We start from the raw sequence: 57671 nt of genomic DNA, 5'->3' as shown, positions 1-57671 counted from the left end.
ACCAGACGATACAGAACCCAACTGGCCGCGCCGATAATCAGGACCGCTCCACCGATCACGCTGACCAGATAGGCGACCTGAGCCGTGCCCCCCAATTCGGCCGCTTCGCGATAGTAGGATGCGATCATCGACGGCAAATAGATCAGCCCTGCGCCAATAATCACCAGCGTGACAATGATCCAGAACGAATTAGGTAAGGGAAATCGCTTCATAGTAAAAACCGCATCCATCAGTGCGGTGAGGGAAACTCCTGAATTACGCCAATTTACGCCACTGGACGGGGGTAGTTCGTCGCGAATAGCTCAGTTTTGCCCGAATGTTGGGAAATTCACCAAAAATCAGCACCGTTGGTTGATAGCCTTATCGTTACAAACTGCTCTCGAAGAGCAAGCGTGTGCCATTAGCGTCTGCTTTTGGTAGAATAGAGAGTTGCCGCATCCCTTTTCCCGCCGCTGGAGCTTTCTACGCCATGTCTCGCATTTTGCCTGCGCTGATCATCGCGTTTTGCTGTGCGCCGCTCCAGGCCGATTGGCCCCTTTTCCGGGCGAATCCGGTCGCAAGCGGAGTTGCAGCCGAATCGTTGCCGGTCGATCTAGAGTTGCTCTGGACGTACTCGGTCGAAAAAGGCGCCTTCGAGGGGACCCCGGCCATCGTCGACAACGTCGTATATATCGGCGATTTGGATGGTGCGATCTACGCGTTGAATTTGGCGGACGGCAAAGAGATCTGGAAAAAGTCGATCGACACCGGCTTCTATGGTTCGCCCGCCTATCGCGACGGCAAGGTTTATCTGGGAGATATGGACGGTCTGCTCCATTGTCTTAGCGCCAAGACCGGCGACGTTTTGTGGACCTATGAAACCGGCGCCGAGATCAACGGCAGCGTCAACTTTTATCAAGACAAACTGCTGATCGGCTCGCAAGACGCGACCCTCTATTGTCTGACTGCGGCCGATGGCAAGTTGGTTTGGAAATACGAGATCGCCGATCAAATCCGCTGCATGCCGACCATCGTCGAAAACCGCGGCTTTGTCGCCGGCTGCGACTCGAAACTACACATCATCGATCTCGACAAAGGCGTCAGCGCAGCCAACGTACCGATTGACGCACCGACCGGCAGCACTCCCGCCGTCCAAGGCGACTTGGTCGTTTTTGGGACCGAAGGGGGTACGCTGTACGGCATCGACTGGAAACAAGCCAAAGTCAGTTGGACCTACGAAGACGACCGCGGACGCCAGGCGTTTCGCGCCAGCGCCGCCGTCACCGCCCAACTGGCGATCATCGGCGGACGCAACAAGCGTGTCGCCGCCGTCGATATGACCAATGGTAAGCAGCTTTGGACGTTTCCGACCCGCGGACGGATCGACAGTTCGCCGGTCATCGCCGGCGACAAGGTTTACTTTGGTTCGTCCGACGGAAAAGTTTACGGCTTGAAAATCAGCGACGGCTCCGCAGCATGGAGCTATGAAGCCGGCGGAAGTTTCACCGGCGGCCCCGCGGTCAGTGACGGCAAGTTGCTGATCGCCAGCGATGACGGCAACGTCTACTGCTTTGGTAAGAAATCAAATTAACAGCAACAGCGCGGCAAGTTCGCACGATTAACCCGCAGGAGCTTCATGGCCACCGATTCAGTCAAGACCGAGGTCGGCAGCTACTTCATCTCGAACTATCCTCCCTTTTCGCAGTGGAGCGAGGACTACATTCCCGATCTGCAACAGGCGCTTGCCAGCGAGCCGCGACCAGGCGTGCCGTTGGGTCTGTACCTGCATGTCCCATTCTGCCGTAAGCGATGCAAGTTCTGCTACTTCCGTGTTTATACCGACAAAAACGGCTCCGAAGTCGAGACTTACGTTTCGGCCTTAGTCGATGAGATCGAACTGGTCAGCAAACAAGCGGCGATGGGGGGACGACCGTTCCGTTTCGTCTACTTCGGCGGCGGCACTCCTTCGTTCCTCAGCCCCAAGCAATTGCAACGGCTCGAAGATCGCCTCCGCAAGAGCATCAGTTGGGATCAGGCCGAGGAAGTCACCTTTGAGTGCGAGCCCGGCACGCTGAGCGAGACCAAGGTCAAGACGCTCCGCGACATGGGCGTCACTCGGTTGAGCCTGGGAATCGAGAGCTTCTCCGACAAGATTCTAGAAGAGAACGGTCGCGCGCATCTTTCCAAAGAAGTCTACAAAGCGTGGGAGTGGATCGAGAAGGCGCAGTTTCCCAACGTCAACATCGATTTGATCGCCGGAATGGTCGGCGAGACCTGGGACACTTGGCGAGAAAACCTGGTCAAGACGCTGGAACTGTCGCCCGAGTGCGTCACCATCTATCAGATGGAGTTGCCGTTTAACACGGTCTATTCCAAAGACATCTTGGGGAACAAGATCGAAACGCCGGTCGCTGATTGGCCGACCAAGCGAGCTTGGGTCAGCTACGCGTTTGACGAACTGGCCAAAGCCGGCTACTCGCAGTCCAGCGCCTATACCATGATCAAAGACCCAACCAAGATCAGCTTCAGCTATCGCGACAACTTGTTTGGGGGCGCCGATCTGTTAGCGACGGGCGTCGCCAGCTTTGGGCACATCTCTGGCGTTCACTACCAGAACAAAACCGAATGGGCCGACTACACCGGCGACCTGCTAGAGAAGAAACAACTGCCGCTCAAACGCGCCTATCGACCGACGCCAGAGCAAATGTTGATTCGCGAAACGATCTTGCTGTTGAAACGCGGCTACCTGGACGTCGATTACTTCCAAACCAAATTTGGCGTCAACATCGTCGAGAAATGGCGGCCGATCTGGGACGAATATGTCGAAACCGGTCTGGCGACCGTCGACGGCAATCGGATCGAACTGACGCGCGACGGACTGCTGCGGGCCGACGGCCTGTTGCCTCCGTTCTTTGAAGAGCAACACCAGGGAGTTCGCTATACATGAGCGACGACTCTCTTGTCTTCATGATGGGCAAGTTCGAGACCAAGTTTCCGACTGATCGCCAATACGCCAAAAACCATACTTGGGCCGTTCGCGGCCAGCAAGGTTACCGCTTCGGCTTTACCGCCTACGCGGTCCGGTTGCTGCAAGACGTCTACTTTTTAGAGTGGAGCGTCGACGCGCCTAGCGCGTTGCGGCAAGGTCAGGAAATTGGCTTCATCGAGAGCAGCAAAGCCGAAAGCGATTTGTACGCTCCGCTGGCCGGTCAGCTGACAACGTTGAACCCGGCGCTGCTAAGCGACCCGTCGCAGATTAACCTGGACATGTATGGAACTGGGTGGCTGTACGAAATCGACGGCCCCGGCGACCAGTTAATGTCGCCGGAAGAATATCTGACGCACCTCGCAGGGGTGTGGGAAATTACCCAGCGCACAATCAAAGGCCAACTCAACGAGTAACCCCATGGCGAAAAAACTGACCGTCGTCCTCAGTCAAGGACAAAGCCAGAATCCGGCCAAACGGAACCTCGAAGAGGAAATCGTCGCCCGATTGCTGTTTGAGCCCGGCATCGAAGTGACGATCGTTCCCCATCTGTACGATCTAAAACCAGACGGCCCCGGGATGCTATGTCTCGAAGGAATTTCCGGCAACATGGTGATCATCTCGTGGATGTTCGAGCGGGCCGCGCGCTGGACGCTCGATCGCAACGGCATCCACGGCAAGATCGGGACGTCGCTGCTCACCTACGAAGTCGACGAGGATGAACTCGACGAGTTGGAAGACGAAGAAGAGAAAGCTGAAAAGCAGCGCGTCGCTGATTCGCGGCCCCCTTCCAACCGCTACATCTACTGCTTGGATCTGCGCGTCTCCAATAAAGTGGACGAATACGTCGAAGAGATCCAACGCATCGCCGCCGAGCAAACGCCGCAAGTGATGCAACTGGGCGGTTTGACGCTTGATCCTTCCCCATCGAACGGCAACGGCAACAGTAACGGCGAGATGTTCGGCGTAACGCCGCTGCAACAACTGCGGCACGATCACCCGACCAACGACACCTACGTGGGCGCAAATCACGAAGCGCCGATCGAGCCGATCCGGATCGAAGAAACCGGCGGCCGCCGCTGGTACCCGGTGATCGACTACAGCCGCTGCACCAATTGCATGGAATGCATCGACTTCTGTCTGTTCGGCGTGTACGGCGTCGACGGCATCGACACGATCCTGGTCGAACAGCCTGACAACTGCCGCAAAGGTTGCCCGGCGTGCAGCCGCGTTTGCCCCGAAAATGCGATCATCTTCCCGCAGCACAAAACGCCGACCATCGCCGGCAGCGATATCGTCGCCGAAGGGGGACTGAAGATCGACCTCTCGCAGCTCTTTGGCAAACCGGCCGAAGACCCCAACGCCGCCGACACCGCGATCCGCGAACGGGACGAACAACTGCTGCTCGCCGGCCGCGACGCCGTCGGCGCATCAGTCGGCATGCCCAAACGCCAAGCCGACAAGCCGGCGGAAGATCGGGATGAGCTGGATGATTTGATTGATGCGGTGGATGAGTTGGATATCTAATCAAACACGGCTTCGGATCCCACGTTTTTTCTTCGCACTCCGCAGCGCAATCCTTGAGGCTGCGCTATTTCTGTCGGGATTTGCGGTGCTTCAGCCGCCGCGTTGTCGCGTGCTATTCTGCGTGTTCGAATCCGATCTACGCACCAGAATATTTCTAACTTTCCTCTGCAAAACGGCAGACTCATTCGAAGATTTCCTCTACTATCTAACCCGTAGGGCAAGGCGGAACTCCGGAATGGAGAAGGAAAAACCCCATGAGAAGCAAACTGTCTCGCAGTACGCGCCGAGCGAACCTGGAAACCCTGGAACTGCGCCAACTTTTCGCTGTCGATGCGTTGTCCATGGCCCCAATCGACGATGCGTTGCTGGATTCTGGAACCGCAATTCCCACGACAACGATTGACGAGTTCCGTTCGATCGATGGGAGCGGGAACAATCTGGAAAATCCTGATCTCGGCAGCACCGATGAGCAATTCTTGCGCGCTGCGGACGCCGACTATGCCGATGGAATCTCGGAGCTCGCCGGGCCTGATCGTCCTAGCGCTCGCGAAATCAGCAACGCGATCGTCGCTCAAAATCCGGACACTTCTGGCAACGAGCGAGAACTCTCGGCGTTTGTCTACGTCTGGGGACAATTCCTGGATCATGATATCGATCTAACCGAGTCCGGCGATACCGAAGCAGCGCACGTCATCGTTCCGAACGGCGATCCCTACTTCGATCCCGACGGCGACGGCGATCACGTGATCTCGCTGTTCCGCTCGCTGTTTGATCCGACGACCGGCGACAGCGTCGACAATCCGCGCGAGCAGTTCAACTCAATCACCGCATTTGTCGACGGCTCCCAGGTGTATGGTTCCAGCCAAGAAGTCACCGATAGCCTGCGTACGTTTGCCGGAGGAATGCTGAAGACTAGCGAAGGAGACCTCTTGCCGCTCGACGAGTCAGGCTTCTTCTACGCCGGCGACATCCGCGCGAACGAGAACATCGAGCTTACCTCGCTGCAAACGTTGTTCGTGCGTGAGCATAACCAATGGGCCGAGCAAATCGCCGCGCAAGATCCCGTTCTCAGCGATGAAGAAATCTACCAGCAAGCGCGGGCGATCGTGATCGCCGAAATTCAGTCGATCACGTACAACGAATTCTTGCCGGCGCTGCTGGGCGAAGGCGCCATTGCCGACTACACCGGCTACGACTCGACCATAAATCCGAACATCGCCAATGAGTTTGCGACGGCCGCCTATCGATTAGGGCATAGTCTGCTGAACGATGACATCGAATTCTTCGGGAACGATGGCCGCGCCGTCGCCGACGAAGTTTCGCTGGCCCAAGCCTTTTTTAATCCCAGCCTTGTGCAAGAGCAAGGGATCGATTCGCTGCTCAAATACGCCGCGTCCTCGCAGTCGCAGGAATTGGATATTCAGATCGTTGACAGCCTGCGTAACTTTTTGTTTGGCGACCCCGGCGAAGGGGGATTGGACCTGGCGACACTCAACATTCAGCGTGGTCGCGATCATGGATTGGCCGACTATAACTCGGTGCGAGAAGCCTATGGATTGCCGCGGGTAACCAGCTTCGCCGAGATCACTTCGGACATCGAACTGCAGCAAACGCTGCAAGAACTATATGGGACGGTCGACAACATCGATCTGTGGGTCGGTGCGCTGGCCGAAGATCATGTCGAGGGAAGCAGTCTGGGCGAATTAAATCAGGCGATCATCGTCGATCAATTCACGCGTCTACGCGACGGCGATCGGTTCTACTACGAAAACACTTTCTCCTCCCAAGATGTTGAGCTGATTGAAAATACGACGCTGTCGGACATCATCCAGCGAAACACGACCGTCACCAATCTGCAAGACAACGTCTTCTTCATGTCGGCGTCGGTCTCCGGCACGGTCTTCGCAGACTCTGACCGATCGAATGGTCGTCACGATCATTCGCAAGGGCAAGCCGGCGTCACGGTGCTGTTACTCAACGATGAGGGAGAAGTGATCGACGAAACCGTCACCAACGCACAGGGCGCTTATCAGTTCACCAATTTTCAGGAAACCGGCGACTATCAAATTCTGACGCTGCTGCCAACGTCGCAAGGTCCGATCGCCAAAACGCAAGACGTTTTGATCTCGGTCGGCGGCCAAGTCGTCCGCAACGTCGACTTCGATAGAAACGCGCAATCGCGCCCCAACCACGATCGCCAGCAGCGTTACCACGACGACCGCCACCATCCGCATCCACATGACGATGCGTACGCATCTGACGACTCATTGGACCCCTTGGATGACTTGATCGACAACCTCGGGAGAGACCGCAATCGCCGCGATGCGCTACGTCGTTCACCATCTCGATAATGCGATTTCTTTACCTTGAAACAGAACGCCGCCGCAATCCCTGCGGCGTTCTTTTCGTCAAAATCAGATTCCGTTTGATTTCGGCTGATATCACGTTAGATATGACGCAACATCACAACCCCCTCTTTCTTGCACTACGGCCACCCCAAAAGCCCTGGAAGTTATTTAGCGACACGAACTATTTCAAATTCATTTCGCGATGTTTTCCTTTCGATTTCTCGCTCTATTGCTTAGAAGTTCTCAAGCAATTCCGATCCTCATTTCGCATTCACGGAACCTTCACGTTTGCCATTACACTTATGCGAATTGTGCGTGCGACGATTTGATGCAACCTGCATTATCACAGACGCATTGCGATGGAATTTGGCTTGAGTGGACAGAGGAAAAACGATGCAATTGATGGTAAAGCGTAACCGGGGATTTACCCTGGTCGAATTGTTAGTGGTGATCGCGATCATTGGCGTCTTAATCGCACTGTTGCTGCCGGCGGTTCAACAAGCGCGCGAAGCGGCGCGGCGAATTCAGTGCGTTAACCAGATGAAACAAATTGGTCTGGCGCTGCACAACTATCACGATACGCACAAGGGATTCCCGCCTGGCGGCATCGTGGCCGAAAAAGTCACCAAAGGCTTGGGCGATAACTGGTGCAATAGCGGATCGGCGACGCAGGGAGCGCCTTGGACGGTGTTGATTCTGCCGTTTATGGAAGAAGGGTCGCGCCACGACCAATACGACTTTAAGCTGCCGTTGTCGGCCTCGTTCACGAGCCAAGTATCGAGTTCGTCTCAGAACTATCCGCTTTGGTACGAACAGAACAACAAGTACCAATGTCCTTCCGATCCCGCATCCGGAAACGGCGTCAACAACTTGAACTATTTTGGCGTCCAAGGGGGCGGTTCCTCGAGCAACGTCAACTGCTCCGGCGGCAACTCGAACGTCTTCTTCGTGAACGGGATCATGTTCGCCAACTCGAACAGCAAGTTTCGTGACATCACCGACGGAACGACCAAGACGTTTCTGGTCGGCGAAACGAAGTACCATCTGACCGAATCCGGTACGACTTCCACGTTTTACTTGAGTTGGGCCTCGTCGATTCGACTCGGCACAGGCTCGACCATGCCGCATCCGGCGACGCTGGCCGGCACCTACGAGCCGATCAATTCGCGCATTCCGACCGGTGGCACAGTCCCCGCGTCCGGCGCCGATTCACGAACGGGCTACTCTCGCTTGTTCGGCAGTTTCCACCCCGGCGGCTGTAACATGTTGTTGGCCGACGCTTCGGTCGATTTCACAGCCGAAACGATCAACCTCGACATCTATCGTCAGTTGGGCATCCGCAACGATGGTCTGCCGATCGGAGGAACCGAATAGTGATTCAGTTGCTCCATCGAAAAGCAGCCTCCTTGGCGGCGCTGCTGTTGCTGGCGTCCTCGCTGACCGTCATCTGCGGATGCGGCGCCGGCGACATCGGCCCAGGAAAATATCAAGTCTCTGGCGTCATCACCTTCCAGGGGCAACCGTTGCCGGAAGGGGAGATCATCTTTGCTCCGGACGCTTCCGCCGGCAATCAAGGCCCGGCGTGCATCGCCTATGTCAAAGATGGAAAGTACTCGACCCAATACGGCAAAGGCCTGGTCGGCGGCGCCTACAAGATCGAAGTCGAGGGATTCGAAACCAAAGCGGAAGTCGACGTTGACGGCGAAACCATCGTAGCGCCGCTGTTTCGCACGTTCGTTACGACGCATGAGTTCCCGCAGGAGGATTCCACCTATGACTTAGAAGTGGAAGTCCCCAAAAAGAAAAGAAGATAACTCATCGCTAATTTCTCACGGCGGAGTAGTCTGAGATTGCCTCAGGCTGTCCGCCGTTTTTTTATTTCCGCCTGATAACTCTGAAGAGAAACGAACTGTTGACGATGATCGCACGACGAGAGTTTTTGTTTTTAATGCTGGCCCTGAGTTCGATCTGTCAGGGAGGAATTCTGACGCCGTCGGCGCTGGCCCAAAATCGACTGCTTCCCGCTCCCGCAGCAGACTCTTTTTCGATCGTGGTTATTCCCGATACGCAGTCATATCATCCCGTTGACGGTGAACTGACGAACCCCATATTCTCTGACCACGTCAGTTGGATTGTGAAAAACCGGGAAAAACAGCACATCGTCTTCGCCAGTCATGTGGGCGATATTGTGGATAAGAATATCGACGCGCAGTGGACCGTCGCCCAGCAGTGCATGGACCAGTTGCACGGAGTCCTGCCGTACGGCATCTCGGTCGGCAATCACGACATGACCAAGTCGGGCGATTCAACACTCTTCCAGAAGTACTTTCCTGCCAAGCGATTCGCCGAGTGCGACTGGTACGGCGGATGCTATACGCCTAAAACGCACAGCGGCGCCGTTTCGGGCGACAACGCCAACAGCTTTCAATTGTTTTCGAGCAGCGGCGTCGACTTTCTCTTTTTGCATTTGGAATGCAACGCGCCGGACGACGTCTTGGCTTGGGCGGATGAAGTTCTGCAAGTACACGCCGACCGCTGCGCCATTATCACGACGCACATGTGCCTAGGCCCGTTGCACCATCCAATGTCGAACAGAGATTACACCGACGCGCCAAAGGGACGGATGCAATGGACGAAGATCCACGAGGAGCGGGGCAATACCGCCGAAGAAATGTGGAACAAATGCTTTCGGAAGCATGCCAACCTGTTCATGGTCTGTTGCGGCGATCAAAGCCGCAGCCATTCGTTGCACGAAGTCGCTCAAGGTGATCACGGCAACCAGGTTCATCAACTGCTTTGCGATTACAGCACCGGTTGGCTCCGTCAGTACCGATTTCACCCGACCGAAAATCGAGTCGAAGCGTGGACTTTTCACCCCGCCAACGAAGTGCTGTGTGAGGGAACCAAGCACGTCCCTGACGTCGCCGGCCATCAATTTGAGTTTGAATTTCCCAGCGCTGCGCCGGGTCGCCCTTAATTCAATCATCGCTGGACGATTCAGTCCGCGCAAGGTGCGTCAAGACGCACCAGGAACCGGCTCACTCTGTCAGCGTAGCAACGCAATGGATCGCTCCAACAGCGCCCGTGCTTGTCCCTCAATATTTCAGCTGCTTGGGTATTACTACGCTGAAAAAATCGTTGCCGTTGCGTTGGTCAAACGCTGTCGCAAGCGAGCTTGTTTCTTTGTCGAACCAATCGATGAGTTGCGAAATGTTGTATTCACTTGACTCTTTGTAGAGTGGAAACGAGGAAGGGAGGCTGAGCTTACAGGTTGATTTTGTCTGCGAAAGCGAGGTGAAGAGATGCTTCGCTGCGGTGTAGAAACGATAGCGCGCCGCCAAGTCGAACGTTTCCAATCCCCAGAGCAAGTGACGTTCGAACATCCGGATGGCGGCCGCAGTACGTCCTCGGTGAAGCAGGTAGGCGATCTGGTGACCAATCAGTTCCAGGAACCCTCGAATGTTGCGAATCAGTCGATATCCTCTTTTCTGGTAATCGTCCGCTTCCTCGTAGCGCTGCAGCAGGGCCAGGAGGCGCAAGACGCAGTTATAAGTATCGTGCGGCACGCAATTGGATGACACCTTTTCGGCAATGATTCGGGAAGCCAATTCAATCGCCTTTTCTGTTTCGCCCAGGAAGGAAAGGTACCAGAACTCCAAGTTGGCTTCGGATGCGTCTTCTGATACGACACTTCGGCCCAGGTTGTCACGTGGATACGAGACGTACTTGGCATGTGACTCGATCGCCATCAGCCGATCACCAATCGTGATGGCGAACCAGAGTCGCACCAAGTACACCGAGCGCAGGCTATAGCCAAAACGGCATATGAGAGATTCCAGCTGTCCCGCGAGCTGCTCAAATTTATCGCGTGTAATGTTCGGATACTGACTGATGTTGGACAAGAAAGTCTGGAAGAGCAACAAAAGGGTTTTCTCATATTCCAAAAACCGCTCTTCATTGTCCTCGAAGGTAGCCAGACACCACGCTAACGCAGCCATGGTCTTCTCTTCGTAACCGGCGGCGCCTGCGGCGTAAGCCATGTGAATCCGTGCAGGAAAAATGAGGTCCAAGTCACGGCTCTGCTCTGCAATTCGGAGTGCTTCTTCATATAGGCGAAGACGCGTTTCGCCAATCGGAAGCTGATAGGCTTTGATCTGAAGATTGTAAATCTGATCGGCAATATCCTCAGTCATTGTTTTGCCCCCCAACGGCCCAGTCGAGTAGTCCCAAGAGACCCTCATTTAACAGCTTGATTTCACTCTTTTTCAGCGGAAAATGCCCCAGCAAGAGTGCCTGAATGTAAACCATTTCGACACTTCGCCGCTGGCCCTCTGCTTGGCCCAATTGGCAAATCCGCTGAATGAGCGAGTTGGAATAGTTGAGATACAGCCGAGCGTAACTAGAAGGAGCGTCACGTGTCAGATCCCCCAGCATGTCGCTCCAAACCCCTTCGGTGACATCTTGCGCCTGCTCCACCGAACGGAAGAAGTCGGCGTTGCCGTCGGTCACGTACAACGACGGCAAATCGCTCGGAAGAAACTTGGCGATTTCGACGGCACACTTAAAGCGTTGCAAGGTCAGGTCGGCCAGACGCTCGAATTCAAGCGTTTCTTCCCGCTCGCGCTGGCTCAATTGCTCGAAGCGATCCGCCAGTTGCACGGCGTCAAACTCCTCCAGCGTAAAGTCAGGCCGAATTCTGCTGAGCCGGGTCAAAATATCGACGTCGTACACGTAACCTGCGTTGATCACCGCCAACGACTCCGAGGCGGCGACTTGCGCGATTTGGCGAAACTGATCGCAACTAGGGACGTAGCGAACAACCGGGTTCTGCTTACGGAACTCGCCCAGAGTCATCGTGCCGAGCGAGGTCTGAAACGGCAACAAGTCTGCGAACAACTCCAAGCACTCGTCGTCGTCGGCCGCCAAAGCCTTCACGGCCAAATGATGAACGGCGATCAGTTGCTCAAATCGCCTGGGCTGCGTCTGCGCCATTTCGACTAGGTACCGCCGTAAGCAGTCGCCAAGTTCATCGCGAGTTCGCTCCAGCACCGTGTCATCGTAAAAGGATTCACGCGAAGCCGTCGGATGAAGCTGCGTCGCATTGACGATGCACTGCACGAAGAAGGCCCACTCAGGTAACACATCGTGCGACTTGGTCGACAGCAACATATTTTTCAAATAGACGCGGTGAGGCTGGCTAGAACCTGCATGAACGGCCTCGGACAACACGTAGGCCACGCCTGTCACTCCGCCCGAGGTGGAGTGCAGCGGAAAGACATCGAGAAAGTTGCGATCGAAGACCTCGGTACCGTAGGCAAGGAGGTTTTCACGCACTTGTGGATTGGTTAGGTCCTGCTGCCAGGGCGATTTTGCATTAATTACGTCGGTTTTGCCGTTGCTGGTCAGGCTAATTTTTGGCTGGAGCAGACTCCCATAGTCACGAGTCAATTTCAAAATCCGCTGGAGCTCGAAGTAATCTTCGTACCCCGTCGAAGGTTGCAGAAACACCTGGGTGCCGATGGGAATCATCTCAGTCAACTTGCGGACCGAATAGGTGCCATCGGTTGAACCTCGCCATTCAAATCCTGGCTGGTTCTCACCTTTGGCCGACCGCGTGAGGACGATGATCTCGTCCGAAACCGTAAAGCAGGAGAGCAACCCGATTCCGAACTGACCCAGGAAATCGTCCGGGCGACTAGTCGCCTCTCCCCGCTTGGACGACTGTCCGATCGTGGCCAGAAACTGCTGCACTTCCGCTTCGGTCAGCCCGACACCGTTGTCTTGGAAGATGATCGTCGGATCACTTTCTTCCGAGGTCACCACTTCGATCTCGATGGCTCCTTCGTGTTTCGGTTCGATCTGTCGACGTGCTTGGATTGCGTCAACCCCGTTTTGCAACAGTTCGCGGATGAATACATGCGGACCGCTATAAAGATGCTGGGAAAGCAGTTCGATCAGCCCGCGCAGTTCCACCTGGAATCGATTTTGATCTGGAGATGCCAATGGAAACACTCTGAGCGAGGACCTGGACTAGTTCGTTAGACGTACGATTGTGCCCTCTGGAACTGCTCGCTCCAAGCCCTGCCCAAGTAGATGGATTTTTCAAATGATTTACGAAGCGCACTCCCAGCATAGGCAGACGCGCAGGTGACATTCAAGGCGAAAGATCGTCGCTTGACAGAGCGCACAGACTTCAGGTCGATTACACATCGAAGGGAAACTCGCAGATCGCAAAAACTCGTCGGCGAACGGCGCCGACAGAGCGGTGGTTTGCTGCGCGCTGACGATTTTTGCTCGCCAGCAGAATGGAGCACGATCGCAATCAAGCCAAACGACACAACACTAGCCCGCAGCGCCAGCGAGGGAATGCGTTTGGCTACTTCCAACGATATCGGCATCGCCAAGCGTTTCCCTTTAACACAGTCGCTCGCTGGCGCTGCGGGCTAGTATCCAGTTTGGTTCGAACGGTCCACTCGGAAAAAAACCGCAGCGGTCCGGTCCGCCGATCCGTCCAGAAAAAAACGACACGCGGTCCAGTCCACATCGCGAAATCTGTCACAAAGTTCGAAAGCGGGGGCCGCGCTCACAGAGCAGCGATCGGCCGGGTGTCGCACGCGCCATTGCACCATGCCCATCGCTGCGATTCGCTTCAGTCTGAGCGGGCCGTCCCCCTCTAAAAAAAACGATGCAGTCCGGTCCGATAATTAGGCATTAGGTTTTCGACATTAGACATTGGAAAGAGACGCCCTACCTAAGCTGTGAAGAACGATTGGCCGCTTTCCGCTTTCCCCCGGCGCCCGGTTGTGATCGCGGGCGAAAAGTCGATAATTAGCGCAGTCGCGGTAGATTTTCGCTTCTCCTGCGGCGACCCGATTTCTGCCTGAAACACCCTAAAAAATACGCCGACGGAAGACCGCCTCATGGATCAAATTGAACTCGTTCGCAGTCTGCAAGCCAAAAACGACTCGAAGATCGTCATGTATGTCGGCGATGGCCTGGGTGGGCTGCCGCAAAAGCCAGGCGGCCCGACCGAACTGGAAGCGGCCAAAACGCCGAATCTCGATGCGCTTGCGGCTCGCGGCGTGCAAGGAGGCAGCATTCCGGTCAAACCTGGCATCAGCCCCGGTAGCGGACCCGGTCATCTAGGGCTGTTCGGCTACGATCCGCTCAAATATCTGATCGGCCGCGGCGCGCTCGAAGCGACCGGCATCGGCCTGGTGCTGAAAGACGGGGATGTCGCCGTTCGCTGCAACTTCTGCACGGTCGACGCCGACGGCAAGATCACCGATCGTCGCGCCGGTCGCATTCCGACCGAAGAAAGCGCTCCGCTGGCGATCAAATTGCGGGAAGTGAAAATCGACGGCATCGAGATCATCGTCGAACCGGTCAAAGAACATCGTTTTGTCGTGCTGTTCCGCGGCGAAGGCCTAGGCGGCAATGTCCACGACACCGACCCGCAAGCGACCGGCGTCAAACCGCTCGATCCGAAAGCGGCCGACGCCGCCAGCGAAAAGACGGCCAAGATCGCGCTCGAGTTCTTCCAAAAAGCAGGCAAGCTGCTGGCCGGCGAGAAGAAGGCGAACTCGCTAACAATGCGCGGTTTTTCGGCGAAGCCAAGTATTCCCTCGTTTGAAGAAGTCTATGGCCTGAAAGCGGCCGCGATCGCCGTCTATCCGATGTACAAAGGTTTGGCCAGCCTGGTCGGCATGGACATCATCGGCGAGCCGCAAACGCTGGGCGAAGAAATCGACCTGCTCGAGAAACATTGGGAAGAGTACGACTTCTTCTTCGTCCACTTCAAATACACCGACTCAAGCGGCGAAGATGGCAACTTCGACATGAAGGTCAAGCGCACCGAAGAGTTCGACGCCGAAGTGCCGCGGATCACCGCGCTCAACCCCGAAGTGATCGTCGTCACCGGCGACCATAGCACGCCATCGTTTTTGTCCAGTCACAGTTGGCACCCGGTCCCGACCTTGCTGGCCTCGAACTGCTGTCGCTTTGACGGGCACACCAGCTTTGGCGAAAAGACGGCGATGGTGGGCGGCCTGGGCCAGTTTGAAGCCCAATATCTAATGACGCTGGCGATGGCCAACGCCGGTCGCTTAGGTAAATTCGGCGCCTAAGCTTCCGAAAGCAATATTACGAACACTAAAAAGCTCGCCCTAAGGCGAGCTTTTTTCCTGCGCAATGCAGAGAGAATTGCAGCGAAGCGAAATCACGACGTAATTTCCCTACTTTTCACGATATATTTATTGCCGCAATCACGATTGCCGATAGAATCAGTCTCAAAACCACTATTCTTTTCCTCCGCCTTCTTCTTATTCCACGCAGCTCCTCAAGACAGCAAGGGCTCTGAAAATGACTCGCTCGTCCACTCGATCGGGCTTTACGCTCGTCGAATTGTTGGTCGTCATCGCTATTATCGGCGTCTTAATCGCACTGCTGCTGCCGGCCGTCCAGCAAGCGCGTGAAGCGGCCCGCCGAATGCAATGCACCAACCACCTGAAACAGTTCGGCTTGGCGCTGCACAACTACCATGACACGTTTCTAACGATGCCCTATCGGCAAGGAGGTCCTGATGCGTCGACGGTCGCTGATGCAAACCCGCCGCGACGTTTCTCCGCCTATGTCGCTTTGCTTCCCTTCCTGGAGCAAGACAATCTTTATCAGGCCGCAATGACCAATACGCAGTACGTCTGGAATACGTCGTTTGCGCCATGGCAAGCCAAGTCGCAAGTCGACGGCTTCTTGTGTCCGTCCGATTCGATCATCGGCAGCGAATTTGGCGAAATCAATTACTCGCTCAGCATGGGCGATTGCGTCGGCAGCGACTATTCAATTTCTGGCGCCGACGTGAAGCCGCTCGGCGTTCGAGGGATCTTCGGCATGGAATTGCACGTGAAATTTCGTGACGTCACCGATGGGCTATCCAACACAATCGCGATGTCCGAGTTTATTAAGCCGCCGGCCAACAATCAAATCGGAAGAGCCGTTTCCAATGACTCGACGAATCCCATTAATTGCCAGGCTCGGTTAGTAAACGGCATGTACACCGCTTCGAGCTCACTCATCGATCAGAACCGCTGCTCGGGTTATCGCTGGCCTGACGGTCGTCCCGGCTACTGCGCTTTGACGACGATCTTGCCTCCGAACAGCGCCACCTGCAGTTCGCAACTGAACGGCGGGCTCTATACGGCCAGTAGTCGGCATCCAGGAGGCGTGGAAGCTCTGTTCGTCGACGGCAGCGTTCACTTCATCTCGCAAACAATCGATACCGGCAATCTCACCGCTTCGATTCCGTCTAATTCAAGCGGCGCCGCCAGCCCGTTCGGCGTCTGGGGAAGCCTAGGGTCGAAGTCTGGCGGTGAAGTCGCTACCAGCAACTTCTAGTACCCATCATTGGATCTCTCCTCATCGGCTGAAAGTCTTGAATACGATGAAAACGAATCTCCCTTTCCTATTCCCCATCATGTCAGGCTTGGTCTTGCTCATCGGTTGCGGTCAGGTCGGCACTTGGAGCGAAAGTCGCCAGGTGATGCTCTATCCCGTGACCGGCGTTGTGATGTTGGATGGAGAACCGGTTGCAGGAGCGCAAGTGCTGTTTCAACCGGCAGACGAATCGCAACAAAACTTGATCGGCACAGCCGAAACCGACGCATCCGGTCGCTTTACGCTGGAGACCGTCCAAGCCGGCCCAGGAGCGGTCGCCGGCTCACACAACGTGCGCGTCTGCAAAACGGTGGTGACCAACATCAACACCAACTTCGATCCCGAGGCCTATGTGCCTCCGGTGACCGAGAAAAATCTGCTGCCGGCCAAGTACAACTCGTTCGACAAGTCAGGCCTAACGTTTGAAGTATCCGACGTCGAGTCAACGCATCTGACGATCGAGCTCGATTCCCAAGCGAAGTAAGGCGCTCGCGCCATCTACGGCCTCTCAATTCTTCCAGCTCGCCTTTCTAGGGCGAGCTTTTTCCATAGGCGAGCCTCGCTTGGACAGGTTTTGAATTTTCCCCGGCTCCCAATTCCTGGGCAGCGGAATTCGATACAATGCAGGAAGCCCCACCGCCTACAAACTTGCCTTGCTCGCCAGATAGACCTAGCGTTGAATACCTCCGAAAAAGCCGAATTATTGACGCAACAGATTGCTTCCTATCAACGGTGCGCCGTCGCACTCTCGGGCGGCGTCGATAGCGCTGTGGTCGCCAAGGCCGCCCATTTGGCTTTGAGAGAGAGCGCCGTTGCGGTGACGGCGCGCAGCCCGAGCGTCCCGGCCAGTGAGATTGAAGAAGCGCGGCGGGTCGCGGCCGAGATCGGCATTCGCCATGAGATCGTCGATACGCAAGAAACCCAGAACCCGCTTTATATTCAAAACGCGCCGGATCGCTGCTTCCACTGCAAGACCGAACTCTATTCGCAGATCGAGCTGCTAGTCGCCGCGATCGACGCGCCGCTGATCATCAACGGCGCCAACGTCGACGACCAGGGTGATCATCGTCCCGGCATGATCGCCGCCAAGAATCATCAGGTCCGCTCGCCGCTGATCGAGTGCGGGCTGACCAAGGCCGATGTTCGCGCCTTGGCCCAGCATTGGAATCTGTCGGTCCATGACAAGCCGGCGTCGCCGTGCCTGGCCAGCCGGATCGCCTATGGAGAAGAAGCGACGCCAGAGCGGTTAGCGATGATCGAAGCGGCCGAAGCCTTTTTACGACAGCAAGGACTGCGCGAGTTCCGCGTCCGCTACCATCGCGGAGACATCGCTCGGATCGAAGTGACGCCAGAACGGATTGTCCCCCTCGCGACCGATCCGCTGCGATCCGAGTTGGCGAAGAAGCTTCACGAGTTGGGGTTTCGCGCGGTGACGCTCGACCTGGATGGGTTTCGCTCTGGCAATCTCAACAACTTTGTCGACCTCTCCGCGATCCGCGTCGAATAAAAAACGGACGCCGCTTGGCGCCCGTTTTGAACTTGCTTTGCGAACTGCGATCTTCTCCCCTAGCTGGCGAAAATCTTGTTCATCTGATCCGCGATCACCGCTAGTCGCTCGCGATCGCCGCCGGAGATTTCGGCCGTGCCCCAACCGACGTAGCCCACTTTCTGCAACTCATCCATCACCTTCGGCCAATCGACATCGCCTTCCAACAGCGGAGCGCCAAAGCCGGGACCTGGCGATTTGGCGAAGTCTTTGATGTCGAGTTTCTTGATTCGCTTGCCGAGAATCGGAATCCACTCGTGCGGCGGCGAATAGCGAACCGTATTGCCGACGTCAAAGTAGGCGCCGACCATCTCCGAATCAAGCTCGTCAATAAAGCGAGCGGTCTCTTGGGGATCGGTCAGAAAATCGTTCCAGACATTTTCCAGCAAGATTTGTATTTGCAACTTTTCGGCCAGCGGCAGCGCTTTGCGAATCTCGGCGATCGAGCGCTGCCAACATTCGTCGTACGAGACCCCCTCTTTGACCTTGCCGGGGACCAACAAGACGCTGGTTCCGCCGTAATCTTTCGACGCTTGCAGGGCCGCCGTCAACGCGGCCAAACCTTGAGCGCGAACTTCCGGATCGGGATCGGACAAGGTCAAGTTCCAGTGCTTCGAATCGACGACGCCGTGAACCGGCAACCCCGTCGCATCGATCGCCGCTTTGACGGCATCCGGCGAAGGCCCGTCCGGCGCATTCAGCTCGACGCCGTCATAGCCCAACTCCTTCAAGACGCGGAACTTGTCTTCCAGCGAACCAGGAACGCCGACCATGCCGATCTTCACCGCTTTTTTAAAGCCGTTAGGAGTTGCCTCGGCCGGTTTGGCGCTAGCGCTGGGCTGCGGCGGATCGGCCTTCGTGACGCAGGAGGAGAGGCTCACAACTCCAGCGGACATGGCCGCGGATTGCAGCAGAAAATGACGGCGACTCGGCATCAGAAGATTCCTGGCTGGCGAAAAAAAACCGGTGAACTTCTTATTGAAGTTCACCGGCGGCAATGATTCCACTCGCTAGTTCACGCACAGCATGCGTTTCTTCGCGAAACTTAAGTTTAGTCGCTTGAATCGTGGGAAACGGGATCCATGATCTTCGTATTTCGCTCAATGGCCAGCGCGACGGTCCGCTGTTCGAGACCATCATGACTGCGCGCGACAATCGGGAAGATCTGTCGCTTGTCGGGCAGGTTCATCTTCACCAAAAAGGCGCCGTCCTCATGAACTTTGACTGGGTCGCCAGAGAGAGTGACGTAAGCGCCGGTGCGAGTACGACCGTAAACGATCATCTCGACGTCGACGTCCAGTTCAAACTCGGGACGTTGACGATGGAGGCGCTCGGCGACTTTGCCAAGCTGGGCTCCCAGCGGTTCGCCGATCGGACGGCTGAAACGTTCTTCCAACATTTCTTTCAGTTCGCGACTGACGTTTTCGTCGTCGTTGCCGCCGCTGAGCGCGTAAATACGATCAACGTTTTCAGCGACGTCGCTCCAGTTGGCGTCGACATCGTCACACGCTCCCGGTTCTGGGGTAGTCACCATGTTGCTGCGCGACAAAGCATGAAACTTGCCGGATGCAGAAACATAACCGATGACCGCACGGAAACTCTTCGGCGGATCATTGACGTCGATGTACCAATTGCGGACTCCGCCATGGACTTCGATCTGACGAACGACGCGCTCCGCAGCGCCTCCGTCGACTTCCATCAGACGAAGCACGGGTCGTGCGGTGTGCCAATGCTCGGCCAAAGCGGCCTTGGCGCGTTGAATCGACTTCCGCGAGATTTCCCAATAGGCGTGCAGCCAATAAGAGTCACGGACCATCAACGCAATCCGATCTTTCGCGCCATCGCTGTCGATGTGCGAAATATCTTTCAGCTGCTCACGCCGCTCATGCGCATTCTGAATATTACGCACGACTTTTGGATTCGACTTCTCGACACGCGCGGCGCCGTTTTTAGCAGACGCCGACTTTGGCGGCACAGCGGCGCGGCTTCGTTTGGCCGGAGCTGGGTCGCTTTTCGTCGACTTCTGAGCAGTTTTGGTTTTGGTTGGAGCGTTGGTCGCTTTTGTTGCGGCGGCCTTGCGGCTCACCGAAGTTCGATTCAACTTCAAGATCGCTTTGACAAGCTCATCTTTACGCATTGAATGCCAGCCGCTTACTCCACGGCTTTTCGCCATTTGAGCAAGATCTTTGGCGGTATACTCTTTCAAAGACGCTGCGGTAATCAACAGACTAGTCCTCCACACGTCGGCCAGACCAAGCGAGCGGCGCACTTCTTCCGCTATTCTGTCGCTTTGGTACGGTTGGTTCGTCCCGGTTGTTTTCGTCCGTGAAAGAAATCTCTTGAACCGCTTTGCCCCAATTCCGTTTGATTGGACAAAGTTCGGCGCCGGTTCAAGTTCACGAAAAGGCGTGTAGCAGCCGCCGCACTTGCTTAGGTCAACAAGCGTGCAGCCAAATCTTGAGGAGCAACTTCTCTGTTCTTCCGTAGCTTCGCTTGTTCCATAGCGTCGCCGTCATTCTTTAGAGAGACCCGCTAACGCGACTTGCAGGCAGGACCACACTGTTGGGGGAAGGCCAGATCCGTGAATGGGACTCGTTTTCTAGGTTGCTCAAGCGCCTGTGCGGCCTTTCGCATCCCAGTCTTACCGAGGTAACTCCCTACACCCAACCAGAGGTAGTAACAATAGTCATCTCCGTGAACTAGTCTACTGGAATTACGGTCCCAATGCAATCAAAAACTCCCCCAGATGGCCAATAAAGGGGATCCTTCACAATGAGGCGCGTTTCTTTCTTAAACCGCCCAGCGGCGATTTCTGACAGAGTCAGCCGAAATGCAACTCTTTTCATGGTAATCAATTACGGCGGACCAAAAACTTCGTGAATTTTTGCACGATCTCGCTTCCCGCTCATTGACCGCCCTCTCACCTTCCCTTACATTGATTCGCAATTCTGCAAGATGCCTCACTTTTTCATTGACGCTATCAGCGCGACAAGGAAACAGCTTGAGCAACCAACCTGCTGACGATCGGCCGCCGATGGCGGTCGCCTATGAGTGGGTTGGCCGTATCTTTGCGGTTTGTATTGAAATGATCGCCCCGGGATTGATTGGCCACTGGCTGGACGAAAAGTTCGGCATACGCGGACTGGTCGTTCTTGGGTTTGCATTAGGAATCACGCTCGCCATTTATCACTTGCTTCAATACGCCAAAGCGGACCAAAAGCAACGCGATAAATCGGACGAGTAGCCGCGGCTCACGCCGCGCGGGCACCTTCTTCCTTTCGCAGAACTTCACTGTCACCGTCGTGAAACCGGACCCCTCGGACAACCCGCCGCCGACGACGCATCTGCTTTCGCAGCTGTGGCGTCCTGCCCTCGCATTGATGATCGCCGTCGCTTTGCCGACTCCGCTGATCGCTTGGTATGCGCAGACGCAGCATGGCGTAATCGGCGTTCAGGCTGCACTGATCGCCGCATTGCTTTGCCTGGGAAGTTCGCTTGGCGCGTTGACCCTAATCGTGATGTACAAACAAACGCCGTTTGGACTGCATGCCGCATTGGCCGGAGTCGGCCTGCGAACCGGCTTGCCGTTGGCGATCGGCGCATTTTTAAAACAAGCCGATGGACCGCTTGCACAAGCGGGCGTATTCGGGATGATTATGGTCTACTATCTGCTTACGCTCCTGGTCGAAACAATCTTGGCCGCTCGTCTTCTTCAACCCGCAGCGAACGTCTCGAAGGCTTCCTAAACCGATGGCATCCGACCCGATCCTGCACATCAAGGACAGCTACTACTTCGAAGTCCCTTCGTGGCTTGCGCCTTCTCATCGCGAGTCGCTTCAGGACTTTCCGGATGTCTGGATTCGTTTAGATCCAGCCTACCAATTGTGGGAAGCGAACCTTGTTCATGCGAAGCTCTCGGAACTCAGCAAAGGAGTTCCCAGCGAAACCGACTTCATCCACAACTGGGAGCATTGGCAACACGAGCCAGGCAACCACGGAAAGCCGGTTCGTCGCTACCTGAAAGAGCTCGCCGAAGAAAAAACCAAAGACGACAAGCCGGCGAATCCTTGGGCCGAAAGCTGGCCCGAAGCGCAAGAACTGGTCACCGTCGCCGAATATCGCGAGACCGCCCAGCCGTGGTCGCCGAAAAAAATTGAGGGCTACAACGAAGTCCTCTCTGGCAAAATCCTGATTCCGCAGCCGTTCGGGCAACTCCGCAACCTTTACCAAAAAGATTCAGGCTTCTGCATCTCGCGGTTCATGGTGCTGGAGACGCTTGTCGCGATTGTGATGGTGCTGGTCTTTACCTGGTACGCATCGCGTCTGAAGAAAAGCATTGTCCCCAAAGGCCGCGTCACCCATCTGCTCGACGCATTCGTCTGCTATTTGCGAGAACAAGTCATCCGCCCCGGTATCGGGCATGGCGCCGACAAGTTTGTGCCGGTGCTACTGACGATGTTTTTCTTTGTGCTCGGTTGCAACTTGCTGGGAATGATTCCCTGGCTAGGAGCGCCAACGGCGTCGTTCAGCGTCACCCTATCGCTTGCTTTCGCAACGCTGGTGATTGGGATGGGCGCCGGCGCCCTGAAGTTTGGCCCCGTCGGCGTATGGCTCAATCTGATACCGCATATGGATCTGCCGCTGATCATCGGCATCCCAATCAAGATTATGCTGTTTGTGATTGAATTGGCGGGACTTTTCATCAAGCACGCCGTGCTTGGCGTTCGTCTTTTGGCCAATATGGTCGCCGGTCACTTGGTGCTGCTGGGCATTGTTGCCTTAGGCGTCGAGATGTCTGGTTGGAACTTGATCCTGACGCTGCCGATCATCGTCGGGTCCGCAGTTCTGTTCAGTTGCTTAGAACTATTTGTCGCCTTTTTACAGGCGTACATATTTACGTTTTTGTCTTCACTGTTCATTGGCGCTTCGACCCACCATCACTAAGTCGAACGTCTACGAATACACCGTTGTTTACCCTTGGTTGAGGAGAACGAGTCCGTGTCCAAAATTGCAAAGCTTTGCTTGTACAGCTTCGCCGCTATCCTGATCTGCGCCGCCCCGGCAATGGCTGCCGAAGGCGACGCCTTCAATGGTCCGTTGATTGATCTGACCCGCTACTTTGGTATCGGCTTGGTCGTCATCGGCGCTTCGTACGGCATCGGCAAGTTGGCCAGCAGCGCGCTGGAAAGCATGGCCCGCCAGCCCGAAGTTGCTGGTAACATTCAAACGGCGATGATCATCGCCGCTGCGTTGATCGAAGGTTTCACCTTCTTCGCGTTGTTCCTCTGCATGAGCTAGTCGACGTTTGCACGTCGATTTTCGCCATTCATTGCTATCACGACAGGTTCGACGAACCATGCGCAACTCAAAAATTCTGCTCCTACTAGCGGCCTTCGCCCTATTCGCTTGCTCGACGCGTCTTGTCGCCCAAGATGAAGCGGAGCCGCCGGCGAAGAATCCCGTAGAAGCCTTCGAAGAGGAGGTGACGAAAGGGATCGAGAACATCGTAGAAGCAGAGGAGCATAATCTCCATAAAGGAGAGGATGAGCACGCGGCCAATCCGAACGACCTGTCGCACAATGACGCCGCAGTGGGGCTGCACAATCCCGAGGCGCTCGAATTTGACCTGGCGACCTTCAACTTTCTGATCTTTTTGGGTTTGGCGGCGCTGCTGACAATCTTCGCTTGGAAGCCGATCGTCGCAGCGCTGGATAGTCGCGAAGCGGCCATGGATGGGAAGCTCGCCGAAGCTCAAAAAATGTTCGCCGCGGCGGAAGCGAGGCTAGCCGAGTACAACCAAAAGTTGGCCGACGCTCAGCAGGAAATCCAGAAGTCGCGTGAGCAGATCATGAAAGAGGCGGAAGAAAAGCGGCTGCAGATCCTCGCCGACGCGCAAGCGGCCGGCAACGCCGAACGCAAACGGGCCCAGCAGGAGATCGAAGCGGCCAAGACCGCTGCGATCAGCGATTTGACGAAGCAAAGCGTCAACTTGGCGATTGACTTGGCCAGCAAGATCACCCGGCAACAACTGACGCCGGAAGATCACCAGCATTTGATTAACGACACGCTCGCTCAACTTCCGAGCCAGAACTAACCGGGAAATCGCACGCTCGATGTCCGAGACAAGCCATCATCCACGATTCGACCTCGCCAGCGAACGAGTCGGCACGATTTACGCCAAAGCGCTGTATGGCGCCGCGGACGCCGCCGGTTCGTTGGATGTCGTCGTCGAAGAACTCGCTTCGCTAGTGCATGACGTGCTCGACAAGCATCCGCTCCTTGCGAATGCCGTCGTCTCGCCGCGCATTACTCATGACGAGCGGTTGCAAATTTTGGACAAGGCGTTCGCCGGGCGGATGAGCCCAACGCTGCTGACTTTTTTGAAGGTGCTGTCGGGCCACAACCGGCTCTACTGCCTTCGTGAGATCCAGCGAGCGTTTCATCTGTTGGTGGGCGAAAAGCGGGGACGCGTCGATGTGAAAGTCACGTCGGCTCAACCCTTGAGCGAACAATCGTTCGCGTCGGTGAGCGCTCGCTTGCGAGAAACGCTGGGCAAAGATGTCGAGGTATTAACCTCCGTCAATCCAGCGCTGATCGGCGGGCTGATCGTACGCATCGGCGATACGGTTATCGACGGCAGCGTAGCTCATCAACTGGAAAACATTCGTCATCAAACGCTTAGCGCTGCGGCGCAGCAAGCGAAAGACGCTCTCGAGCGGTTTACGACCTCCGAAACATAGACGCCTTCGAAGAACAACGGTAGTTCCATGAAATTTAATGCGGACGAGATCGCCTCGATCATCCAGCAAGAGATCCAACAGTACGAGTCGCAGATCGATGTGCGCGAAGTCGGCACCGTATTGGAAGTCGGCGACGGCATCGCACGCGTCTACGGCCTTTCCGGAATCATGGCCGGTGAAATGGTCGAATTCCCCGGCGGCGTCAACGGTCTGGCGTTTAACCTCGAAGAAAACAGCGTCGGCGTGATTATCCTCGGCGACTTCCTCTCGATCAAAGAGGGAGACGAGGTCAAGGCGCTTGGCAAACTGCTCTCCGTTCCGGTCGGCGAAGCGGTCTTGGGGCGTGTGGTCGATCCGCTTGGCAATCCGCTCGACGGCATGGGACCGATCCAAACGCCTCACTCGCGTCCGGTTGAATATCTGGCGCCCGGCGTGTCAGAACGTAAACCGGTGACCGAGCCGATGCAGACCGGCATCAAAGCGATCGATGCGATGACCCCGATCGGCCGCGGACAACGCGAACTGATCATCGGCGACCGCAAGACCGGTAAAACGGCGATCGCTCTCGACGCGATCCTGAATCAAAAAGAGACCGGCGTAAAGTGTTTCTACGTCGCGATCGGCCAAAAAGACTCATCGGTCGCCGCGGTAGTTGAAATCTTGCGTCAGCATGGGGCGATGGATTACACCACCGTCATCGTCGCCGGCGCCAGCGCCCCTGCCCCGTTGCAGTATGTAGCGCCCTACTCGGGCACTGCGATGGCCGAATACTTCATGTTCAACGGCGAACACGCGTTGATCGTTTATGACGACTTGTCGAAACAAGCGGTCGCCTATCGCGAACTGTCATTGCTGATGCGACGCCCGCCGGGTCGCGAAGCCTACCCCGGCGACGTGTTCTATTGCCATAGCCGCTTGCTGGAACGTTCGTCGAAACTGAGCGACGCGCTGGGCGCCGGCTCGCTCACTTCGCTGCCGATCATCGAAACGCTCGAAGGGGAAGTTTCGGCCTACATTCCGACCAACGTAATTTCGATCACCGACGGCCAGATTTATCTGCAGCCTGACTTGTTCTTCGCCGGTCAACGTCCGGCGATGAACGCTGGTATTTCGGTGTCGCGCGTCGGCGGTAACGCCCAGATCAAAGCGATGAAGAAGGTCGCCGGCGGTTTACGTCTCGACTTGGCGTCGTTCCGCGAATTGGAAGCGTTCGCTCAACTCGGCACCGAACTCGATCCGGCGACTCAGGCACGTCTCGACCGCGGTTACCGCATGGTCGAACTGCTGAAGCAGGGCCAGTACCAGCCGATGAACGTGATCGATCAGGTGTTCAGCATTTATGCCGGCACGCGGGGTCACTTGGACGAAATTCCTCGTGTCGACGTTCTCCGCTGGGAGCGCGAGTACCTGGACTTTATCCACGCCAAACATAGCGATCTGTGGGACAAGCTTTCGGAAGCGAAAGACTTGACCTCCGAGATCGGTGACGGAATGGAAAGTGCGATCGCCAGCTTCCAATCGACCTTCGTGCCGACCAAGCAGGAAGAGTTTTAAGCCGCGATTCCTCTCCGTTTGGGACCTTTTCCCGCCGCAGCCTGCTGACGAAATAAAAGCGATATGGCTAACCCACGAGCACTCGATAAACGCCGCAAGTCGGTCCGCAACATTCGCAAGATCACGCGGACGATGGAATTGATTGCAACTGCGCGTTACAAGCAGGCGATGGATCGTGCCGCGGCGGCGACTGCCTATACCGATCGCATCACGCAGATCGTGAAGGACCTGACCGCATCGAGCTTGGACTTCACTCATCCGTTGCTTGAGGAGCATGACTCCAAAGAGAACGCAACGCTGTTGGTGCTGACCTCCAATCGCGGCTTGTGCGGCGGTTATAACGGCGGTCTTTGCCGAGCGACCTTCCCACATGTCGTCGACTTGAAGAGCGAATACGGCAAGCTGAATCTGGAGATCGCCGGCAAGAAGGGGATCGGCCTCTTCCGTTCGCAGCGCAAGCTGGAAGCGGATGAGACTTTCACTCACTTTGAAGACAAGCCGCGCTACGACGAAGTCGAAGTGATCGCCAACCGCTACTTGACGCAGTTCGTCGCCGGCAAGCTGGATCGTTTGGACGTCTCCTACACGAAATTCGTCTCCAGCAGCAAGCAGATCCCGGTGATCGAGACTTTGCTGCCGCTGGGATCGCTGGACGGCGTCGGCGACGACGAAGCGGCAGCGGAATCGATGTACGAATTTTTTCCGTCGGCCCAAAGCATTTTGGAAGAGGTCGTTCCGACCAGTTTCAAAGTGAAGTTGTTCAAGTGCTTCCTCGACGCCGCGGTCAGCGAACAAATCGCACGCATGGTGGCGATGAAGTCGGCGACCGAAAACGCGTCGGACTTGATCAAGCAACTGTCACGGGAATACAACCGCGCCCGCCAGGGACGGATTACCAACGAGATCATGGAAATCATCGGCGGCGTCGAAGCGCTCAACAACTAAACTGCGCCGCAAGCAACTACGTTGTCGCGAATGCGACGTCGTGAGAACCACAACCGTAATTCAAAAGCAAAAGACAGCGATATGGCGACTGCAATCGAACCGGGTCAAAATGTCGGCCGCGTTACCCAGGTGATCGGCTCTACGTTCGACGCTGAGTTCTCCGAATCGAGCCTGCCGGCGATCTACAACGCCGTGAACATCTCGAGCGAACACAAAGGGGTGAAGCTCAATCTGACTGGCGAAGTGCAACAGCACCTCGGCGGCGGTCGCGTTCGTTGCGTGGCGCTCGGCAGCACCGAAGGCATGATGCGCGGTCAGGCCTGCGTCGATTTGGGCAAACCGGTGACGGTGCCCGTCGGCAAAGCGACCCTCGGCCGCGTCTTCAACGTGCTGGGCGAAACGATCGACGGTCGCGGCCCGATCGAAGCCGATGACTTCCTGCCGATTCACCGCAGCTCTCCGCCGGTGTCAGAACTGTCGACCAGCACCGAAGTGTTTGAAACCGGCATCAAGGTGATCGACCTGCTGACCCCGTTTGTTCGCGGTGGTAAAGCGGGTCTGTTCGGTGGTGCTGGTCTCGGTAAGACCGTTATTCTGACCGAGCTCATCGCTCGTATCGCGTCGGCTCACGGCGGTTACTCGGTATTCGCCGGCGTCGGTGAACGGACCCGCGAAGGGACCGACCTCTGGCTCGAAATGCAAGACACCGAAATCGGTCAAACCGGCCGCAAGGTTATCGAACAAACCTGCATGGTGTTCGGCCAAATGAACGAGCCGCCGGGCGCTCGTCTTCGCGTCGCATTGTCGGCTTTGACGATGGCCGAATATTTCCGAGATGCGACCGGCGCCGATACCCTGCTCTTTATCGACAACATTTTCCGCTTCTCGCAAGCGGGCTCAGAAGTGTCGGCCCTCTTGGGTCGGATGCCTTCGGCGGTCGGATACCAACCAACCTTGGCGACCGAAATGGGCGGTTTGCAGGAACGTATCGCGTCCACCAAGTCGGGCGCCATCACGTCGGTGCAAGCCGTTTACGTGCCGGCGGACGATCCGACCGATCCGGCCCCGGCCACGGCGTTCGGTCAGCTCGACGCGTTCATTTACCTCGAACGATCGATTTCGGAAAAAGGGATTTACCCGGCGGTCGATCCGTTGGCTTCGTCCAGCCGAATTCTCGATCCGCAATATGTGGGTGCTCGCCATTATGCGATCGCTCGCCGTGTGCAGACCACGCTTCAGCGTTATCGCGAACTGCAAGATATCATCGCGATTCTCGGCGTCGACGAATTGAGCGAATCGGACAAGTTGATCGTCCATCGCGCTCGTCGGATCGAACGCTTCCTGTCGCAACCGTTCCTCGTGGCCGAAGTCTTCACCGGCAAAGCGGGCGAAATCACTCCGCTGGCCGATACGATCCGCAGCTTTGAAGAAATCTGCGACGGCAAATGGGATCACCTGCCGGAAGCCGCCTTCATGTACGTCGGCCCGATCGAACAGGCCGAAGAGCAGGCCAAAGAAATGGCCAAGAAGGGAAAGAAGTAACCGATGGCGCAGCTCAAATGCATCGTCGTCACGCCCGAAGCGACGGCGCTCGAAACGACCGCCGACTTCGTCGCGTTGCCGCTGTTCGACGGCGAAATCGGCATTGCGCCTTCGCATAGCCCGATGATTGGTCGGCTTGGTTACGGCGAAATGCGCATCGTGAGCGGCGGAACGACGACACGTTACTATGTGGACGGCGGATTTGTCCAAGTCGCCAACAACGAAGTCAACGTGCTGACCGGCAAAGCAGTTCCCGCCCAAGAGGTCTCCAAAGTGGACGCCGAGCAGCAACTTCAAGCAGCGATGAAGCAGCCGACGTCATCCGACGAACTGCTGGCGATCCGCGATCGCATGGTCGATCAAGCGCGCGCGCAAATCCGCGTTTCGCAAAACTAGCACTTGCTGCTAGCAACTGCGCCCCGCAAACTCTCTCTAAATTCGCCAACCGGTCGTGAATGCTTGCGCCGGTTGGTAAGATTCGCGTCTGCGCGAATTCTCGGTAATTTGCGGGCTACTCCCCGTCCGATCTAGTTGTTAGATAGCCAGTCGACCGTCACCCCGCTTGGCGATTCCGATTGGCTAACACGTTGAGATGATCGGACGCATTATGACTGCGAAATACGAACTTCATGCCGCCCACGCGCCGCAAGGCGCTCATCGCCGCCCTGCGCGCCTGACGGCGGAGCTATTGATTCGCCGTGGACGCGCCGAAAAGCCGAGTCGCCCCATCACCGCGCCTCTGTTTTTGATCGGCTCCGGCAACGATTGCGACCTGGTGCTGGGAGACCCGCAGTTTCCCGAGTCGTACGCCTACATCTACCATCGCGGCTCGCAATTGACGCTGCGTTGGTTTGGCGAAGGCCCTGAATTAACCGTCAACGGAGAGCAGTTCACCGACGGCAAGCTCGCCGATGGGGATCGGGTCCGCTGCGGTCCCTACGAATTTCAAGTTGCCGTCACCAGCGGCGGCGGAGCGAAAGACAATCGCCGCACGCTGCAGCAGATCATCGGCAACGCCAAAGCGACCGAAGAGACGGCTCGGGAAGCGGTCGAAAACCTGATCAGCCAGGTGAAGCAGAACCTGTTTGGCGATCAATTTGTTGAAGAAGTCATTTCGTCCCACTGGAGACGCGCTACCGCATGAAACCCCGTATCGCTGGAGAGCAACGATTCGTGTCGCCTGTCGCCGCCGAGCGAAATTTCGCCGGTTGGATTGACGTCGATCGACCGTTCGCGACGCCAGGAGTTCGCACCTCCGACTTTCAAGGCGGAGCAAATTCAAAGTCAACGACCGGCAGCGTGGTCATCTCCGCACGCGTCGATCTGCTGCGCAATCAATTGCGGGAAGAGTACGCTCGACTACTTGTCGTCTGACTTCAGATGCTAAACTAGCGGCATGTCCAGTCGCGCTCGCCGCATCCGTCTCGCTCTGTTCCCGCTATTACCGCTGGCGGCCTTGCTTGTTTTATTCTTTGGCCCTGCGGTCATCGGCGACGAAAGCTTTCTCTTTCGCGACGCCGCTCATTTCTATAATCCCCTCTTTGCGTATATCCAATCGGTCTGGGGCGAAGGTCAGCTCCCCCTTTGGAATCCGTATGATGGCGTCGGCATGCCGCTGTTGGCCGAACCGTCGGCCAGCGTTTTCTATCCCGGCAAGTTGCTGTTTGCGCTGCCGATTTCGTTCGCGTCGGCGCTGCGGTGGTACGTCATCCTGCACTTTGCGCTCGCCTATCTGACAACTTACAACTGCACGCGGCGCTCGGGAGTTTCCCGCTCTGGCGCCATTTTGGCCGCGATCAGCTATAGTTTTGGGGGATACGTCGTTGCAACCCACGCCAATCTGATCTTTCTGATTGGCGCGGCCTGGGCGCCGTTGGCGTTGTACTGCGGAATTCGAATCACTCGCGAAGAGCACAAACCAACCGCTCCGCCGCTGCTGGCGCTGAGCCTGGCGATGATGATCTTGGGGGGCGATCCCCAGACAGCTTTTCAGCTGGCGCTGATCGCTGGAGGTTATTTCGTCTGCGTGCATGCGCTACTGCTTCGCACTCCCCTGCTCTTTCTGCGCCGCGGCAAAGGACTTGTCGCCGCGATCGTGTTGGCGGCAGCGGTCTCGGCCGTGCAAATCTTGCCGACGCTAGAGTGGGCGGCCCGCAGTCGACGAGCGCTAGTCGACCAGCCGCGCACGGTTTACGGCTACGCAAGTCAAGCGCTCACGCGCGCTGACGCATCAGCCGCAGTCCTGCTGGGCAATGTCGAGCAGGGGACCCACGAGCGTGAGTCGTATCAGTTCAGCTTCGGCCCTTGGCGCTGGCCCGAACTTGTCTGGCCCAACTTCAGCGGTCGGATGTACCCCGAGAATCATCGTTGGGCCGACACGATCCCGGCCGAAGGCCGCGTCTGGGCGCCATCGCTTTACATCGGCGGCGCCTCTTTGGCGTTGGCCTTGATCGGCGCGTGGAGTTGTCGTCATCAGTCGATTGGAAAACTGCTGGTTGCTCTCTCGGCGATCGGCGTGATCGGTTCGCTCGGCTGGTACGGACTGGGCTGGCTACTCATCGAATTCGGTCATGACACCGGCCTCTGGCGGCAGGAAAAGCTGAGCGTCGGCGAGCCCTTTGGCGGGCTCTATTGGTTGTTCAACGTGCTCATCCCCGGCTACGCGTCGTTCCGCTACCCGGCCAAGCTGTGGTTGTTAGCGGCGCTGGCGGGAAGCTGGCTAGTTGGATTTGGCTTCGACGCCGAGAAAGTACGCGAATTTCGCTGGCTGAAACGGCTGATGCTTGTGCTCGCTGCGAGTTCGGGATTGGCCGTCGTTAGCGTCACGTTTTGGAAAAGTTCGCTCATCGCGGCGTTGCCTGATATTCCGGCCAATCTGCTGCTTGGTCCGCTCGACAAACAAGGAGCGATGACGGACATGCAGCTTGGAATGCTGCAAGCGGTCATCGCCGCGGTTGGCGTACTGGGCGTCTTGCTGGTTTCGCGGCGCCGGCAGGCGCTTGTCGCTCCGCTGTTAGTCATGATCGTTGTGCTCGATCTGTATGCGGGACTGGGTTGGACGGCGCCATCGGCTCCAACGCTGATGTGGCGGTTTTCCCACTATGGCGACGTGGAGTACGCGTCGTCGCGGTGGTATCGAACTTTGTCTGCAAACGATTACCCCCACGATTTCGCTTCGGAAACGTCCCCAGACCGACAGCGAGAAGGACTTGTTTGGGATCGCCTGACGCTGTTCCCGCGATATCACTTGCTCGAAAAAGTGGGATCAATCGTCCCGTCGAACAGTCTTGCCCCGGCCGACTATACGATCCTGCTCCGTGAGATGGCCCATGAATTGGGCGCCAAAGAAACGGCCCACCGGCTATCAGCCGCCGGCCTGATTTCATTCGACGACCCAACTGCCAATCAGATGCTGCAGCGCGAATTCTCCACCACCGGCGTGACGCCGATGGCCTGGATCGCCAAAAGCTATCGCCGCTATCCGATCGATGATCCGCGTTCGAGAGAAACATGGCGCGAAGCGGCGCAGGTGGTGATTCATCGCGAAGACCAGCAAGCGATTGTCCACAACGAGCGTTCCCCCGCCCACTTCTGCGGACCGCCTCGAGCAGAGTTCGTCGATCAAGTCGATTACCAGCGGATTAGCAACGAGCAAATCCGGCTGGATGTCGCCCTATCGAAACCGTCGTATGTGATCGTGCAAGAATACTTCGATCCCGCTTGGCAGGTCGAAATCGCACTCGAAGACGGCTCGAAGATCAACACGCCGACCGAACGAGCCAACGTCATCTTTCAGGCAGTCGCATTACCAGCCGGCATGCATCAAGTGACGCTGCGTTATGTGCCGACGTCGTTCTACCGCGGCGCGGCGATTTCGATCGTCAGTTGGCTGTTGCTGATGGGTTGGGGCGCGTTTGCCTGGCGTCGTCAGGCCAAGGCCCAATGATGTTCGGCACGCTTTTTGCGCCAAGAAATCGTCGTGTACACTTCTCGTTTTTCGAGGGAGCGACGATGGCCAAGAAACGGAAACTGCCTACGGAGTTTTCGGCTCACGGCGCTGCGATGCTTCGGCAGGTGTTTCCGCTGCTGGCGAAGCTTTCTGCGTCGGGCACCGAACGTGATAAAGCCGGCAATCGGCGACTGTTGTTTAGCCAATACGCCTCTCTAATCTTGGTAGGACTGTTCAATCCCGCTTTGGAATCGGCTCGCGCGATTGTGGCGGCGTCTGGGGTGAAGAAGATCGCCAAGCTGACTGGGGGTAAGAAAGTCGCGGACGGCTCTTTCTCGGAGGCTTCTTCCATCTTCGATCCTCGGTTGCTGGAGGGGATCATCAAAGACCTTCGCTCGCGCTGGCATCAGCAACGTATGTCGTCGGAGCCACGGTCGGGGCGCGCTTCGGATCGAACCGTCGAACGATTGATCGCCGTAGACGGATCGGTGCTAACCGCTTTGCCGCAGATCGTGGGACGAATCGCCGCCAAGGAGAAAGGACAATGGCGCTTTCATGCGCTGGTTCACGTGCTGGACGGTCAGCCTGTCGCCTCAAAGCTGACCGAGGAACCGTCGGCGAAAGGACGCGCTGAACGAGACGTACTGGCGGAAATGATTGCCGCAGATCAAATCGATATTCCTCAGTCGGACGAAGGCCATCTCTTCTTGATGGATCGCGGCTACCGTTCCGCCGAGCTGTTTAACAAGATCCATACTGCAGGCCATGACTACATCTGCCGGCTGAATCGCACCGATGGAAAACTGCTGAAACCGCCGAAAAAAGGAGAAGTCAGAGAGCCGATCCAACTGCCGCCGCTCTCGGCGGAAGCAATTGCGATGGGAATCGTCGCCGATGAACTGATCACAATGGGAGGCAACTGCGGCGCCAGTAAAATTGGCAGCGATCATCCAATGCGGCGAATTAAGTTGATTCCCCCAGCGGATCGCCCCAGTTCGGCCCGCCAAGGTCGCGTGCGAACCGACCAGACAGGCCGCGACGAACTAGTGCTGGCGACGACGCTGATGGATCTCACGGCCGAAGAAATCGTGCGACTCTACGAACATCGCTGGGAAGTGGAGCTGTTCTTTCGCTTTCTCAAGCAAGTCTTAGGCTGCAAAAAACTGCTCTCCGCAAAAACAGCTGGGGTCCAAATCCAACTCTACTGCGCCATCATCGCCAGCTTGCTGTTGGCGCTGACGACAGGCGGAGATCTCACTCGTCGAAAGTTCGAGATGATCTGCCTTTACTTCGCCGGTTGGGCCGACGAAGAAGAACTCCTGGAAGCAATGGAAAAACGCCCGCCGTAAATTTCGCAAACGCCGTGCCGAACATCATTGGGCCAAGGCCTGACCTACAATTCTTCGTTGCTCTTAAATCTGAAAGTTGACTTCTTCCGAGATTTCTTCCGGCGGCGTCTCGCTGCGGAGGCGCAGTCGCGGTTTTTCTAGCAAGACGGTCGTATGTGGTTCAACGCTGCGGGTGAGCCAGACGCTGGACGCGATGACCGAGTTGTGACCGACCGTCGTTCGACCGCCCAGGACCGTTGCGTTGGCGTAGATCACCACATGATCTTCGATCGTGGGATGCCGCTTCATGCCGCGGACTAGGTTGCCGTCTGAGTCGGTATCAAATGACAGCGCGCCCAGGGTCACCCCTTGATATAGTTTGACATGCTCGCCAATTTCGCAGGTCTGCCCGATCACGACGCCGGTGCCGTGATCGATAAAGAAGTAACTGCCGATCGTTGCGCCGGGGTGAATGTCGATGCCGGTTTGCTTGTGGGCCCACTCGGTCATCATGCGGGGAATGAACGGCACGCCGAGCGTGTAAAGTTCATGCGCGATGCGAAAGACCGAAACCGCTTCGAGACCGGGATAGCAGAAGATCACTTCGTCTAAACTGCGGCAAGCGGGATCGCCGTCGTAGGCGGCTTGCACGTCGGTGGAAAGTTGATCGCGGATTTTCGGCAGACGATTGAGAAACTCAATCGCCATCGCTTGGCCCTTTGCTTCGTAGTCGGTCTTTTCGTCGGGGTCGCATTCGCCCCGCTCATGCTTCAGGCGTTCATCATGCTGCAAAGCGCGAGCGATTTGGGTCGTTAGCTTGTCATGCAGCCCATCAATCAGGTCTCCCACATGATAGGTGATATTCCCCATGTGCAGGCCTTCGCGACGACGATAGCCGGGGTAGATGATTTCCTTCAGGTCTTCCAGCGCCGAGATGATGATCTCGTAGTTCGGCAGCGGGCAATGACCGAGATGGTTGATCGTGCCGATCTGCTTGTAAGTAGCGACGATGCGGTCGGTCAGCGAAGGAAGGTCTTCTTTAAGTTTGGCGTCAGAAGCCATGGCTGCGTTTCCTGTGTCGGCGAGAGAGCGTTGTGGGCGAGACGATCGCGGCCGAGAACATCCCGGCCGTCTGGGCGTTTAGCTCAAACAACAACAGCGACAACAGAAACGATGCGACACGGGGCACATAATGACGTACCAATCTGGGGAAAACGGAGCGAGTTTGCCGACCAGGCAATTGATTTATCTTACGCCTCGCCGCCGGGGAAGACAAAGGGGCGCATTTTTCTTCGTCTTTCTACAGACGCGAAGTTTAACTTGTTTTGTGACGTTCAGCCGCCGGTACTGGGATTACCGGCGGCGATTGGGTTCGATCACGGTCGGTGAAAATCGGTCACGAATCGTCTTCTTCCACCTGGCCTGACTGCCGCAGGATCATCTCTTGCAGGTTGGGCGGAGCGGCGTCGTAATGGCTAAATCGCATGTTGTACGATCCTTGCCCGCCGGTCATGCTCGATAGCGTTCGCGCGTACGATATCACCTCGGACAGGGGCGCAGTTGCGCTGACCGTCTGATAGCCGGGAGTTGCGTTTTGGGCGCCCATCACTTGACCGCGGCGGGTCGACAAGTCGCTGTATACGTCCCCCATGTTCGACTCGGGAACGGTAATCTCCAGGTCAGCCATCGGCTCAAGCAGGACCGGATGCGCCAGCTTGAAGACATCCCGCAACACTTTCGATCCGGCGATTTTGAACGCCGTTTCTGAACTGTCGACCGGATGGAACTTGCCGAAGTAAACTTCGACGCAGACGTTTTCAATCTGCCGCCCCGCCAAGACTCCTTGGTTCAGCCGTTCCAGAAAACCTTTCTCGATCGCCGGCATAAAGTTGCCTGGGATCGCGCCCCCGACGACCGAATCAATCCACAGAAAGTTGAAGTCCGGGTGATAGTGCCGGCGTTTCATATGCGGAAAACGGGACTTCGTAGCGAACTGCTCGACGTCGGTTCCGCGGGGCAGTGGAAACATGCGGATATGGACTTCGGCAAATTGCCCGCGGCCGCCGGTCTGTTTTTTGTGCCGATACGAACCTTCCGCTTCGCGCATAATCGTTTCGCGATAGGGAATTTTCGGCTCGTGCGTTTCGATCTCGACATGATCGCGCCGCGCGAGTCGCTCTTGCAGCAGGCAAAGATGTAAATCGCTCATCCCACGCAGCACCACTTCGTGCGTTTGCGGATCATGCTCGACACGGACCGTTTGATCCTCTTCGACCAGCTTGTGCAACGCCGCCGCTAGTTTCGCCTCGTCGTTGCGACTCTTCGGGCGGATCGCGACGCCGACCATCGGTTCGGGGAAATTGATGTCCGGCAGTTTCAGATCCCCTTCATTCACGCCGGTATGCAAGTCTTCGATCTTGGCGACGGCGACGATATCGCCGGGTTGCGCTTCGTCGACGGGACGCAGTTCGGAGCCTTGCACTTCCATCAATTGGCCAATCTTCACCCCTTTGCGGCTGCCGTTGTTCAAGTGGATCGTGTCGTCTTTGTGCAGCGTGCCGTTGTAGACCCGGATGTACGACAGCTTTTGCACAAAGGGATCGATCCGCGTCTTGAACACTTGCGCCGCCAATGGTCCGCTGGGATCGCCGGTCAGTTCGATCGGCTCTCCATCGGGCCCCAAGGCGCTGCGATGCATCAGCGATGGGGGAACCGAGCAAATGACCATCGCATCCAGCAGTTCGGCAAATCCGACCCCGGTCTTGATCGAACAGCTGACGACCGGAACCAATACGCCGGCCGCGACGGCGCGCGGAATCAAATCGGCCAGTTCGGCGCGGCTAGGAACTTCCCCTTCAAAGTAGCGCTCCATCCAGGTTTCGTCCGCTTCGATCGCCGCTTCAACCAGCGGTTCTTGATAAGAGCGAGGATCGACCAAAGCGCCGCTGGGATCGGCGCCGTCATCCATCACGCCGACGACGCGCTCGAAGCGTCCCTCGTTGGCGCAGGGAACGTTGAAAGGGATGCACTGCGAACCAAACGTCTGCCGGATCGAATCGAGCAAGGACGGATAGTCGACGTTTTCGAGGTCCATTTTGTTAACGACGATGATTCGTCCGAGCCCGGCTCGCTGAGCTTCGGCAAAGACGCGACGCGTGTTAACGGCGATGCCGGCATGCGCGTCGATCACAATGACGGCTGTATCGGCGCCGCGGATGGCCGAGATCGTTTGCCCGATAAAGTCGGGATAGCCGGGAGCGTCGATACAGTTAAAGCGGACCCCGCGATGGCGGAAGTGAGCAAGCGCCGCTTCGACCGAATAGTGATGCAGCTTTTCTTCGGGTTCAAAGTCGGTGACGCTGGTGCCGTCATCGACACTATGGCGGCCTTCGACTTCGTGCGTCGTTTCGAGAATGCGGTCGATCAGGCTCGTTTTGCCAGACGAACCGTGACCGCACAACACAATATCGCGGACACTTGCCTCAAGACGGGTAGTCATACCAAGACTCCTTTGACGGGGGTGGAGGACTTGGCGAGTCGCCGATCGCCCGGTGCGGTCAAAAACTCGCCACGGTCGGCCTGGGAATGCTGCGTCTAGCGGAAGGCGGCGGTTGGGTTGCTCCTTTGCTTACGTCGCTTGTGTAAAAAGGGGTGACGTAACTTTCCTGGGCTATAAAAGGGCTGCTCGAGCTGCTTCTACCGCAGCCGAGACAGTCATTTTTCCTTCGTAAAGCGTTCGTCCGACGATCGCGCCGTCGAGGCCGGCGGTCGCTAGTTGGGCGACGTCGTCTACCGTGGTCACCCCGCCAGAAGCGATCACCGGAAAGCGAATCGACGCTTTCATTTCGGCCATCGCCGCGACGTTCGGACCCGCCATCATGCCATCGGTCGCGATGTCGGTATAAATGACTGCCGCAATCGGCAGGTGTTCATATTTTTGGGCCAGGGCGATCGCCGACATGTTGCTCGTTTCAAGCCAACCATCGGTCGCCGCCAAGCCGTCGCGCGCATCAATCCCCAGCGCCAATTTGCCGGGATAACGCAGGCACATCTCTTCAAACCATTCAGGCTGACTGACCGCTTTGCTGCCGATCACCAAGCGGGCCATGCCGAGATCAAGCAACGTTTGGATCGTTTCTTCGTCACGGATTCCCCCTCCCAACTCGCACGGAATATTGACCGCTTTCAAGATTTCGGCGATCGCCGTGCGATTGCTGACCTGACCTTCTTTGGCGCCGTCGAGATCCACCAGATGGAGACACTCGGCGCCTTGATCGGTCCAACGCTGTGCCATCTCGGCCGGGTCATCGCCAAACACCGTCTCTCGGTTGTAATCGCCTTGTTGCAGGCGAACGCACTTTCCGCCGCGAAGATCAATGGCGGGCCAAATCTGCATATCGTCGGTGCTTTCTACTTTAAGCTATTGGATTGAATCGGCGCGAATCCGCGTTTTGAAGTTGCGATTCTTGGAAACAAACGAACACGTGGCAATATTCGGGCGCCATGTTCTTATTAGCCGTAGTGCGTTAGCACCGGTTTCTGACGGGAACTCATTTGCGATGGACAATTGAGGACAAAAACCGCGGCTAACGCCCTGCGGCTGATTTCGTGGAAGGCTTTGCCGTGTTCTATTCTTCACGAACCCCAAAGCGCAACTTCGATAAATCAGCGTTGGGCTTCGCTACCTAAAATATCTCACACAACGCCGGCAGCGACAAGTAATTACCCCGTAGCGATGCGCCAAAGCCTTGAGTTTGCGGGGCTAGGCTCGCGGATTATGAGGCCGCAGGATTCCACTCGGCGAAGTTCTTCAAGACCTGCAATCCGCTGGCCTGGCTTTTTTCGGGATGGAACTGGGTCGCGACCAGATTATCGCGCCAGATCGCCGCACAAAACGGCTTGTCGTAGGTCGCTTCGATCGCGACAACCGCTTCGTCAGTCGGCACAACATAGTACGAGTGGACAAAATAGAAGTGGGTCTGATCCTCGATCCCGGCGAAGATCGGCGGCTTGTGGCGAAACGTCACTTGGTTCCAGCCCATGTGGGGGACCTTCAGCTCGCGCGGAACTTGAAACCGAACCACTTTGCCCGGCACGATTCCGAGACCTTCGTGCTCGCCCCCTTCGTAACCGACGTCAAACAGCATTTGCAGTCCGAGACAGATCCCCAGCAACGGCTTGCCGGCGGCAATGTGATCTTTGATCGGACCGACCAAATCGCGGCGCCGGATCTCGGCGATTGCATCTTCAAATGCGCCGACGCCTGGCAGGATCAGATGATCGGCCTGGGCGATTTCTTGGGCGTCGCTGCTGATGACCGCCTGGTGACCTACCTTCTCGATCGCCTTCTGCACGCTTCGCAGGTTGCCCATCTGGTAGTCAATAATCGTGATCATCGCGGCTCGCTACTGGATACGCCTTCAACGGACTGGCCCCGCCAAACAGACGCGGACTAGCGCAAAATGTTCGGCAGACGAGCGGTCCATTGTAATTGGAATCGACCGTTATCGTCAGGCGCCAAAAAGGGGCGTAAATAGTGACGTTAGAGCGGCTTTAAGAGCCGACGTCTTCGGGGTAGATCACAATGTCGATCCGGCGATTGCGGGCCTGGCCGGCAGGCGTCGCGTTGGAAACGACCGGATGATTGCCGCCGTGCCCTACGACAAACAGCCGATTGGGCGGAACTTGCCCGCGAGCGACCAGTTGGTCGAAGGTTGCTTGGGCCATGCTGGCCGAAAGCTGATGCTGCGACGCGAACGGCGGCGACGCCGCCTGGTTGTCGGTGTGTCCTTCGACCCCGATCAAATTGCGGGGGAACTGCTGCCGAATCGCGTTGGCGACCTGGTCGAGCGTCCCATAGGCGTTTTGATGCAGCGTGTTGGTGCCGGTCATAAAGATCTGATCGGCCGGAATCTCGATCCGAATCAGGTCGCCGTCAACACGGACTTGGGCGCCGGAAATTTGAATTTGCGAGACGCTTTGCTGCAAGCTGTTGTTGGGAGTGATCGTCGCGCCGCCGCGTTGCCGTGTCGACGCCAACAGCGTGGTGTTCTCTTGCTTGGCCGAAGCGATTTGCTGCTGAGCTTGCGTCAGCTGCTCGCCGGCGTCACGCAGCTGCTTTTTCAACAGGCCGACTTCGTCTTGCAAGATTTTGGATTGCTGCTGCGTCTGCGCGATCTGGGCGTGCAGATCTTGATTGTTCGCGTCCAAGCCCGAGGCGCGCCGTTGGAACTCGGCGATTTGAGCTTGTTGTTGCTGCTGAGCGGTCAATGCCTGCTGACGTAGCGCGGCGTCACCGGTACATCCGGCGGCGAAGGCGATCAACAGTATGGAAGCGACAAAGCGGAACATCGTGTCGGCAAATCGGGTTCGAAACTTGAGACAATCTGGCCAGCGGGGCGGATCGTAGCAAGCATGGTTTATGCCGGCAAGGTCGTTTTATGCGATGCTAGCGTTTTCGGATCGTCCGCGGTCGCGTAATCGCCGTAGAAACGCTTGATGTAATTGCGTCCAGGCAGATGCGCGCAATGAGGCTCCCAGCCGCTCCGTTTGAGATTCCGCTCGCTTATTTGCGGATTGGAAACATCGGTAACAATCGCCGCCGCTCGTCGCAGACGCGCGACTTCGTCCAGCGTTTCTAGCGCGCAGCGAAACGTTCGCCAGGTCGTCTGCTTGCCCGAGATCACATAAACCAGCGACAGGAATCCTGGCGCCGTCCATGGAGCGTTGTAGTAGAGCCAGCAACGGTCGCCGGCGGCTCTCTGATGAACGTACCGTCCGATCGTTGCAACTTCCAGTCGAGAGATCCACTTCGGCCAAGGGCGAAAATGAATCGCTTCCAGTTGGGACTCACGAGCCACGATCACGCCATACCGACGAGTGCGCACCACGTCGGCGCTGGCCGGCAGGTTGGTGATCGTTTCAAAGGGTAGGCGCAGCATCAGACAGTTCTCCAGCACAAGAATAGCTCACATTTCGTGCACAGGACGAACCGAATCTAACGGCACTTCGACATCCCCTTGAGAACTGCCCAACGATCGCCAAACCGAATCATCGGCCGTTCCCGCTCGGGCCTTTCTCGACTTCGGCCGCGGCGGGGCCGTATTTCATCCTACTTGGCAGAATTACGAATCCCGAAAAAGCACGCGTTCTTTGAAAATTTGCCAGGGCCATAGGATCATTCCGACGGCGACCGGCAGCGCGAGAAAAATCGCCGGCAAGATCCAGCCCAGCACCAACATCGGCGAGTATTGCTGCCAAAAGCTGGGCCAGTACAAAAAGAGAAACAGCGTCCCGAAGCAAAGATAGGGACCAAACGCCAGCGCGACGTCGCCGGTCGTCAGCCAGCGAATGACGGCAAACAAACACGCGATCATCGGCGCCAGAAAGAAGATTGCAATCGCCGGCTGCCAACCGGCGTAAGCGCCGATCATGAACATCAATGTTACGTCGCCAAAACCCATCGCTTCGCGTCCAAGCGCGGCTCCGGCAAAGATCCGGACGAGCCAGACGAGCGCTCCGGCGAACGCCATGCCGACGAGTGCTGAAAGCATGCCTTGCCAGGAATCACTTCCGGCGGCGATCCACCAGACCGCCGTGATCCCGATCAGTCCAACCGCCAACAGTCCCAGATTGAACGGAGTCAGCGCATAGCGACGCATGCTGCCAACCAAAAAGTCGCAGGCCCGCTTCCACCCTTTGCGCCGCCAGATGATCTTGGGGCAGATCGCAAACCACCAGCCGAGATATAGCGCCAGCGCGATCGCCAGACCGGTCGGTCCGTTCAAGTAGGCAGGCCAATCCTCGGCGCCGGTCGTCAGCCGCAGAAACGTCGCTTCGACCGTGCCGTCAAAAGTGACCGGCACGTAGGTTACCGGCGGATCAGGAACAGTCAACAGCGACATCGGCAGCGCCGCGGCGAAGACTAGTCCCAGCAAAAAACCAGGGATCGTGATCTCGTCGGGGATCAAACGCTCGTCAAAGTCGATAAACGTGGCGACCGCCATAAAACAGACCAGCGTCAAGTGGCTGACGAACGTCGCATGCAGCGCCCCTTGCATGTTGGCCGCCGGGGTCATGATGATCTCTGGAACGAGATCGCCGCTAACCACGATCCAATAGTAGTACGGCGTGAAGAGAGCGAAAAAAAGTTCGATCAAGAGAGGGCGAATCCAATAGTAGCCGCCGTGCAGCGGAACTTCGCGACTGAGCGAGAGCCAACCGAAAATCGGGATTCGATCAAACCAGGATCGCGCTGGCGCTTGATCCAACTTGGGCGTCCAGGGATCGATGCTGGCAGCCGTCGATCGCAAGCGATAGATCGCGCGATTGATCTGACCGCCGGCAAACGCGCCGGTTAGCAACAACAGCAACATCCGCAGTTCGATCGGTAGTGCGAGCCAAGCGTTCACGTCAGCGTATCCTTGCGGCTTAAGACGCCGACTCGATCAAAGGAGCGAAAAATTGGTAGATCTCCCTAGCAACTTCTTCCGGCGTCTGCTGCTGGGCGTCGACGATGACGTCGGCCGTTTCCCGATACAAAGACTCGCGCACCTGCAACAATTGCTCGATCTCTTCGCGGGGAGTCATCTCGGTCAAACGAGGACGCTGCGTTGCGGTCGCCGCATCGGCCGAGATGCGGGCCATGATCGTATCGGCATCGGCGGTCAGCCAAAAAGTATAGCTGTTGGCCTGGATCGCGGCTCGATTCTCCGCGCGCAACACAGCGCCGCCGCCGAGCGCGACGACTTGCTGGTCTTGCTGCATCAGATCGGCGATCACGGCCGTTTCCAGATCACGAAACGCCGGTTCGCCATCGGCGGCGAAGATCTGAGCGATGGTCCGCTGCGCGCGGCGCTGTAGTTCGACATCGGCGTCAATAACCGGCCAACCGAGACGCTCTCCCAGCAGCCGAGCGACATGCGACTTGCCGACTCCGCGAAATCCCACCAACGCCAGATTCATCCGCTAACTCGCTTTCACGGCGCCGGTGATTTTCTTCAGCGTGTCCCGCATCAGATCGCGTGACGGTTCAGATCCGGTAAATAGCTGGTATTGCAGCGCCGCTTGGCGCACGAACATGTCAACGCCGGTCACGACGCGGCATTCGCGCTGTCGCGCTTCTTTGATCAACAACGTTTGTTCGGGATTGTAGACCGTGTCAAACACGACCATGCCGGCTCGCAGACGGACTTTGTCGATCGGCGACTCATTGACGTTCGGGTGCATGCCGACCGGCGTGCCGTTAATCAAGATATCGACCCGTTCCAGGCCGCGATCTTCCCACGACACCATTCGACATCCCAAACCCTTGGCCAAATCGTCGGCATTTTCGTCGGTGCGGCTCGCGATGATCACGTCGACGCCGCGGTTCTTCAATCCCCATGCGATCGCTTTGGCGACTCCGCCAGAGCCTAGCACCAGCGCCGTCTTATTTTCATAAGGGTTGGCGACATCTTGCGGCAGCGCGGTCGAAAGACTCGCCAGCGCCGCGTCACAGTCCGAATTGAAGCCGGACGGGCCTCCTTCATCGAACAAGACCGTATTCGCGGCGCCGATTCCCTGGACCGCGGCGTTGGGCTTCTTGATCATCCGCACGATCGTTTCTTTGTGCGGGATCGTCACGCTCAACCCTTTGATCTCCAGCGCCGGACAATCCTCTTGAATGAACGAAGCCAGGTGCTCGCGCGGTACGCGGAACGGCAAGTAACAACGATTGGAGCCTTGGTCGCGGAAGCAAGCGTTGTGCAATTGCGGGCTCAGACTATGTCCGATCGGATCGGCGATCACGCCGTAGATTTCGGTCTCGGCGTTGATCTGGTCGTAGCCGTAAACCTCGCGCATCTGCTGATAGCCGATCTGCCCCGGCGCGAGCGTACGCTCGTTCGAGTAAGTCGAATAGGTGATCGGCACGCCGTACTTGGCGCCCAGGATGCGCGTCGGCGTGCCCATGTCTCCCATGCAGAGCGCGATGGTCGGAACGTTATTCCGCTGCGCTAGTTTGAGCATCCGAATGTTGTCATGCGGCGAGTTGGCCATCGTCGCGAGCTTGACGATATCGGGATCGAGCTTGCACATCCGCTCATGAATTTCTTCGATGTCGGCCGGCGTCTCGCGAAAGTTGTGGTAGCTGATGATCCGTTTGGTCGTACCGTAACGCGGAATGTTGGCGGCAATGTCTTCTTCGATGTCGACATAGTCGGCTCCGTCGACAATCGCCGTACGCAACACCATCTGGCGTTCCGCTTCCATCCCGGCCCAACGACCGCCATCTTGCTCGCGCCGACAAGTGACCAGCACCGGACCGGGGCGATCGTTCAGCAGACGCTTTAGCTTGATCGTGCCGTTGATGTAGTCTAGGCGCAGCTCGACCAGCTTGACCCCTAGATCCACCAGATGTCGATGCTCGGCGATGATATGTTTATGTCGGCCGCGGCCGATGCTGACGCAGATCATGGAGGGAGAAGTACCAACAGATTTTATGGGGGGCTGTTCCACCGGCATTAGGCGAATCCTCTATTTTGGCTTGCCCGGACGCTCGGATCAAATCCTCTCAAAGCGCCGATCAAGCTCTTCTTTCGTAAAAACCAGCGAAGTGGGGCGCCCGTGCGGGCAATGGTGAGCGTCTTGGCACAGGTGCCGCAGTTCCAATAAAGCGTCAATTTCCTCGGCTGAGAGGCGATCTCCCGCCTTTACCGCCGCTTTGCATGACATCATATGCAGCAGTTCGTCCAGCAAATCACGCCGATCGGGCCGTTTTCCATCGCCAACCAGATGATCAATAATTTCGCGCAACGTCTCACTTGGTTTGCGGCGGTCGAGTATCGCAGGATAGCTGCTGATCAGGATCGTATCTCCCCCAAACGATTCGACCTGAAATCCCAGTTGAGCCAGCGGCTCTTGAGCCTGCATCACGGCCGAAAATTCGGACGGCGACAGATGCATCGTCTCGGGAGCAAGCAGGTTTTGCGTTTCCAGTCGACCGGCCAGCGCTTTCTCTCGGAACTCTTCGTACAAGATCCGTTCGTGCAACGCATGCTGATCGATCACCACCATTCCCTCGGGGGTTTCCGTCACCAGATAGCGGCGATGTAATTGTAACGCGCGACCCGGCGTCGGTTGCGGCGGCGTTTCATGCGGCGCGTCCAAACGGGCCCCTTCGCCCGGTTGACCATTGCTGCGCGAAGACGCAGCGGCCAATGCGTCTCGATCAAAGCGACTCAGTTCCAACGGCGGATGACGCTGCGACCGAAAGTCGAGATCAAGCGACTCTTGCACGCTGCGACGTTCACGCAGGTCTTCGTCGTCCGCCGGCAATTGCCCTTTGGCCCACGCGACCAACTCTTCGCGCATGCGGGCCGCCGTTTCGACATCGTGTCCGTTGATATTGCCGCCGCCGCTGGCTGCGCCATGCCGATTATTCCCATGCAACTCATCACTATCGACCGGCTTGTAAGTCGCCGTCAAATCGGTCGACAAGAACTTGGTCCGCAGCGTTCCCAGCAACTGACTATAGATGCGGCCGCTGTCTTGAAAGCGAACTTCCAGCTTGGTCGGATGTACATTGACATCGACCATCTCCGGCGGCATCTGCAAACGCAGGAACGCAATCGGATAGCGTCCCGTGAGCAGTAAGCCGCGATAGGCTTCGGACAACGCGTGCTGCAGCGCTCGATCACGAATGTGGCGACCGTTCAAAAACAAGAACTGCATCTTGTTGTTGCCGCGATTGAATTTTGGATCGGCGACGTAACCTGACAAGCGAATCGTGTCGTCGGCGTTATCGATCGGAATCAAATGGGTCGCGATCTCATCGCCAAAGAACGCGGCCAACCGTTCGCGCCAATTGTCGCTGGGGGGCAGATCGTAAATCTGGCGAGCCCCATGCTTGAGCGTGAAATGGACATGCGGAAACGCCAGCGCGATGCGGGTAAACGCTTCGCTCAAATGACCGAATTCGGTCTGCGTCGTTCGCAGAAACTTCTTCCGCACCGGCGTATTGAAGAAGAGATTGCGAACTTCGATCGTTGTGCCGACTGCGGCGCCGCAGGGAGTAACTTCGACCAGTTGGCCGCCGTTGATGTACATTTCGGCCGCCGCATCCGATTCAGGAATCCGGCTGCGCAACCGAAACTGGCTCACCTCGGCGATCGACGCGAGCGCTTCTCCGCGGAACCCGAGCGTCCCCACATGAAACAGATCATCGGCGTCCAAAATCTTGCTGGTCGCGTGCGAAGCGACCGACAGCGCCAACTGATCTTCGGCGATGCCGCAACCGTTGTCGGCGATGCGCACTAGTTCAGAACCGCCGTGCTCGATCGTCACGTCAACGCGCGTCGCGCCGGCGTCGACCGAGTTCTCCATCAATTCTTTAACGACGCTCGCCGGACGTTCGATCACTTCGCCAGCGGCGATCTTGTTGACCACGCTGGTCGGCAGTTGGCGTATCGTTGGCATCCGAGCCTCCTGCGACTAATTGTCGCCGCGAAGATTGTATTCTTTGATTTTGCGATACAGCGTCCGCTCGCCGATCTGCAACATTTTGGCCGCTTCTTCGCGATTTTGATTCGTAAACTTCAACGTCTCCGAGATAAAGCGCTTCTCGACTTCGTTCATCGGCTGGCCAACCAAATCCAGCAAACCGGCCTTGCCATCCGCATCGATCGCCAACGACGCGCTAGAGGAGGACGGCGGAGGCAACGCGACCGGGTGAATCACATAGTCGGCCTCGTCCATCAATTCTTCCGGCAGATCGTCGATCCCCAGCACGCCGTCCAGGTCCAGCACGACCATGCTTTCGACCAGGTTCCGCAATTGGCGAACATTGCCCGGCCAATCGAATTGATAGAAGCGTTTGACGACCGCTTTATCGATCCCCTTCACCGCTTTTCCATGTCGCTTGGCGAAATGGCGACGGAAGTGATCCATCAACGGGATGATGTCGTCGCGACGTTCACGCAGCGGCGGAACGACCACGGTGACAATCCGCAGACGATAGTACAAGTCGCTCCGAAAAGCGCCCCGGCTGATCGCTTCTTCCAAATTGCAGTTGGTCGCCGACAGCAAGCGGACGTTGATCTTGATCGGCTTATTTTCGCCGACGCGCGTGATCTCGCCTGACTCCAATACGCGCAACAGCTTCACTTGCGTCGCCATCGGCATGTCGCCGACTTCGTCCAGAAACAGCGTGCCGCCGTTGGCGTACTCAAACCGGCCGACCCGTTCGGTCGCAGCGTCGGTGTAGGCGCCTTTGGCGTGCCCGAACAGCTCGCTCTCGAGCAAGTGTTCGCTCAGCTCGGCGCAGTTGAGCGGCACGAACGGCTTGTTCTTACGCGGGCTGTTCTGATGAATGGCCTGGGCGACCAGCTCTTTACCGACGCCGGTTTCTCCTTGGATCAAAATGCTGGCGTCGGTCGGTGAGATCCGTTTCAGGCGATCGATCACATGCCCCATCCGAGCATCGGCGAAGATCAAACCTTCGTAGCCAAACCGCTCGTCCAACCGCTGCAACAAGTCGGTGTTGGTCTGCCGCAACTGAACCGTCTCGGCCGCGCGACTGACGGCGGCGCGCAGCTTGTCTGGGGTGAGCGGCTTTTCCAGAAAGTTGAATGCGCCCTGCTGCATCGCTTCGACCGCGATCGAGATCGTGCCGTGACCGGTGACGACGATCACCTCGCAGCCGGGCAAGTTGCTCTTCGCCTTCTGCAAAACGCCGATGCCGTCGACCTCGTTCATCACCAGATCGGTAATGACGATCTCAAAATCGTCCCGCTCGATCCGCTCGACCCCTTCCGGACCGCTGGTCGCGATCGTGCAGGGATAGCCGACACGCTCCAAGCTTTCGCACATCGTCAGCGCGTGGGCCTTGTCGTTGTCGACAATCAAGATCCGAAACGCACCGTGATTCATCGGCGCGATCTCGGTAGAGTCGGACTTGGGGTGGTCGCCAGTCATACGTTTCAATTTAGCGGAATCGAGCGAAACTCACTAGAACCGCGCGTCAAACGGCTAGCCGCCGATGCGTGCCGGCTTCGGAAATTCCAGCGTAAACTTCGTTCCTCGCCCTAGTTCGCTCTGCACGTCGATGCGAGCGTGATGGGCGTCAATAATCTTTCGCGCCAGCGGCAATCCGAGCCCCGATCCCCCATCTTTGGTTGAGTAGAACGCGTCGAACATATGCAGCGCGGTCTCTTCGTTCATGCCGCAGCCGGTATCGATAAAGCCGAGAGCGACTCCATGCCGCGTCTCCTGCGTCCGCACCATCAACGTGCCGCCGTCCGGCATTGCTTGGATCGCGTTAATCACCAGGTTGAGCAGGGCCGAATAGAGGGTCTCGGCGTCGCAATTGATGCTGGGCAAATCGGCGTCGAGAAAACGGACGATCTCGATCCCCTGCTTCTCGGCCTGGGCGGCGACAAAGTCAAGCACGCGATCGACCTGCTCATTCAAGCTGCCTGGCAACAGATTCAGCTGCCGCAATCTGGCAAACCGCAGAAAGTCATCCAGCAGATTTTGCAGTCGCATGCATTGATCTTGGACGATCTTCGTCTTTTGCAGCGCGCGGCGCTCGGCGGAAGTTTGCGGCGGATCAAGCTCTTCCGCGAGCAGATCCATGTTCATCCGAATGACCGAGAGCGGGTTCTTAATTTCATGCGCCAGCGAGCCAGCCAACTGCGCGATCTCGTTGTATTGCTCGAGCAGCCGTTGGTTGATCGTCTGATTTTCGGGGGAAGACGATTCGCCGGTCACCAATTTTGACTCCGCAAAAGTGCTCTAGTGACGAAAACGCCCGGCGACGCAATCGCGAAGCCGGGCGAATCATGTTCGGCGGAAGGCTGACGCTTTCCGCTTGTCTTTTCAGCAATCGTCTCAGCGACTAGTCTTCGCGACGTCCGCGTCCACCGCCGCTGCGACCACCACGGCCGCCGCGATCGCCGCCGCGTCCACCGCGATCTCCACGACCGCCGCTGTCTCCGGCGCCGGCCGTCTGAGGTTCGCCGCCGGCATCGCCTTCAGGCGCGTCGATCGCTTTGTGGCTCAGCTTGACGCGGTCATGCTCGTCGACGAGCAAGACTTTGACCTTGAGCATGTCGCCCACTTTGACGACGTCATTGACGTTGCCAACGTATTCGTTCGACAGTTCGCTGATGTGGCACAAGCCGTCACGACCCGGCAAGATTTCGACAAACGCGCCGAAGTCTTTCACGCTGGTGACGCGACCTTCATAGATCTTGCCAACTTCGACTTCGCCGGTGATCGCTTGAACGCGAGCCAACGCCGCTTCGGCCCATTCCAGCGTCGAGCTGGCGACCAACACGGTGCCGTCTTCTTGAACGTCGATCGTCGCGCCGGTCTCTTCTTGGATGCCGCGGATCGTTTTGCCGCCCGGTCCGATCAGCAAACCGATCTTTTCGGGGTTGATCTTGGTGCTCAGCAAGCGAGGAGCCCAGATCGACGGCTCATCTTTCGGCGCCGAGATCGTAGTCAACATCGTGCGGAGGATTTCGATCCGAGCGATACGCGATTGTTCGAGCGTCGCTTTGATGATCTCGGCGCTGATGCCTGCGATCTTCAGGTCGAGCTGGATGCCGGTGATGCCGTTTTGCGTACCGGCGATTTTGAAGTCCATGTCGCCGAAGTGATCTTCGTCGCCCAGGATGTCGGTCAGCAGGATGAAGTCATCCCCTTCTTTGACCAGACCCACCGAGATGCCGGCGACCGGATTGCTGATCGGCACGCCGGCCGCCATCAAACCGAGGGTCGCGGCGCAAACGCTGGCCATCGAGCTCGAACCGTTCGATTCCAGAATGTCCGAAATCACACGGATCGTGTAAGGGAACTCATCGGGACCCGGCAGAACCGGCTTCACGCTACGTTCGGCCAAGGCGCCGTGCCCGATCTCGCGACGACCCGGTCCACGAATCGGGCGGCATTCGCCAACCGAGTAGGAGGGGAAGTTGTAGTCGAGCATGAACTTCTTGGCGTACTCTTCCTGCAGTCCATCCACGCGTTGTTCGTCGCGCGACGTCCCCAAGTGATCGTCACCAGCGATTGCGTCTCGCCGCGTTGGAGACCGCCGAGCCGTGAACGCGCGGCAGCACGTCGACTTTGCATTCGATCGCACGCAGCGTATTTCCGTCACGTCCGTCCGGACGCGTGCCGGCGAGGATCAGATCGCGCACGATCCGTTCGTCTAGATCGTGCCAGGCTTCTTTGAAGACGGGATCGGTGATCGCGTCTTCCGCATTGGGATCCGGGATCATTTCGGCTTTGACCCGTTCTTTCAGGGCTTTGACCGCTTCGGCGCGATTTTGCTTGCCGGAGGTCTGCTTGGCCGACTTGAAGTCGTTGTAGTAACGATCGACCAGCGTTTGGTAAATCGGGTTCGGAGCCGCGGCTTCGTAGTTCGACTCTTTGGCGCCCGCCTTTTCCAGGAACTCCAACTGCATGTCGCAGATCTGCTTGATGTATTCATGGCAGGTCTCGATCGCTTTCAGCATGATGTCTTCAGGCATCTCGCGTGAGAAGCCTTCGATCATCAAAACCGATTCTTTGTTGCCCGAGATGATCAGGTCGAGATCGCTCTCTTCCAACTCTTCGTGAGTCGGGAAGACGACGAATTCGTCATTGATGTGCGCCAAACGAACGGCGGCCAGCGGGCCATCGAACGGCAAGCTCGACAAGCCGAGCGCCACCGCAGCGCCGTTCATCGCCAGCACGTCGCCGTCATTTTGACGATCGCTGGAGAGAACATTGGCCATCACTTGAACTTCGTCGCGAAACCCCTTGGGGAACATGGGGCGGATCGGGCGATCCATGAGACGACAAGTCAGAATTTCTTTGGTCGTCGGTCGGCCTTCACGCTTGATGAAACCGCCGGGAAACTTGCCGGCCGCCGCCGTACGCTCGCGATAGTCGCAAGTCAGGGGGAAGAAATCGGTGCCGGGACGAGAAGGGCCGGTTGCTGCGGCCGTCAAAACCACCGTATCGCCGTATTGCGTCAGACAGGCGCCCGCCGCTTGTTTCGCCAAATACCCCGTCTCAAACGACAGGGTCAGTTTACCAATCTGCTTTTCAACTCGGATAATTTCCACTTTCCGTTTCCTAACAATACATTGCGATCCCCGCGGCGCACTATCCGCTCGGTCAAAAGAAAAGAACGACCTTGGGCGACGAGAATCATATTCCAAAAATGCTTTTATCTATCTACGCCTACATCCGCCGCTGCGCGCAGTCGAACCGTCGACACGCGCATTTTCGCCGGGCAAGCAGACCAGTGCTGCGCCCTGGCGAAGAGGAAAATATTGACGAGACCAGCCGTCTCGTCGGGCAATCCGACAACTACTTGCGGATATTGAGCTGCGCCAGCAGTTCCAAGTACTTTTCTGGATCGTGACGCTTCACGTAATCCAGCAGACGACGACGGCGGCTGACCATCATCAGCAGGCCGCGACGCGTCGAGTAGTCGTGCTTGTGGGTCCGCATGTGGTCGGTCAGATTGTTGATCCGCGTCGTCAACACCGCAATTTGAACTTCAGGCGAACCAGTATCTTCGCCCGCGCGCTGGAACCCCTGAATGACCTCTAACTTCTTTTCTTTCGTGATCGACATCGGTTGCGACTATTTCCGTAGCTTGGCCAACACGAGCGTCTATCCCGGTCAACTCGACCAACACCTCTCCAAACGACTGGGAGGCCGGGGCAGACAACACTCACTTCCGGTCTATTTCCGCCGACTGTGTGTGGATAAGTCCGTTAATGTAGCAGTCATAGCACCGTTTGCAACCGGAGATGACCCCAACCGCCCTTTTGACAGGGACAAAAACTGCGCAAAACTCCTATCTGCTTACACTTACAGCGAAACCACTACTTATAGGGGAAAGCTGCTATGCCGTAGTCGGTTACCCGCACTGTGACGGAGCCGCTCTTGGCCGTATGCCAAACTTGGGCGCCAAAATCGATCGTTTGGGCGGTCGCTCGCTGCCGGTCACTCACCGATCCGCTTACTACGACGATTTCGGGGTTCGACCATGCCAGAAATCGGGCCGGATCGCTGCCGGCGCTCCCATGGTGCGGGGCCATCACTAGATCGCAGTCGATCGGTTCTTCCCGCAGCACGCCTTCCAGCCCCGGAGTCTCCAGATCGCCCGGCAACAGCAGTCGGCGACCAAACGCTTCGATCAGCAGCACCAAGCTATTTGCGTTGTCGCTTCCCAATACGCCGCGCGCGGTGGGATGCAAAACGAAGACGCTCACGTCCGCTCCTACCGCCAAGCGATCGCCTGCCTGTAACGTCGCGAGCGGAATCTCAGCCGCGGCGATCGATTCGCGCAAAAAGCGCAACCCGGCCGATTCGCGCTCAAACATCACCGGCGAGACATAAACGCGGCCGACCGAGAATCGCTCGAGCAAACCAGGCACGCCGTTGTAGTGATCGCCGTCGGCATGCGAAATGACCACCGCATCCAGATGGGTCACGCCGCGTGACCACAGCAGAGCCGAAACCGATTCGGTCGCTCGTCGCGGAGAGCCGAGTCGACCGCAGTCGTACAGCAAGTTAGAGCCATCCGGAAACTCGACAAAGACCGAGGTTCCATGCCCTACCGAAACAAACGTGCAGCGTAGTTCTTCATCCGCGGCTCGGCCGGTGGACGCGATCGCGACAAACAAACCGAGCGCACACCAACCACCCAAGATCGCGCCGCCGCGGATCAGCGGCCAGCCCCACTGCCGCACGGCGATCGCAACGCAGGCCAACAGCAGATACCAACCGCATGTCCACCATTCCGACGGTCCGGCGACCCAGATGCTTCCGCCTGGCAACGCGTCAGCCGATGAAACGCCAACGGCCAACCAGTGCAAACTTCCATCGCAGAGCAGCGCCGCCGGATAAGCCAACCAACTCGAAAATGGAGAGACGACGCAGACCGCCAATCCAGCCGCCAGCGCGATCGAAGTGACCAGCATCAACGGCGGAGAGTAGAGTAGGGCCGCCGGAGAAATGAGATGAAACCGCGACGCGATCAGCGGCAGCGCCACCAGCCAGATCGCCAGACCAGCGAGATAGGCCCCGCCGATCGAGTAGATCCCGCCGCGCAGCAGCCGCACTTGCCAAGGTCGACTCTCGGCAATCAGCCGATCCAGCGGATCTGCGATGCGCCACGCCAATAGCGGCGCCAGCCAAATCAAAACGGCGACCGCCAAAAACGACAACTGCGGCCCGACCCGAAACAGATCGGCCGGATTCCAACTGACAACCACCAACAGCGCAGCGGCTAACGTATTCCAGGGCAAGACGCGACGCTCGACCAACATCCCCAGCGAAAACACGACGACCAAGACCGTCGCTCGCACCACCGGCGGTCGCATATCGACCAGCAACATATAGCTCACAGCGAACGCTATCACCGCCGCAGCGATTGTCTTCGGCGAGAACAGGCAAAGCCGCAGCACTCCGTAGACGACACCAACCAATACGCCCAAGTGCAAGCCGGAAATCGCTAACAAGTGCACGAGCCCGGTCTGTACAAACTCTTCCGACAAGCGGCGATCGACCTCGGAACGATTTCCCAACAACAACGCATCCGCCAGCGGAGCCGCAGACGGCGACAACTGCGCCGCCAAGTTACGCGCTACATACCGCCGCACCTCGGCCATCAAGCTCCAGAGCGAGAATCGCGGCTTCCCTTGGCTCTCGACACACGCGGCGAACCCGGTCCGCAGCGAGACCAGCGTGCGCTCGGACCTTCCCTGCGCGGCAAAGTCAAACTCGCCGGGATTGGCCGGCGACTCAATGCGCATCGCTTGGCAATAGACGCGGACGCGCTCCCCTGCTCTGACGTTCAGCGATTCGGCTTGCACCAGCAACGACGCACTCCCAACGGCTGGCCTCCAGTCGCGACCTGCTCGAATCGCCGTGATCCGCAGCGGCAAGCGAACCGCTCCCTCTTGCTGAAAATTTTGCAGGGCGTTTTGCGGCGCCGGCGGCAGCGCGATCGGATAGTCGAGAGTGCAAGCTTCGATCGCGATCGGCTGCGACGTTTCTCCCACGCTCATCGCGATGTCGTGGGTCGCAAACCGATTCCACGCGGCGTCATGCAGTCGCGCCCCCAGCGCGGCGACCGCCAACAACACGAGCCAAGAGCCTGCCAGCTCCCACCGTCTCCGCCAGCACAACAGCCACGCCGACAGCGAGACGGCCAACACCAAGACCGGCGGCCAGAGGCCAATCGCCGCGTAGCGATCAGCAAGCATCCCCGCGCACATCGCCCCCGCAATCAACACCAACGGTTGATTCACTTCGCTACGGCGACTGAGGGGAGAATTCTCTGGCGTTTCCACACGAACGTCCGATAGCCCAATGGCGAGACGGAATCGTTCAATTTACCGTGACCGTGGGGCGTGACGCTACACAATTGTGTGACCGCTCTAGGCGAAGCAGCGTTGAGGCAGTCGCCAGGCGCGGCGGTAGAGGACAATACTCGCTCCTGCTAGTCAACTTCCGAAGTTTTCCGATCGTTCGACGAAAATCGGTCCCGGTACTCGCTGGGAATGACCTTTAACACTCTTAGAAACGCTCGTCTCATTGCGTTTACGCCCCCGAACCCGCATTTTGTCGCGATCTCGCCATGATCTGCGGTCGACGATTCGAGCATGTTTCGGGCCGATTCAACGCGGAGGCGTTCGATAAATTTGGCGGGAGTGCTGCCCAATTCTTTGCGAAAAACGCGAGCGAAATTTCGTGGACTCATGTGAACTTGATCCGCCAGCGCCTCTACCGAAAGATCGCGATTGAGATGATCGGTCGCCCATGCCAGCAAGTCGCGTAGTGAATCTCGCTCGGCAATTTGCGACTCCAAGGTCGTACTAAATTGAGTCTGGCCCCCGGCGCGACGGATGAACATGACCAAGTTCCGAGCGACTCTCAATGCCAATTCTCGCCCCAAATCTTCTTCCAGCAGCGCAATTGCCAGGTCCATGCCGGCGGTCACCCCGGCCGAGGTGTAAACGTTTCCGTCTCGGATGTAGATCTGGTCTGACTCCACCGAAATGCTGGGATAACGGCGGGCAAGATCACTACCGCATCGCCAGTGAGTCGTGACTCGGCGACCGTTCAACAATCCTGCTGCAGCGAGGATAAAAGCCCCCGTGCAAACCGAGACGACTCGACGGCTCTGCGCTGCGAGCCGACAAATATGACGTATCGTCTCTGGACTTACCTCCTCTGGTTCCAACCCGTCCGCCGCCGGGACCACCAACGTATCGATCGGCCCGCGGCAAGACTGAATGGTCTTACTGGCGGTGAGCGGCAGCCCTCCTGCGGTCCCGATTTGCAGACCTCCGGCTGCAGCCACAAGCTCCAAAGAATAAGGCTGTGGCGATTTCTCCCACAACTGGTTCGCGTTGTGGAAAACATCCCAAGGTCCAGCGACATCCAATAACACCGCTTGAGGAAACGCCAGAAACACGATCCTTCTCGTTCGGGCTGAGTGTGGCGATGCGCCTGCCTGGCGAGTTTTCTGCGGCATTATCTTCCTCCCACTTCGGCGACCAGGGTTTGACGGATATCGAGCTCAGATTCTGTTTTCGGCCGCCCGACTTTACGGCGAAAGATGGCAGAATTTGACGTGCCTATGTCATTTGAGCCAAAAGAGCGAACGAGTAGATTTTAATTGTCGTATTCCCAATCGCAATGCGTGAGCGAATTGGTGAACAAATCCGACTTCAGCAAACCCAAGGAGACGCGAACGATGATCCAGGTTTTAATTCCACTCTACGAGGATGTCACACAACTGGATTTCACGGGACCGATCGAATTCTTCGAGAACGTTCCTGGAATTGAATTGATCGTCGGATCGGTAGGCGGCAGGTCTATCAAGTCGAAGTCACTCACATTCACCGATCTTGCCGACCTGGCGAAAATTGAGCGGTGTGATGTGCTATGCATTCCGGGCGGGCCGGGATTTATTTCAGCGATAGAGAACGAAACGTTCTTGTCGGAAATTCAGCGTTTGGGGAAGACGGCCAAATACCTGACATCAGTTTGCGTTGGCTCCCTCATCTTGGCGGCGGCAGGCTTTCTCGAGGGGCGGAAAGCCGCGTGCCACTGGGCGTTCAGAGACATGCTGAGTGAATTCGGAGCGATCGCCGATTCCGCGCGAGTCGTTCGTGATGGCAACATCATTACCGGCGGCGGCGTGACGGCCGGAATTGACTTCGCCCAGACGTTGATCGCCGAGTTGTTCGACATCGAAACGGCGCAACGCGTTTCGTTACTTGTGGAATATGCTCCTGCCCCGCCGTTCGGGCCGGGACTCCCAGAGGAATCTCCAGCGCATGTTAGCACGGCCGTAAACGAGCAACTTGCAGAATTTATCGCAGACTGCCGTAGCCGAGTTCGAGCCGTATCTCACCAGACGTCAATCGACTGACCGACGCTCCGACAATCGCAGCGAGGATATGCCTGCGTTCGATTTGATTCTAAGTTCTTCACTCTGTACTTGCATCAAGAGATCACGTGATGAGACTACACCAAAAAACAGCCCTAATTACCGGTGGGACCGATGGAATCGGCCTTGCGACAGCCAAGTTATTCGTCAAAGAAGGAGCACGCGTTGCGGTCACCGGCCGCGATAAAAATCGCATTGAGAAAGCCAAACTAGAACTCGGAGCGAACTCCTTGGTCATCGCTGCGGACGTGCGATCTCATGACGAAATGGCGATGGTCAGCCGTCGAATCCAAGAAGAATTCACCGCGTTGGACGTTCTATTCGCCAACGCAGGACGAGCATTCGACACCCCTCTCGAGTCCACGACCGAAGAGCAATACGATGAAATGATTGACACCAATTTGAAAGGGGTATTTTTTACGATGCAGACGGCTCTCCCTGTCATGCGAGAGGGCGCATCGGTCATTCTCAATACATCGTTTATCAATCAGACCGGTAAGCTTGGTCTCTCGCTTTGCGCGGCGTCCAAGGCCGCTGTGCGGTCCCTGGCTCAAACTTGGTCGAAAGAATTGCTTGCTCGCAAAATCCGGGTCAACGCCGTGTCGCCAGGCATCATCAATACCGACATTATTGCGAAAATGGGGCTGTCGCCAGAAGAAGTGGAAAAAGCCAAATCGCAATTTTCGACCCTGATTCCGGTCGGCTATATGGGCAAGCCCGACGATATTGCGGCCGCAACTCTCTTCTTGGCGAGCGACGAATCCAAATACGTCGTCGGAACAGAACTGGTGGTCGATGGAGGAATTTCGCAATTGTGAGTGAAGTGACGAGCTCGGTTACGGCGTAAGGCTACGAACGACCGCGAAGCCGGGGCGCGAAAAGGGTTGAAAACCATTTTCGCGCCTCCGCTCGGGCGCGACGGGATGCTTCGGTGAAGAGATTAGAGACGCGCTGCTGGGCACGCTAAACAGTATCGCTCGCACGGCGGCACGACGTTCACCTTGAAGACCGCGACGCGACTATCGGGGCGCCGAAAATCGTCTCTCGCGAAGTCAAATATCGATGTCCAGGTACGGCTTGCTTGTGGGACGCGGCTGGCCTCTCTTTTGCAGTAGCAAAAGGCGACAATGGAACGTCCGATTTTTGCTTTCCATTCGTCAGCCACTAGACCGACGATTCGGCCAGCGTCGGGCGTTTTGTTCCCATGACCTCCAACCGGACCAGCGAATCTCGCCGCTCCAGCACGGGCGCCATGGCCACGGCCTTGCGTGGCCATGCTTGCGTCTGGCAATTAAGTAAGCGACCAAAACTCACGAATTCTTGCCCATTCCTGCATCATAAAACGGTA

Annotated in this window: 48 protein-coding genes and 1 pseudogene (1 of these 49 cut by a window edge); 28 read left to right on the top strand and 21 right to left on the bottom strand. The window is 57.2% G+C overall.

Annotated features, from left to right (window positions below):
• A protein-coding gene (locus DSM3645_RS09600) for a YcjF family protein (RefSeq protein WP_002651935.1) crosses the window boundary here: on the bottom strand, nucleotides 1-212 show its 5' portion. The gene continues 1327 nt to the left of window position 1, outside the view; the window shows 212 of its 1539 coding nt (coding positions 1-212); the start codon lies at nucleotides 210-212; the stop codon falls past the left edge of the window.
• A gap of 257 nt (nucleotides 213-469) precedes the next feature.
• Between DSM3645_RS09600 and DSM3645_RS09595 the strand changes: the two genes are divergently transcribed.
• From DSM3645_RS09595 to DSM3645_RS09560, 8 genes are all read left to right on the top strand, one after another.
• The gene (locus DSM3645_RS09595) at nucleotides 470-1570 is read left to right on the top strand and encodes an outer membrane protein assembly factor BamB family protein (RefSeq protein ID WP_002651934.1); all 1101 of its coding nucleotides are present in this window, start codon (nucleotides 470-472) and stop codon (nucleotides 1568-1570) included.
• 45 nt (nucleotides 1571-1615) lie between these two features.
• Complete coding sequence (locus tag DSM3645_RS09590) at nucleotides 1616-2926, top strand: coproporphyrinogen-III oxidase family protein (RefSeq protein WP_002651933.1); 1311 nt, start codon at nucleotides 1616-1618, stop codon at nucleotides 2924-2926.
• On the top strand, nucleotides 2923-3381 hold the full coding sequence (locus DSM3645_RS09585) for a glycine cleavage system protein H (protein ID WP_002651932.1): 459 nt from the start codon (nucleotides 2923-2925) through the stop codon (nucleotides 3379-3381). The genes DSM3645_RS09590 and DSM3645_RS09585 overlap by 4 nt, the downstream gene beginning before the upstream one ends.
• Before the next feature lie 4 nt (nucleotides 3382-3385).
• Nucleotides 3386-4492, top strand: a complete 1107-nt coding sequence (locus tag DSM3645_RS09580; RefSeq protein ID WP_002651931.1) for an ATP-binding protein — start codon at nucleotides 3386-3388, stop codon at nucleotides 4490-4492.
• A gap of 341 nt (nucleotides 4493-4833) precedes the next feature.
• Complete coding sequence (locus DSM3645_RS09575) at nucleotides 4834-6843, top strand: peroxidase family protein (RefSeq protein ID WP_002651930.1); 2010 nt, start codon at nucleotides 4834-4836, stop codon at nucleotides 6841-6843.
• Nucleotides 6844-7242: 399 nt separating this feature from the next.
• Nucleotides 7243-8214, top strand: a complete 972-nt coding sequence (locus tag DSM3645_RS09570; RefSeq protein WP_040352350.1) for a DUF1559 domain-containing protein — start codon at nucleotides 7243-7245, stop codon at nucleotides 8212-8214.
• Nucleotides 8214-8654 (top strand): hypothetical protein, encoded by a 441-nt coding sequence (locus tag DSM3645_RS09565; RefSeq protein ID WP_002651928.1) that lies wholly within the window; start codon nucleotides 8214-8216, stop codon nucleotides 8652-8654. The genes DSM3645_RS09570 and DSM3645_RS09565 overlap by 1 nt, the downstream gene beginning before the upstream one ends.
• A gap of 104 nt (nucleotides 8655-8758) precedes the next feature.
• A complete protein-coding gene (locus DSM3645_RS09560) occupies nucleotides 8759-9817 on the top strand; it encodes a metallophosphoesterase (protein ID WP_002651927.1) in 1059 nt (352 codons plus the stop codon).
• 118 nt (nucleotides 9818-9935) lie between these two features.
• Here DSM3645_RS09560 and DSM3645_RS28005 read toward each other — a convergent pair whose 3' ends face one another.
• Nucleotides 9936-11033: a hypothetical protein gene (locus DSM3645_RS28005; protein WP_002651926.1), complete on the bottom strand. Its 1098-nt coding sequence runs from the start codon at nucleotides 11031-11033 to the stop codon at nucleotides 9936-9938.
• Nucleotides 11026-12843, bottom strand: a complete 1818-nt coding sequence (locus DSM3645_RS09550; protein ID WP_040352348.1) for an HSP90 family protein — start codon at nucleotides 12841-12843, stop codon at nucleotides 11026-11028. The genes DSM3645_RS28005 and DSM3645_RS09550 overlap by 8 nt, the downstream gene beginning before the upstream one ends.
• 917 nt (nucleotides 12844-13760) lie before the next feature.
• On the opposite strand from DSM3645_RS09550, the gene DSM3645_RS09540 reads away from it, so the two are divergent.
• From DSM3645_RS09540 to larE, 4 genes are all read left to right on the top strand, one after another.
• Complete coding sequence (locus tag DSM3645_RS09540; RefSeq protein WP_002651922.1) at nucleotides 13761-14966, top strand: 2,3-bisphosphoglycerate-independent phosphoglycerate mutase; 1206 nt, start codon at nucleotides 13761-13763, stop codon at nucleotides 14964-14966.
• Between the two features lie 235 nt (nucleotides 14967-15201).
• Nucleotides 15202-16233, top strand: a complete 1032-nt coding sequence (locus DSM3645_RS09535; protein ID WP_002651921.1) for a DUF1559 domain-containing protein — start codon at nucleotides 15202-15204, stop codon at nucleotides 16231-16233.
• Between the two features lie 46 nt (nucleotides 16234-16279).
• Complete coding sequence (locus DSM3645_RS28000) at nucleotides 16280-16756, top strand: DUF6795 domain-containing protein (protein ID WP_131282385.1); 477 nt, start codon at nucleotides 16280-16282, stop codon at nucleotides 16754-16756.
• A 192-nt stretch (nucleotides 16757-16948) separates the two neighbouring features.
• Nucleotides 16949-17779, top strand: a complete 831-nt coding sequence (larE, locus tag DSM3645_RS09525) for an ATP-dependent sacrificial sulfur transferase LarE (protein ID WP_002651919.1) — start codon at nucleotides 16949-16951, stop codon at nucleotides 17777-17779.
• A 59-nt stretch (nucleotides 17780-17838) separates the two neighbouring features.
• Here larE and DSM3645_RS09520 read toward each other — a convergent pair whose 3' ends face one another.
• Entirely contained in the window at nucleotides 17839-18753 is a 915-nt protein-coding gene (locus DSM3645_RS09520; RefSeq protein ID WP_237564787.1) for a sugar phosphate isomerase/epimerase family protein, read from the bottom strand.
• Between the two features lie 116 nt (nucleotides 18754-18869).
• Entirely contained in the window at nucleotides 18870-20042 is a 1173-nt protein-coding gene (locus tag DSM3645_RS09515) for a DUF4912 domain-containing protein (protein WP_081444776.1), read from the bottom strand.
• A 777-nt stretch (nucleotides 20043-20819) separates the two neighbouring features.
• Between DSM3645_RS09515 and DSM3645_RS09510 the strand changes: the two genes are divergently transcribed.
• From DSM3645_RS09510 to DSM3645_RS09445, 14 genes are all read left to right on the top strand, one after another.
• Nucleotides 20820-21062 (top strand): AtpZ/AtpI family protein, encoded by a 243-nt coding sequence (locus tag DSM3645_RS09510; RefSeq protein WP_040351733.1) that lies wholly within the window; start codon nucleotides 20820-20822, stop codon nucleotides 21060-21062.
• 58 nt (nucleotides 21063-21120) lie between these two features.
• Nucleotides 21121-21564, top strand: coding sequence for a hypothetical protein (locus tag DSM3645_RS09505; RefSeq protein ID WP_002651915.1), 444 nt, complete (start codon nucleotides 21121-21123; stop codon nucleotides 21562-21564).
• Between the two features lie 4 nt (nucleotides 21565-21568).
• Complete coding sequence (gene atpB, locus DSM3645_RS27995; RefSeq protein ID WP_002651914.1) at nucleotides 21569-22762, top strand: F0F1 ATP synthase subunit A; 1194 nt, start codon at nucleotides 21569-21571, stop codon at nucleotides 22760-22762.
• Nucleotides 22763-22816: 54 nt separating this feature from the next.
• Entirely contained in the window at nucleotides 22817-23116 is a 300-nt protein-coding gene (atpE, locus tag DSM3645_RS09495; RefSeq protein WP_315849855.1) for an ATP synthase F0 subunit C, read from the top strand.
• A 58-nt stretch (nucleotides 23117-23174) separates the two neighbouring features.
• Complete coding sequence (locus tag DSM3645_RS09490) at nucleotides 23175-23912, top strand: F0F1 ATP synthase subunit B family protein (RefSeq protein ID WP_002651912.1); 738 nt, start codon at nucleotides 23175-23177, stop codon at nucleotides 23910-23912.
• A gap of 19 nt (nucleotides 23913-23931) precedes the next feature.
• On the top strand, nucleotides 23932-24558 hold the full coding sequence (gene atpH, locus DSM3645_RS09485) for an ATP synthase F1 subunit delta (RefSeq protein WP_002651911.1): 627 nt from the start codon (nucleotides 23932-23934) through the stop codon (nucleotides 24556-24558).
• A 27-nt stretch (nucleotides 24559-24585) separates the two neighbouring features.
• Nucleotides 24586-26112: a F0F1 ATP synthase subunit alpha gene (atpA, locus tag DSM3645_RS09480; RefSeq protein ID WP_002651910.1), complete on the top strand. Its 1527-nt coding sequence runs from the start codon at nucleotides 24586-24588 to the stop codon at nucleotides 26110-26112.
• A gap of 63 nt (nucleotides 26113-26175) precedes the next feature.
• Complete coding sequence (gene atpG / locus DSM3645_RS09475) at nucleotides 26176-27057, top strand: ATP synthase F1 subunit gamma (protein ID WP_002651909.1); 882 nt, start codon at nucleotides 26176-26178, stop codon at nucleotides 27055-27057.
• 81 nt (nucleotides 27058-27138) lie between these two features.
• Nucleotides 27139-28599, top strand: a complete 1461-nt coding sequence (atpD, locus tag DSM3645_RS09470; RefSeq protein ID WP_040351732.1) for a F0F1 ATP synthase subunit beta — start codon at nucleotides 27139-27141, stop codon at nucleotides 28597-28599.
• Between the two features lie 3 nt (nucleotides 28600-28602).
• A complete protein-coding gene (gene atpC / locus DSM3645_RS09465) occupies nucleotides 28603-28995 on the top strand; it encodes an ATP synthase F1 subunit epsilon (RefSeq protein ID WP_002651907.1) in 393 nt (130 codons plus the stop codon).
• 211 nt (nucleotides 28996-29206) lie between these two features.
• On the top strand, nucleotides 29207-29743 hold the full coding sequence (locus tag DSM3645_RS09460) for an FHA domain-containing protein (protein ID WP_161603316.1): 537 nt from the start codon (nucleotides 29207-29209) through the stop codon (nucleotides 29741-29743).
• Nucleotides 29740-29973 carry a hypothetical protein gene (locus DSM3645_RS09455; RefSeq protein WP_002651905.1) on the top strand — a complete coding sequence of 78 codons (234 nt, stop codon included), beginning with the start codon at nucleotides 29740-29742 and terminating at the stop codon, nucleotides 29971-29973. The genes DSM3645_RS09460 and DSM3645_RS09455 overlap by 4 nt, the downstream gene beginning before the upstream one ends.
• 22 nt (nucleotides 29974-29995) lie before the next feature.
• Nucleotides 29996-32545, top strand: coding sequence for a YfhO family protein (locus tag DSM3645_RS09450; protein WP_002651904.1), 2550 nt, complete (start codon nucleotides 29996-29998; stop codon nucleotides 32543-32545).
• A gap of 65 nt (nucleotides 32546-32610) precedes the next feature.
• Nucleotides 32611-33897: an IS4-like element ISBlma3 family transposase gene (locus DSM3645_RS09445; RefSeq protein ID WP_040351662.1), complete on the top strand. Its 1287-nt coding sequence runs from the start codon at nucleotides 32611-32613 to the stop codon at nucleotides 33895-33897.
• 63 nt (nucleotides 33898-33960) lie between these two features.
• Here the strand turns inward: DSM3645_RS09445 and DSM3645_RS09440 are convergent, their stop codons facing one another.
• The 16 genes and pseudogenes from DSM3645_RS09440 to DSM3645_RS09365 all read right to left on the bottom strand — a co-directional run bounded on the left by DSM3645_RS09440 (nucleotide 33961) and on the right by DSM3645_RS09365 (nucleotide 55342).
• On the bottom strand, nucleotides 33961-34938 hold the full coding sequence (locus DSM3645_RS09440) for a serine O-acetyltransferase (protein WP_002651903.1): 978 nt from the start codon (nucleotides 34936-34938) through the stop codon (nucleotides 33961-33963).
• A gap of 334 nt (nucleotides 34939-35272) precedes the next feature.
• The gene (locus tag DSM3645_RS09435; protein ID WP_040351731.1) at nucleotides 35273-37375 is read right to left on the bottom strand and encodes an elongation factor G; all 2103 of its coding nucleotides are present in this window, start codon (nucleotides 37373-37375) and stop codon (nucleotides 35273-35275) included.
• A 171-nt stretch (nucleotides 37376-37546) separates the two neighbouring features.
• A complete protein-coding gene (gene hisA, locus DSM3645_RS09430; protein ID WP_002651901.1) occupies nucleotides 37547-38272 on the bottom strand; it encodes a 1-(5-phosphoribosyl)-5-[(5-phosphoribosylamino)methylideneamino]imidazole-4-carboxamide isomerase in 726 nt (241 codons plus the stop codon).
• A gap of 379 nt (nucleotides 38273-38651) precedes the next feature.
• Nucleotides 38652-39272 (bottom strand): imidazole glycerol phosphate synthase subunit HisH, encoded by a 621-nt coding sequence (gene hisH, locus DSM3645_RS09425; protein ID WP_002651900.1) that lies wholly within the window; start codon nucleotides 39270-39272, stop codon nucleotides 38652-38654.
• A 157-nt stretch (nucleotides 39273-39429) separates the two neighbouring features.
• Nucleotides 39430-40227, bottom strand: coding sequence for an OmpA/MotB family protein (locus DSM3645_RS09420; protein ID WP_002651899.1), 798 nt, complete (start codon nucleotides 40225-40227; stop codon nucleotides 39430-39432).
• Nucleotides 40228-40295: 68 nt separating this feature from the next.
• Nucleotides 40296-40817, bottom strand: a complete 522-nt coding sequence (locus DSM3645_RS09415; protein ID WP_002651898.1) for a hypothetical protein — start codon at nucleotides 40815-40817, stop codon at nucleotides 40296-40298.
• Between the two features lie 183 nt (nucleotides 40818-41000).
• Nucleotides 41001-42287, bottom strand: coding sequence for a prepilin peptidase (locus DSM3645_RS30635; protein WP_002651897.1), 1287 nt, complete (start codon nucleotides 42285-42287; stop codon nucleotides 41001-41003).
• A gap of 19 nt (nucleotides 42288-42306) precedes the next feature.
• On the bottom strand, nucleotides 42307-42840 hold the full coding sequence (locus tag DSM3645_RS09405) for a shikimate kinase (RefSeq protein ID WP_002651896.1): 534 nt from the start codon (nucleotides 42838-42840) through the stop codon (nucleotides 42307-42309).
• Nucleotides 42841-42843: 3 nt separating this feature from the next.
• Nucleotides 42844-44331 carry a shikimate dehydrogenase gene (gene aroE / locus DSM3645_RS09400; protein WP_002651895.1) on the bottom strand — a complete coding sequence of 496 codons (1488 nt, stop codon included), beginning with the start codon at nucleotides 44329-44331 and terminating at the stop codon, nucleotides 42844-42846.
• An 87-nt stretch (nucleotides 44332-44418) separates the two neighbouring features.
• A complete protein-coding gene (mutL, locus tag DSM3645_RS09395) occupies nucleotides 44419-46332 on the bottom strand; it encodes a DNA mismatch repair endonuclease MutL (RefSeq protein ID WP_002651894.1) in 1914 nt (637 codons plus the stop codon).
• 15 nt (nucleotides 46333-46347) lie between these two features.
• Complete coding sequence (locus DSM3645_RS09390) at nucleotides 46348-47829, bottom strand: sigma-54-dependent transcriptional regulator (RefSeq protein ID WP_002651893.1); 1482 nt, start codon at nucleotides 47827-47829, stop codon at nucleotides 46348-46350.
• A gap of 54 nt (nucleotides 47830-47883) precedes the next feature.
• Nucleotides 47884-48624, bottom strand: a complete 741-nt coding sequence (locus DSM3645_RS09385; RefSeq protein ID WP_002651892.1) for a two-component system sensor histidine kinase NtrB — start codon at nucleotides 48622-48624, stop codon at nucleotides 47884-47886.
• A 127-nt stretch (nucleotides 48625-48751) separates the two neighbouring features.
• A pseudogene (gene pnp / locus DSM3645_RS09380) lies at nucleotides 48752-50969 on the bottom strand (polyribonucleotide nucleotidyltransferase).
• A 247-nt stretch (nucleotides 50970-51216) separates the two neighbouring features.
• Nucleotides 51217-51486 (bottom strand): 30S ribosomal protein S15, encoded by a 270-nt coding sequence (gene rpsO / locus DSM3645_RS09375; RefSeq protein ID WP_002651889.1) that lies wholly within the window; start codon nucleotides 51484-51486, stop codon nucleotides 51217-51219.
• 254 nt (nucleotides 51487-51740) lie between these two features.
• Nucleotides 51741-54215, bottom strand: coding sequence for a ComEC/Rec2 family competence protein (locus tag DSM3645_RS09370; RefSeq protein ID WP_131282382.1), 2475 nt, complete (start codon nucleotides 54213-54215; stop codon nucleotides 51741-51743).
• A gap of 149 nt (nucleotides 54216-54364) precedes the next feature.
• Nucleotides 54365-55342 (bottom strand): GlxA family transcriptional regulator, encoded by a 978-nt coding sequence (locus tag DSM3645_RS09365; protein WP_002651887.1) that lies wholly within the window; start codon nucleotides 55340-55342, stop codon nucleotides 54365-54367.
• Nucleotides 55343-55570: 228 nt separating this feature from the next.
• Between DSM3645_RS09365 and DSM3645_RS09360 the strand changes: the two genes are divergently transcribed.
• Both DSM3645_RS09360 and DSM3645_RS09355 read left to right on the top strand, forming a co-directional pair.
• On the top strand, nucleotides 55571-56305 hold the full coding sequence (locus tag DSM3645_RS09360) for a DJ-1/PfpI family protein (protein ID WP_002651886.1): 735 nt from the start codon (nucleotides 55571-55573) through the stop codon (nucleotides 56303-56305).
• 89 nt (nucleotides 56306-56394) lie between these two features.
• Nucleotides 56395-57141 (top strand): SDR family oxidoreductase, encoded by a 747-nt coding sequence (locus DSM3645_RS09355; RefSeq protein ID WP_002651885.1) that lies wholly within the window; start codon nucleotides 56395-56397, stop codon nucleotides 57139-57141.
• Nucleotides 57142-57671: the final 530 nt, after the last annotated feature.

The sequence above is a fragment of the Blastopirellula marina DSM 3645 genome (genome assembly GCF_000153105.1).
Lineage (GTDB): Bacteria > Planctomycetota > Planctomycetia > Pirellulales > Pirellulaceae > Blastopirellula > Blastopirellula marina.
This window is presented reverse-complemented; position numbering and strand designations above follow the sequence as displayed.

Bases quoted from the DNA above. Each gene is read 5' to 3' on its own strand.
- DSM3645_RS09435 (WP_040351731.1), bottom strand. From the start codon at position 37,375: ATGACTACCCGTCTTGAGGCAAGTGTCCGCGATATTGTGTTGTGCGGT.
- mutL (WP_002651894.1), bottom strand. From the start codon at position 46,332: ATGCCAACGATACGCCAACTGCCGACCAGCGTGGTCAACAAGATCGCC.
- hisA (WP_002651901.1), bottom strand. From the start codon at position 38,272: ATGCAGATTTGGCCCGCCATTGATCTTCGCGGCGGAAAGTGCGTTCGC.
- DSM3645_RS09575 (WP_002651930.1), top strand. From the start codon at position 4,834: ATGGCCCCAATCGACGATGCGTTGCTGGATTCTGGAACCGCAATTCCC.
- DSM3645_RS09560 (WP_002651927.1), top strand. From the start codon at position 8,759: ATGATCGCACGACGAGAGTTTTTGTTTTTAATGCTGGCCCTGAGTTCG.
- DSM3645_RS28005 (WP_002651926.1), bottom strand. From the start codon at position 11,033: ATGACTGAGGATATTGCCGATCAGATTTACAATCTTCAGATCAAAGCC.
- DSM3645_RS09540 (WP_002651922.1), top strand. From the start codon at position 13,761: ATGGATCAAATTGAACTCGTTCGCAGTCTGCAAGCCAAAAACGACTCG.
- DSM3645_RS09460 (WP_161603316.1), top strand. From the start codon at position 29,207: ATGACTGCGAAATACGAACTTCATGCCGCCCACGCGCCGCAAGGCGCT.
- atpB (WP_002651914.1), top strand. From the start codon at position 21,569: ATGGCATCCGACCCGATCCTGCACATCAAGGACAGCTACTACTTCGAA.
- DSM3645_RS09570 (WP_040352350.1), top strand. From the start codon at position 7,243: ATGGTAAAGCGTAACCGGGGATTTACCCTGGTCGAATTGTTAGTGGTG.
- DSM3645_RS09490 (WP_002651912.1), top strand. From the start codon at position 23,175: ATGCGCAACTCAAAAATTCTGCTCCTACTAGCGGCCTTCGCCCTATTC.
- DSM3645_RS09440 (WP_002651903.1), bottom strand. From the start codon at position 34,938: ATGGCTTCTGACGCCAAACTTAAAGAAGACCTTCCTTCGCTGACCGAC.
- aroE (WP_002651895.1), bottom strand. From the start codon at position 44,331: ATGATCTGCGTCAGCATCGGCCGCGGCCGACATAAACATATCATCGCC.
- DSM3645_RS09450 (WP_002651904.1), top strand. From the start codon at position 29,996: ATGTCCAGTCGCGCTCGCCGCATCCGTCTCGCTCTGTTCCCGCTATTA.
- DSM3645_RS09590 (WP_002651933.1), top strand. From the start codon at position 1,616: ATGGCCACCGATTCAGTCAAGACCGAGGTCGGCAGCTACTTCATCTCG.
- DSM3645_RS09355 (WP_002651885.1), top strand. From the start codon at position 56,395: ATGAGACTACACCAAAAAACAGCCCTAATTACCGGTGGGACCGATGGA.
- DSM3645_RS09535 (WP_002651921.1), top strand. From the start codon at position 15,202: ATGACTCGCTCGTCCACTCGATCGGGCTTTACGCTCGTCGAATTGTTG.
- atpH (WP_002651911.1), top strand. From the start codon at position 23,932: ATGTCCGAGACAAGCCATCATCCACGATTCGACCTCGCCAGCGAACGA.
- DSM3645_RS09390 (WP_002651893.1), bottom strand. From the start codon at position 47,829: ATGACTGGCGACCACCCCAAGTCCGACTCTACCGAGATCGCGCCGATG.
- DSM3645_RS09585 (WP_002651932.1), top strand. From the start codon at position 2,923: ATGAGCGACGACTCTCTTGTCTTCATGATGGGCAAGTTCGAGACCAAG.
- DSM3645_RS09445 (WP_040351662.1), top strand. From the start codon at position 32,611: ATGGCCAAGAAACGGAAACTGCCTACGGAGTTTTCGGCTCACGGCGCT.
- atpD (WP_040351732.1), top strand. From the start codon at position 27,139: ATGGCGACTGCAATCGAACCGGGTCAAAATGTCGGCCGCGTTACCCAG.
- DSM3645_RS09455 (WP_002651905.1), top strand. From the start codon at position 29,740: ATGAAACCCCGTATCGCTGGAGAGCAACGATTCGTGTCGCCTGTCGCC.
- rpsO (WP_002651889.1), bottom strand. From the start codon at position 51,486: ATGTCGATCACGAAAGAAAAGAAGTTAGAGGTCATTCAGGGGTTCCAG.
- atpG (WP_002651909.1), top strand. From the start codon at position 26,176: ATGGCTAACCCACGAGCACTCGATAAACGCCGCAAGTCGGTCCGCAAC.
- DSM3645_RS09405 (WP_002651896.1), bottom strand. From the start codon at position 42,840: ATGAATCTGGCGTTGGTGGGATTTCGCGGAGTCGGCAAGTCGCATGTC.
- DSM3645_RS09415 (WP_002651898.1), bottom strand. From the start codon at position 40,817: ATGCTGCGCCTACCCTTTGAAACGATCACCAACCTGCCGGCCAGCGCC.
- DSM3645_RS09420 (WP_002651899.1), bottom strand. From the start codon at position 40,227: ATGTTCCGCTTTGTCGCTTCCATACTGTTGATCGCCTTCGCCGCCGGA.
- atpA (WP_002651910.1), top strand. From the start codon at position 24,586: ATGAAATTTAATGCGGACGAGATCGCCTCGATCATCCAGCAAGAGATC.
- atpC (WP_002651907.1), top strand. From the start codon at position 28,603: ATGGCGCAGCTCAAATGCATCGTCGTCACGCCCGAAGCGACGGCGCTC.
- DSM3645_RS09595 (WP_002651934.1), top strand. From the start codon at position 470: ATGTCTCGCATTTTGCCTGCGCTGATCATCGCGTTTTGCTGTGCGCCG.
- DSM3645_RS28000 (WP_131282385.1), top strand. From the start codon at position 16,280: ATGAAAACGAATCTCCCTTTCCTATTCCCCATCATGTCAGGCTTGGTC.
- hisH (WP_002651900.1), bottom strand. From the start codon at position 39,272: ATGATCACGATTATTGACTACCAGATGGGCAACCTGCGAAGCGTGCAG.
- DSM3645_RS09520 (WP_237564787.1), bottom strand. From the start codon at position 18,753: ATGCCGAGTCGCCGTCATTTTCTGCTGCAATCCGCGGCCATGTCCGCT.
- DSM3645_RS09580 (WP_002651931.1), top strand. From the start codon at position 3,386: ATGGCGAAAAAACTGACCGTCGTCCTCAGTCAAGGACAAAGCCAGAAT.